This is a genomic window from Microbacterium croceum (assembly GCF_023091245.1).
Lineage (GTDB): Bacteria > Actinomycetota > Actinomycetes > Actinomycetales > Microbacteriaceae > Microbacterium > Microbacterium croceum.
On the sequence record NZ_JAHWXN010000001.1, the window covers coordinates 2,550,538 to 2,607,036 of the forward strand.

53 protein-coding genes and 4 tRNA genes (2 of these 57 cut by a window edge) are annotated in these 56,499 nt (G+C 67.9%); 31 read left to right on the forward strand and 26 right to left on the reverse strand.

Annotated elements, in window-relative coordinates; genetic code table 11:
- The 3 genes from KZC51_RS12040 to KZC51_RS12050 form a co-directional block, all read left to right on the forward strand.
- On the forward strand, positions 1-1,160 hold the 3' portion of the coding sequence (locus KZC51_RS12040; protein WP_247630195.1) for a cryptochrome/photolyase family protein. The gene continues 193 nt to the left of window position 1, outside the view; only the last 1,160 of its 1,353 coding nucleotides appear in the window; its start codon lies beyond the left edge, outside the window; it ends in the stop codon at positions 1,158-1,160.
- A gap of 126 nt (positions 1,161-1,286) precedes the next feature.
- The gene (locus KZC51_RS12045; RefSeq protein WP_247630196.1) at positions 1,287-1,613 is read left to right on the forward strand and encodes a DUF7882 family protein; all 327 of its coding nucleotides are present in this window, start codon (positions 1,287-1,289) and stop codon (positions 1,611-1,613) included.
- Positions 1,614-1,678: 65 nt separating this feature from the next.
- Positions 1,679-1,975 (forward strand): DUF7882 family protein, encoded by a 297-nt coding sequence (locus KZC51_RS12050; protein WP_247630197.1) that lies wholly within the window; start codon positions 1,679-1,681, stop codon positions 1,973-1,975.
- A gap of 29 nt (positions 1,976-2,004) precedes the next feature.
- Here the strand turns inward: KZC51_RS12050 and KZC51_RS12055 are convergent, their stop codons facing one another.
- From KZC51_RS12055 to KZC51_RS12070, 4 genes are all read right to left on the reverse strand, one after another.
- Positions 2,005-2,388, reverse strand: a complete 384-nt coding sequence (locus KZC51_RS12055) for a hypothetical protein (protein ID WP_247630198.1) — start codon at positions 2,386-2,388, stop codon at positions 2,005-2,007.
- Positions 2,389-2,451: 63 nt separating this feature from the next.
- A tRNA-Val gene (locus KZC51_RS12060) sits at positions 2,452-2,523 on the reverse strand.
- A gap of 26 nt (positions 2,524-2,549) precedes the next feature.
- Positions 2,550-2,620 (reverse strand) — tRNA-Cys (locus KZC51_RS12065).
- 54 nt (positions 2,621-2,674) lie between these two features.
- A tRNA-Gly gene (locus tag KZC51_RS12070) sits at positions 2,675-2,747 on the reverse strand.
- A gap of 152 nt (positions 2,748-2,899) precedes the next feature.
- On the opposite strand from KZC51_RS12070, the gene KZC51_RS12075 reads away from it, so the two are divergent.
- Both KZC51_RS12075 and KZC51_RS12080 read left to right on the forward strand, forming a co-directional pair.
- Positions 2,900-2,972: transfer RNA gene (locus KZC51_RS12075), tRNA-Val, on the forward strand.
- A gap of 72 nt (positions 2,973-3,044) precedes the next feature.
- Positions 3,045-3,479, forward strand: coding sequence for a GIY-YIG nuclease family protein (locus KZC51_RS12080; RefSeq protein ID WP_247630199.1), 435 nt, complete (start codon positions 3,045-3,047; stop codon positions 3,477-3,479).
- Between the two features lie 100 nt (positions 3,480-3,579).
- Here KZC51_RS12080 and KZC51_RS12085 read toward each other — a convergent pair whose 3' ends face one another.
- A complete protein-coding gene (locus tag KZC51_RS12085; protein ID WP_247630200.1) occupies positions 3,580-3,966 on the reverse strand; it encodes an SPW repeat domain-containing protein in 387 nt (128 codons plus the stop codon).
- 227 nt (positions 3,967-4,193) lie between these two features.
- Between KZC51_RS12085 and KZC51_RS12090 the strand changes: the two genes are divergently transcribed.
- The 7 genes from KZC51_RS12090 to KZC51_RS12120 all read left to right on the forward strand — a co-directional run bounded on the left by KZC51_RS12090 (position 4,194) and on the right by KZC51_RS12120 (position 11,395).
- Complete coding sequence (locus KZC51_RS12090; protein WP_247630201.1) at positions 4,194-5,252, forward strand: ABC transporter substrate-binding protein; 1,059 nt, start codon at positions 4,194-4,196, stop codon at positions 5,250-5,252.
- On the forward strand, positions 5,249-6,013 hold the full coding sequence (locus KZC51_RS12095; protein ID WP_247630202.1) for an ABC transporter ATP-binding protein: 765 nt from the start codon (positions 5,249-5,251) through the stop codon (positions 6,011-6,013). Before KZC51_RS12090 ends, KZC51_RS12095 begins: the two co-directional genes overlap by 4 nt.
- The gene (locus KZC51_RS12100; protein ID WP_247630203.1) at positions 6,010-6,825 is read left to right on the forward strand and encodes an ABC transporter permease; all 816 of its coding nucleotides are present in this window, start codon (positions 6,010-6,012) and stop codon (positions 6,823-6,825) included. Before KZC51_RS12095 ends, KZC51_RS12100 begins: the two co-directional genes overlap by 4 nt.
- 10 nt (positions 6,826-6,835) lie before the next feature.
- A complete protein-coding gene (locus KZC51_RS12105) occupies positions 6,836-7,810 on the forward strand; it encodes an Ldh family oxidoreductase (RefSeq protein ID WP_247630204.1) in 975 nt (324 codons plus the stop codon).
- Entirely contained in the window at positions 7,807-9,189 is a 1,383-nt protein-coding gene (locus tag KZC51_RS12110; protein WP_247630205.1) for an acyl-CoA thioester hydrolase/BAAT C-terminal domain-containing protein, read from the forward strand. Before KZC51_RS12105 ends, KZC51_RS12110 begins: the two co-directional genes overlap by 4 nt.
- A gap of 2 nt (positions 9,190-9,191) precedes the next feature.
- Positions 9,192-10,067, forward strand: coding sequence for a DUF1684 domain-containing protein (locus KZC51_RS12115; protein WP_247630206.1), 876 nt, complete (start codon positions 9,192-9,194; stop codon positions 10,065-10,067).
- Between the two features lie 173 nt (positions 10,068-10,240).
- Positions 10,241-11,395 carry an N-acetyltransferase DgcN family protein gene (locus KZC51_RS12120; protein ID WP_247630207.1) on the forward strand — a complete coding sequence of 385 codons (1,155 nt, stop codon included), beginning with the start codon at positions 10,241-10,243 and terminating at the stop codon, positions 11,393-11,395.
- Here the strand turns inward: KZC51_RS12120 and KZC51_RS12125 are convergent.
- From KZC51_RS12125 to zapE, 3 genes are all read right to left on the reverse strand, one after another.
- A complete protein-coding gene (locus KZC51_RS12125) occupies positions 11,361-11,939 on the reverse strand; it encodes a type II toxin-antitoxin system PemK/MazF family toxin (protein WP_247630208.1) in 579 nt (192 codons plus the stop codon). The two genes, KZC51_RS12120 and KZC51_RS12125, sit on opposite strands and share 35 nt — an antisense overlap.
- 20 nt (positions 11,940-11,959) lie before the next feature.
- Positions 11,960-13,198: an ammonium transporter gene (locus KZC51_RS12130; RefSeq protein ID WP_247630209.1), complete on the reverse strand. Its 1,239-nt coding sequence runs from the start codon at positions 13,196-13,198 to the stop codon at positions 11,960-11,962.
- Positions 13,199-13,332: 134 nt separating this feature from the next.
- Positions 13,333-14,370: a cell division protein ZapE gene (gene zapE, locus KZC51_RS12135; RefSeq protein WP_247630210.1), complete on the reverse strand. Its 1,038-nt coding sequence runs from the start codon at positions 14,368-14,370 to the stop codon at positions 13,333-13,335.
- Between the two features lie 145 nt (positions 14,371-14,515).
- On the opposite strand from zapE, the gene KZC51_RS12140 reads away from it, so the two are divergent.
- Together KZC51_RS12140 and KZC51_RS12145 are read left to right on the forward strand one after the other, a co-directional pair.
- On the forward strand, positions 14,516-15,409 hold the full coding sequence (locus KZC51_RS12140) for a sulfurtransferase (protein ID WP_247630211.1): 894 nt from the start codon (positions 14,516-14,518) through the stop codon (positions 15,407-15,409).
- Positions 15,410-15,427: 18 nt separating this feature from the next.
- A complete protein-coding gene (locus KZC51_RS12145; RefSeq protein ID WP_247630212.1) occupies positions 15,428-15,859 on the forward strand; it encodes a SufE family protein in 432 nt (143 codons plus the stop codon).
- On the opposite strand, the gene KZC51_RS12150 is transcribed toward KZC51_RS12145, so the two are convergent.
- Positions 15,843-16,997: an alpha/beta hydrolase family protein gene (locus tag KZC51_RS12150; RefSeq protein ID WP_247630213.1), complete on the reverse strand. Its 1,155-nt coding sequence runs from the start codon at positions 16,995-16,997 to the stop codon at positions 15,843-15,845. The genes KZC51_RS12145 and KZC51_RS12150 overlap by 17 nt on opposite strands.
- A gap of 25 nt (positions 16,998-17,022) precedes the next feature.
- On the opposite strand from KZC51_RS12150, the gene KZC51_RS12155 reads away from it, so the two are divergent.
- The 4 genes from KZC51_RS12155 (at position 17,023) to KZC51_RS12170 (ending at position 22,222) form a co-directional block, all read left to right on the forward strand.
- Positions 17,023-17,604, forward strand: a complete 582-nt coding sequence (locus tag KZC51_RS12155; RefSeq protein ID WP_247630214.1) for a DUF3000 domain-containing protein — start codon at positions 17,023-17,025, stop codon at positions 17,602-17,604.
- Positions 17,597-18,790, forward strand: coding sequence for a ribonuclease D (locus tag KZC51_RS12160; RefSeq protein ID WP_247630215.1), 1,194 nt, complete (start codon positions 17,597-17,599; stop codon positions 18,788-18,790). The genes KZC51_RS12155 and KZC51_RS12160 overlap by 8 nt, the downstream gene beginning before the upstream one ends.
- A gap of 73 nt (positions 18,791-18,863) precedes the next feature.
- Positions 18,864-20,069, forward strand: coding sequence for a thiolase family protein (locus KZC51_RS12165; RefSeq protein ID WP_247630216.1), 1,206 nt, complete (start codon positions 18,864-18,866; stop codon positions 20,067-20,069).
- A gap of 8 nt (positions 20,070-20,077) precedes the next feature.
- Positions 20,078-22,222, forward strand: coding sequence for a 3-hydroxyacyl-CoA dehydrogenase NAD-binding domain-containing protein (locus KZC51_RS12170; RefSeq protein ID WP_247630648.1), 2,145 nt, complete (start codon positions 20,078-20,080; stop codon positions 22,220-22,222).
- 66 nt (positions 22,223-22,288) lie between these two features.
- Here the strand turns inward: KZC51_RS12170 and KZC51_RS12175 are convergent, their stop codons facing one another.
- From KZC51_RS12175 to KZC51_RS12185, 3 genes are read right to left on the reverse strand one after another with little or no spacing between them, the layout of a single operon-like run.
- Entirely contained in the window at positions 22,289-23,920 is a 1,632-nt protein-coding gene (locus KZC51_RS12175) for a GMC oxidoreductase (protein ID WP_247630217.1), read from the reverse strand.
- A complete protein-coding gene (locus KZC51_RS12180; RefSeq protein WP_247630218.1) occupies positions 23,917-24,825 on the reverse strand; it encodes a diacylglycerol/lipid kinase family protein in 909 nt (302 codons plus the stop codon). Before KZC51_RS12180 ends, KZC51_RS12175 begins: the two co-directional genes overlap by 4 nt.
- Before the next feature lies 1 nt (position 24,826).
- Positions 24,827-26,422, reverse strand: coding sequence for an FAD-binding oxidoreductase (locus KZC51_RS12185; RefSeq protein WP_247630219.1), 1,596 nt, complete (start codon positions 26,420-26,422; stop codon positions 24,827-24,829).
- A 59-nt stretch (positions 26,423-26,481) separates the two neighbouring features.
- On the opposite strand from KZC51_RS12185, the gene KZC51_RS12190 reads away from it, so the two are divergent.
- From KZC51_RS12190 to KZC51_RS12210, 5 genes are all read left to right on the forward strand, one after another.
- Positions 26,482-27,078, forward strand: coding sequence for a TetR/AcrR family transcriptional regulator (locus KZC51_RS12190; RefSeq protein ID WP_247630220.1), 597 nt, complete (start codon positions 26,482-26,484; stop codon positions 27,076-27,078).
- Complete coding sequence (locus KZC51_RS12195; protein WP_247630221.1) at positions 27,075-28,547, forward strand: glycerol-3-phosphate dehydrogenase/oxidase; 1,473 nt, start codon at positions 27,075-27,077, stop codon at positions 28,545-28,547. Before KZC51_RS12190 ends, KZC51_RS12195 begins: the two co-directional genes overlap by 4 nt.
- 162 nt (positions 28,548-28,709) lie before the next feature.
- Complete coding sequence (locus KZC51_RS12200; RefSeq protein ID WP_247630222.1) at positions 28,710-29,384, forward strand: TetR/AcrR family transcriptional regulator; 675 nt, start codon at positions 28,710-28,712, stop codon at positions 29,382-29,384.
- Positions 29,381-29,986 (forward strand): hypothetical protein, encoded by a 606-nt coding sequence (locus KZC51_RS12205; protein ID WP_247630223.1) that lies wholly within the window; start codon positions 29,381-29,383, stop codon positions 29,984-29,986. Before KZC51_RS12200 ends, KZC51_RS12205 begins: the two co-directional genes overlap by 4 nt.
- Entirely contained in the window at positions 29,983-30,474 is a 492-nt protein-coding gene (locus KZC51_RS12210; RefSeq protein WP_247630224.1) for a hypothetical protein, read from the forward strand. The genes KZC51_RS12205 and KZC51_RS12210 overlap by 4 nt, the downstream gene beginning before the upstream one ends.
- Before the next feature lie 6 nt (positions 30,475-30,480).
- Here the strand turns inward: KZC51_RS12210 and dxs are convergent, their stop codons facing one another.
- The 5 genes from dxs to dut form a co-directional block, all read right to left on the reverse strand.
- Complete coding sequence (gene dxs, locus KZC51_RS12215) at positions 30,481-32,421, reverse strand: 1-deoxy-D-xylulose-5-phosphate synthase (protein WP_247630225.1); 1,941 nt, start codon at positions 32,419-32,421, stop codon at positions 30,481-30,483.
- 156 nt (positions 32,422-32,577) lie between these two features.
- Positions 32,578-35,412: an aconitate hydratase AcnA gene (gene acnA / locus KZC51_RS12220; protein WP_308194299.1), complete on the reverse strand. Its 2,835-nt coding sequence runs from the start codon at positions 35,410-35,412 to the stop codon at positions 32,578-32,580.
- 153 nt (positions 35,413-35,565) lie between these two features.
- Positions 35,566-36,309: a DUF3159 domain-containing protein gene (locus KZC51_RS12225; RefSeq protein ID WP_247630227.1), complete on the reverse strand. Its 744-nt coding sequence runs from the start codon at positions 36,307-36,309 to the stop codon at positions 35,566-35,568.
- Positions 36,306-36,893 carry a DUF3710 domain-containing protein gene (locus KZC51_RS12230; RefSeq protein ID WP_247630228.1) on the reverse strand — a complete coding sequence of 196 codons (588 nt, stop codon included), beginning with the start codon at positions 36,891-36,893 and terminating at the stop codon, positions 36,306-36,308. The genes KZC51_RS12225 and KZC51_RS12230 overlap by 4 nt, the downstream gene beginning before the upstream one ends.
- Positions 36,886-37,338: a dUTP diphosphatase gene (gene dut, locus KZC51_RS12235; protein WP_188895184.1), complete on the reverse strand. Its 453-nt coding sequence runs from the start codon at positions 37,336-37,338 to the stop codon at positions 36,886-36,888. Before dut ends, KZC51_RS12230 begins: the two co-directional genes overlap by 8 nt.
- A gap of 12 nt (positions 37,339-37,350) precedes the next feature.
- On the opposite strand from dut, the gene KZC51_RS12240 reads away from it, so the two are divergent.
- On the forward strand, positions 37,351-37,815 hold the full coding sequence (locus tag KZC51_RS12240) for a DUF3093 domain-containing protein (protein WP_247630229.1): 465 nt from the start codon (positions 37,351-37,353) through the stop codon (positions 37,813-37,815).
- 95 nt (positions 37,816-37,910) lie between these two features.
- On the opposite strand, the gene KZC51_RS12245 is transcribed toward KZC51_RS12240, so the two are convergent.
- Complete coding sequence (locus KZC51_RS12245) at positions 37,911-38,204, reverse strand: DUF4193 domain-containing protein (protein ID WP_141871913.1); 294 nt, start codon at positions 38,202-38,204, stop codon at positions 37,911-37,913.
- Positions 38,205-38,402: 198 nt separating this feature from the next.
- Here KZC51_RS12245 and sepH point away from each other — a divergent pair, with 198 nt between their 5' ends.
- A complete protein-coding gene (gene sepH, locus KZC51_RS12250; protein WP_247630230.1) occupies positions 38,403-39,452 on the forward strand; it encodes a septation protein SepH in 1,050 nt (349 codons plus the stop codon).
- Between the two features lie 24 nt (positions 39,453-39,476).
- Here the strand turns inward: sepH and KZC51_RS12255 are convergent, their stop codons facing one another.
- Entirely contained in the window at positions 39,477-40,598 is a 1,122-nt protein-coding gene (locus KZC51_RS12255; protein ID WP_247630231.1) for an alkaline phosphatase family protein, read from the reverse strand.
- A 44-nt stretch (positions 40,599-40,642) separates the two neighbouring features.
- On the opposite strand from KZC51_RS12255, the gene KZC51_RS12260 reads away from it, so the two are divergent.
- Complete coding sequence (locus KZC51_RS12260; RefSeq protein ID WP_247630232.1) at positions 40,643-43,084, forward strand: DNA gyrase/topoisomerase IV subunit A; 2,442 nt, start codon at positions 40,643-40,645, stop codon at positions 43,082-43,084.
- A gap of 70 nt (positions 43,085-43,154) precedes the next feature.
- On the opposite strand, the gene KZC51_RS12265 is transcribed toward KZC51_RS12260, so the two are convergent.
- A complete protein-coding gene (locus tag KZC51_RS12265) occupies positions 43,155-45,233 on the reverse strand; it encodes a DNA gyrase/topoisomerase IV subunit B (RefSeq protein WP_372491778.1) in 2,079 nt (692 codons plus the stop codon).
- 181 nt (positions 45,234-45,414) lie between these two features.
- Here KZC51_RS12265 and KZC51_RS12270 point away from each other — a divergent pair, with 181 nt between their 5' ends.
- Positions 45,415-45,633 (forward strand): DUF7455 domain-containing protein, encoded by a 219-nt coding sequence (locus KZC51_RS12270; RefSeq protein WP_247630233.1) that lies wholly within the window; start codon positions 45,415-45,417, stop codon positions 45,631-45,633.
- A 74-nt stretch (positions 45,634-45,707) separates the two neighbouring features.
- Here the strand turns inward: KZC51_RS12270 and KZC51_RS12275 are convergent, their stop codons facing one another.
- Positions 45,708-46,748 (reverse strand): alanine racemase, encoded by a 1,041-nt coding sequence (locus tag KZC51_RS12275; RefSeq protein ID WP_247630234.1) that lies wholly within the window; start codon positions 46,746-46,748, stop codon positions 45,708-45,710.
- A complete protein-coding gene (locus tag KZC51_RS17875; protein WP_247630235.1) occupies positions 46,745-47,449 on the reverse strand; it encodes an alanine racemase in 705 nt (234 codons plus the stop codon). The genes KZC51_RS12275 and KZC51_RS17875 overlap by 4 nt, the downstream gene beginning before the upstream one ends.
- A gap of 82 nt (positions 47,450-47,531) precedes the next feature.
- Here KZC51_RS17875 and KZC51_RS12285 point away from each other — a divergent pair, with 82 nt between their 5' ends.
- Positions 47,532-48,548, forward strand: coding sequence for a sugar-transfer associated ATP-grasp domain-containing protein (locus KZC51_RS12285; protein ID WP_247630236.1), 1,017 nt, complete (start codon positions 47,532-47,534; stop codon positions 48,546-48,548).
- Between the two features lie 61 nt (positions 48,549-48,609).
- Here KZC51_RS12285 and KZC51_RS12290 read toward each other — a convergent pair whose 3' ends face one another.
- From KZC51_RS12290 to KZC51_RS12300, 3 genes are all read right to left on the reverse strand, one after another.
- A complete protein-coding gene (locus KZC51_RS12290; protein WP_247630237.1) occupies positions 48,610-49,305 on the reverse strand; it encodes a coenzyme F420-0:L-glutamate ligase in 696 nt (231 codons plus the stop codon).
- Positions 49,302-50,582: an RNA polymerase sigma factor gene (locus KZC51_RS12295; protein ID WP_281732091.1), complete on the reverse strand. Its 1,281-nt coding sequence runs from the start codon at positions 50,580-50,582 to the stop codon at positions 49,302-49,304. The genes KZC51_RS12290 and KZC51_RS12295 overlap by 4 nt, the downstream gene beginning before the upstream one ends.
- A gap of 127 nt (positions 50,583-50,709) precedes the next feature.
- Complete coding sequence (locus KZC51_RS12300) at positions 50,710-51,651, reverse strand: PAC2 family protein (protein ID WP_247630239.1); 942 nt, start codon at positions 51,649-51,651, stop codon at positions 50,710-50,712.
- A gap of 113 nt (positions 51,652-51,764) precedes the next feature.
- Here KZC51_RS12300 and KZC51_RS12305 point away from each other — a divergent pair, with 113 nt between their 5' ends.
- From KZC51_RS12305 to sucB, 3 genes are all read left to right on the forward strand, one after another.
- Positions 51,765-53,237, forward strand: a complete 1,473-nt coding sequence (locus tag KZC51_RS12305; protein WP_247630240.1) for a leucyl aminopeptidase — start codon at positions 51,765-51,767, stop codon at positions 53,235-53,237.
- 3 nt (positions 53,238-53,240) lie between these two features.
- The gene (lpdA, locus tag KZC51_RS12310) at positions 53,241-54,614 is read left to right on the forward strand and encodes a dihydrolipoyl dehydrogenase (RefSeq protein ID WP_247630241.1); all 1,374 of its coding nucleotides are present in this window, start codon (positions 53,241-53,243) and stop codon (positions 54,612-54,614) included.
- A 67-nt stretch (positions 54,615-54,681) separates the two neighbouring features.
- Positions 54,682-56,433 carry a 2-oxoglutarate dehydrogenase, E2 component, dihydrolipoamide succinyltransferase gene (gene sucB / locus KZC51_RS12315; protein WP_247630242.1) on the forward strand — a complete coding sequence of 584 codons (1,752 nt, stop codon included), beginning with the start codon at positions 54,682-54,684 and terminating at the stop codon, positions 56,431-56,433.
- 9 nt (positions 56,434-56,442) lie between these two features.
- Here the strand turns inward: sucB and KZC51_RS12320 are convergent, their stop codons facing one another.
- Positions 56,443-56,499 carry the 3' end of a hypothetical protein gene (locus tag KZC51_RS12320; protein WP_247630243.1) on the reverse strand. Its footprint extends 1,470 nt past the window's final position, so only the last 57 of its 1,527 coding nucleotides appear in the window; the start codon falls outside the window, past its right edge; it ends in the stop codon at positions 56,443-56,445.

Consider the following 56,499-nt stretch of genomic DNA (forward strand, 5'->3'; position numbering starts at 1 on the left):
GGTTGCAGGAGAAGGGTGCGACACTCGTGCTGCGCCGCGGCCCCGCCGGCAGGGTCGTGCGAGAGATCGCAGAGGAGAGCGGAGCCGGCGCGGTGGTCTGGAACCGTCGCTACGGTGGCCCCGAGCGCAAGATCGACGCGGAGCTGAAGACCGCGCTGCGTGCCGACGATGTCGAGGTCACCTCGTTCGCGGGCTCGCTGCTGCACGAGCCCTGGACCGTCACCACCGGCAGCGGCACGCACTACTCGGTCTTCACGCCGTTCTGGCGGGCCTGCCTCGCGCTGCCCGCCCCGCGCTCCCCGCTGCCGGAGCCGCAGAGGATCGACGGCGTCAGCGCGACTCCGTCCTCCGACGACCTCGACGACTGGGGCTTGCTGCCCACCCGACCCGACTGGGCGGCCGGGCTGCGCGAGACGTGGGAGCCCGGAGAGCCCGCGGCCCGTCGCCGGCTGAGAGCCTTCCTCGACGAGGATCTCCCTGCATACGACCGCACGCGTGACGAGCCGGCGGCCGGGGCGACCTCGCTGCTCTCGCCGCGGCTCCGCTGGGGCGAGCTCAGCCCGTTCACGGTGTGGGCCGAATCCGTCGACACCGAGGGCGCCGGCGGATTCCTGTCGGAGATCGGGTGGCGGGAGTTCGCGTGGCACACGCTCTTCCACTTCCCTGACCTCGCGACGAAGAACCTGCGAAGAGAGTTCGACGCCTTCCCCTGGCCCCGCCTGAAGCCGAGCCACCTGGAGGCCTGGCAGCGCGGAGACACCGGCGTGAGACTCGTGGACGCGGGGATGCGGGAGCTCTGGCGCACCGGTTTCATGCACAACCGCGTGCGGATGGTCACCGCGTCGTTCCTCATCAAGAACCTGCTGATCGACTGGCGCCGTGGCGAGGAGTGGTTCTGGGACACGCTCGTCGACGCCGATGGGGCGAGCAACCCGTTCAACTGGCAGTGGGTGGCGGGCTCCGGTGCGGACGCCGCCCCCTATTTCCGCATCTTCAATCCCGAGCTGCAGGCCAAGAAGTTCGACCCTCAGGGGCTGTACGTGACGCAGTGGACCGGAGACGCACTCGCGCAGGAACCGATCGTCGACCTCGGCGAGACGCGCAAGGCCGCGCTCGCCGCCTATGACGTGGTGAAGAGGACGCCGCGCGGCCGAGAGTGAGCCGCGCCTGGACGAGCGCGCGGGCGCTCCCACCACCCTGCCTGAGGGGTCATCCGTGTCGCCGCACCCGCTGTTCCCCGCCTGTGCGGTCGTCCTAGCACCGCGGAGGACAGTATGGTTACGAATATGGGCACTTTGAACTACGGCGTCGGCACTGAGCCCATCCACATCGAGGACCGCGCACTCGCGCACCTCAAGATCGTCATCGCCACCAAGCTGCGCCGCAACGAGAGCTTCACTCTCTCCTGGAAGCATCCCGAGGGCGATACACCCGGCCGTTCGACCATCTGGGTGCACCCGTCCATCCCCCTGCGATTCACGTTCGACGACCCGGAGCCCCCGGAGATCAACATGAAGTGGATCGAAGAGCTGATGCACTCGGCGAACTCCACCGGCGGGATCCTCCTGGTGGACGAGGTGATCGATATGACGGCTGAGCCAGCCGTCATCTAGGCGAGCGCCAGCGCTCGCGTCAAGCCCCTGTCCGCGCCCGGCACGGCCTCCTAGTGTCCTCTCTCATGGGAACACTCGAGTACAACAGCTCTCGTCCGCCGATCGAGATCGATGACGTGACCCTGGCGCACCTGAAGATCGTCATCGCGACGAAGCTGCGCCGGCAGGAGAGCTTCATGATGACGTGGCTCCCCGGCGACAAGAACCCCGTCGGGCGTCTCACGGCCTGGGTCCACCCCAGCATCCCGCTCATCCTGTCGTTCGACGAGCCGAAGGTCGCGCCGATCGATGCGGCACGGATCGCCCGCATGATGGAGAGCCTGAACGCCCACGGCGAGCTGCTGATCGACCAGATGGCGTGACTCTTCGCCCTGTCGCGCCCGCAGGCGGATCAGACGGCTCGGATCGCGCGTACCGCGACCGCCTGACTGACGGCGAAGAGGAACACCTCGACGGCGATCGCGAGCACGACCAGGACCACGAGAGAACCTACGGCGACCGACGATGCGGCGGCGATCAACACGGCCGCGACGATGTTCACGGCCATGACGAACCGGAGCGCTGACTCCAGACGCAGACGCGATGTCATCCACGCGACAGCACAGGCCCAGAGCGCGACGACGATTCCCGTCGCCATCAGCACGGGCCCAGGCAGTCGCACGACGGTGGAGATCAGTGGCGCGGTCGCCGCGATGAGCACGCCGAGGATCAGGCAGTAGGCAGCATCGAGCCTGAGGCTCCAGGTGCCGAGTCGGTGCCCTTGCAATCGAGACATGCCACCAGTCTCCCCGATCGCACCGGGAACGAAAAAACCCCCGGAGAACCGGGGGTTTGTCTGTGCGCGATACTGGGATCGAACCAGTGACCTCTTCCGTGTCAGGGAAGCGCGCTACCGCTGCGCCAATCGCGCCTATGAAGGCTGTTCAGTTGTGTGCGAGGTGGCGACGGGATTCGAACCCGTGTAAACGGCTTTGCAGGCCGGTGCCTAGCCGCTCGGCCACGCCACCGTGTGGATTGACCCCACGCGTAAAGAGCCTTCCGAAGAAGACCCTCTACACTCGAGCGGATGACGAGACTCGAACTCGCGACCCCAACCTTGGCAAGGTTGTGCGCTACCAACTGCGCTACATCCGCATTTCGTTCCCGGTTGTCCCGGGCACTCATGAAACATTAGCCGATGATCGGCCGGTGTCAAAACCCGAAGCGAATCTCGCGCGTGTCTCGCCGGATGGTCGTCGGGGCCACGTCGGGTCGGGTAGTATCGGTTGTCGAGCCTCACAGCTCATGGGCGATTGGCGCAGTTGGTAGCGCGCTTCCTTCACACGGAAGAGGTCATCGGTTCGAGTCCGGTATCGCCCACCGTTCAGAAGCCCTCGATACGTCGGGGGCTTCTTTCGTCTCCCTGTCTGTGGCGGCGCGTAGATTCACGCCATGGACTCGACCGACGCCCTCCCCGGCCCGTGCCTCCTCTGCGCGAGCCTGACCGGCACGCGCGTCGACCAGGCCTGGCTCTGTGCCGTGTGCGGATGGCGGTACGGAGATGTGCCGGATGATGGCCTTCCACTCCCCCGAGTGGATGTCGTCTATTACCTCCGGTTCGATCGACGGGTCAAGATCGGAACGAGCCACAGGCCACGACAGCGGCTCAAGGCCATCCGGCACGACGAGCTGCTCGCGTTCGAACGCGGGGACAGAGCCCTGGAGCGCCGCCGCCACAAGGAGTTCGCGGCTCTTCGCGAGGGCGGCGAGTGGTTCACGCTCACTCCGACCGTCGAAACGCACGTCGCCGGTCTTCGGGCGGCGGGCGAGCCCTGGAGTCTCTACGCACGATGGTTCAGTGAGGCGCTGCAGCACACGTCGTCATGACCGAGTCGGGCCGCTGCTCCCGAGGAGAACAGCGGCCCGACTCATGTCATCACAGGATCTGAGGAGTCTCACGAGACAGCGTGACCTCCCGGGGTACGGCTCACGCGGTGGCGGCCCTGGTGCGCGACGGCGCCGGCTGAGGCTGCGAGAACAGCACGACGACGATCACGGCGGCGCCGACCACGACGTGGGGCAGCCAGACGTTCAGCGCTTCGCCGGAGAAGCCGAAAATCCAGGGCGACAGAGCCAGGAAGAGGCTCGCGACGATGTCGAAGACGAGGTGGACGGGCATCGGGATGAACCCGAAGGGACCCCATTCGTACCTCGTGAACAGGCTGTACACGATGAGACCGACGCCCAGGACGATCGGGATGACGACGGCCGGACCACCCATGCCGGCGAAGCCGAACAGCCACGGTGCGGCGATGAGCGCGATGCCCACGATGTAGTCGAGTGCACCGTGGACCTTTGTGGGGATGAAACGCATGATTCCTCCTTGTGCTTCGCCGCGGTTGCGGCTCGACTTTGGTTCGGCACCCGCCCCGGAACGGATTGCCGGATCTCGCGCGAACGCACTCGAAAGGTGCCGAGAACCTGCCTCTCCTCACAGTCGTGTCACAGTGTGACACCGTGGTATCCCAAAATATCGGTGGATCGATAGGTTCGAAGGACCCGTGCTTACCCGCGCACGACACCCGACCTCAGGAGCAAGACATGTCCTCTCGCCGCCGTGCCCTCGCGGGCGCATCCCTCCTCCTCGCCAGCACGCTGCTGGTCTCCGCCTGCACCTCGACCGGAGCCGGCGAAGCGACCGACACGGCCGAAGACGCACCGCCCATCACCTTCCTGTATTCCCCTTATGCGGACTACGCACCGTTCTTCCTCGCCGAGGAGAAGGGCTACTTCGAAGACGCCGGTGTCGACGTCGAACTCGTCGCCAAGGGCGGCAGCTCCGGTGAGACTTACCAGCAGGTCAGCACGGGCAACATCACCGCCGGTGGTGCCACCTGGGGCGCCGGCCTGTTCAACGCCACCAAGTCGGGCGCGTCGATCTCCGTCATCGCGAGCGTCTCGCGCATCCCGGAGTCAGGCCCGAACCCGTCTCCCCTGCTCGCCTCCGACGCCTCGGGCATCACCGACGCCGCCGATCTCAAGGGCAAGAAGATCGGCATCCCCGGCGACGGCGGCTTCGGCATCTACTCGGTCGCCCTGGCTCTGGAGTCCGTCGGCCTCTCCGTCGCCGACGTGGAGCTGGTGAACCTCAGCCCCGGCGACATCCCGGCCGCGCTCGCGAACGGCTCGGTCGAGGCCAGCTGGTCCATCGAACCGATCTCCTCCGCGGTGATCGCACAGGGCATCGGACACGAGCTGCTCGGCATCGACTACCAGGCCGGCGTCGAGCTGGGCGCGATGGTCTTCAACACCGAGTACGTCGACAAGCACCCGGCCGCCGTCACCGCTTTCACCGCCGCGTACCTCAAGGCCGTGAAGGAGCTCGAGGACGGCGGATGGCAGGATGCCGCCACCCAGGAGATCATCGCGGAGTACACCGACCTCCCCGTCGAGACCCTGACCTCCATCGCACTCACCACCCAGGACCCGAGCGGGGCTATCGATTGGGAGGACGTCGCCCGTCAGGAGCAGTTCTTCCGTGACCGCGACGCTCTCGAGTTCGACGGCGACTCCGGCATCCAGGACATCTACCGCGACGACATCCTGAGCGACGCGATCGCCCTCGTCGACAGCGGCGACCTGGCACCCGCCGGGAAATGAGCGGACTCAGCGTCAAGGGGCTCTGGAAGGCGTATCCGAACGCTGACCGCAAGGATGAGCTCCTGGTGGCATTGGAAGACATCGATCTGGAGATCGCGGACAACGAGTTCGTCTGCGTCCTCGGGCCCTCGGGTTGCGGCAAGAGCACTCTGCTCCGCATCGCCGCCGGCCTCGAGAAGCCGAGCCTCGGGACGATCGAGACCTCGAGCCGCCCCTCCGTGGTGTTCCAGGAGCACGGCGTCTTCCCCTGGCTGACGGTCGCGCAGAACATCGGCTATCCCCTGAAGCTGCGCGGCCTGTCGCGCGCGCAGCGGAACGAGCGCGTGGAGCAGCTCCTCGACCTCGTGGGACTGTCGGAGTTCGGCGGCTACTTCCCCGCGCAGATCTCCGGTGGCATGCGCCAGCGCACTTCGGTGGCGCGCGCCCTCGCGGACGACGGTGACCTGCTGCTCATGGACGAGCCCTTCGGCGCGCTCGATGAGCAGACGCGCGTGGCTCTCCAGCAGGAACTCCTGCAGATCTGGGAGCGCACCTCGAAGGCGGTGATGTTCATCACCCACAGCGTCGACGAGGCGCTCATGCTCGCCGACCGCGTGGTCGTGATGTCGCATCGTCCCGGTCGCATCATCGACGACATCGCGGTGCCGTTCGGGCGACCGCGCGACATCGCCGGGCTCCGGAGGGACCCGCGCTACGGCGAGATCACGGAGCGGTTGTGGACTCTGCTGGAACAGGGAACGGAACAGGAGGTGGCGTCGTGACCGCGATCGCCGATCCCGCCATCGAACGGCAGCTCAGAGATGCGGTCAAGGCCGAGCGCGGCTCGGTGTGGGTCCGTCGGCTCGGGCCGTACACCCCGCTGCTCATCCTGCTGGTCTGGGAGATCTGCAGCAGAACGGGCGTGCTCGATGCGCGCTTCTTCCCCGCTCCGAGCTCGATCGTGGAGACGTTCTTCGAGCTGCTGGTTTCGGGAGTCCTCCTCGAGAACATCAGCATCACGCTGTCACGCATCGCCATCGGGTTCGTGATGGGCGCGGTCCCGGGGATCATCCTCGGCGTCCTGCTCGGCTCGGTGCGCACCCTGCGCCTGCTGCTGGACCCCATCTTCTCGAGTCTGCTCCCGGTGCCGAAGGTCGCGATCTTCCCGCTGCTTCTGCTGATCTTCGGCCTCGGAGAGACGAGCAAGTACGTCATCGTCGCGATCGGCGTGTTCTTCTATCTTCTGTTCAACACGCTCAGCGGCGTCATGCAGACGCCGCCACTGCTCAACGACGTCGCGAACGCGAACGGCGCCACCCGTCTGCAGCGCTGGATGACCGTGTCGTTCCCATACGCGTTGCCCTCCATTTTCACCGGCATCAAGCTGGCGACCGGAGGAGCGTTCGTCATCATCGCAGCGTCGGAGTTCGTCGGCGCAAACAGTGGCCTCGGCTACATGATCTGGAGCTCCTGGGGCACCTTCGCCGTCTCGAAGATGTACGTCGGCATCGTCACGATCTCGGTGCTGGGCTATGCAGCCACCTGGCTGTGGGCACTCCTCGAACGTCGTGTCGTGCCGTGGGTCAAGTACTGAACGGAGCATCATGAGGGTCACCACCGCCCGTCTCCTCTCCGATCTCCGCCGGACGCTGCACTCGGCGGCGCCCGCAGCCGATGCGGAGGATGTCGCACTCGCCGCGCTCTGGCTCGTGCAGGCCGAGCAGCTGGGTCTCGGCCAGTTCGGGATCACGATGCTGGTCCGCGAGCTCGACCGCCTCGGCGCGGACGAGGGTGCGCCCCCGCTGAACGTCGCGGACGACGCACCGATCGGATCGATCGACGCCACTGCCGTCCCCGGTGTGGTCGCGCTCGCGTCTGCGGTCCGCCGCGTCTCCGCCGGCGTCACCGCGCACGGTCTGGCGCTCGTGGGTATTCGCGGGGCCGGGGCACTCGGTGTCCTCGGTCTCGCCGCCCGCACGCTCGCGTCACGAGGTACGGTCGCCCTCGTCGCCGCCCAGTCGCCCGCGGCTGTGGCTCCCTGGGGTGCGCGGGCTGCCGCGATCGGCACCAACCCGTTGGCGATCGCGGTCCCGCGCGCGGAGGGCACTCCCCTCGTGGTCGACTACGCGACGTCGTCGCTCACACTCGCCGCGGTGCACGAGGCACGACGCACCGGTGCTCAACTCCCCGAGCGCAGCGCGCTGGATGCCGCCGGAGAGCCGACCACCGATCCGGCTGCCGTGGCCGCCGTGCTCCCCACCGGGCTGGTCGGTTCGTTGACCGGACTGGTCGTCGAACTGCTGGCGGGCGTCGCGGTGGGAGGACGCGTCACCGATCCGGATGCACGGATGACCCGTGGCGCCGTGATCGTGGCCTTCGAGCCGGCGCGGGCCGGCGGCACCGACACGGAAGCGGCCGCCGCCGCGCTCGACCGCGACTGGCGCGCGGCGGGAGGACACCTCCCCGCCCGTTTCGACGTGCTCGGCGACGGGAAGGACGACCTGCCCGACACACTCGACATCGACGACGATGCCGCCGCGTGGCTGTCCGACCGAGTCGCAGGAAGCCCGCCAGCATGAGCAGCCCCCGTCCATCGTTCTCACTGAGCGTCACCCCGCTGGTCGGCCCTCTGTCGGAGCGCCGCGAGCTCCGTGTGAGGGGTGCAGTCCCCGGCTCACTGGTCACCGTGCGCGCCGTCACACCCCGCGACGGAGGCGACTGGGCTGCCCAGGCGACCTTCCTCGCGGATCGCGAAGGCACTGTCGATGCGGCGGCCCACCCTCCCGTCTCCGGCGACTATCGCGTCGCCGATGCGATGGGCCTGCTCTGGTCGCAGCGCCGCGAGCCGGGCACGACCGGGTCGGCAGAGCCGTCCGACGTCGATGCGCCCATCGTCACGACGGTCACCGCATGGAGTGAGCCGGGCACCGGTCATCTCGACGTCGACGCCGAGGGCGCGGTGGCCGCTCACGACTCCGTCGACGTCGTGCAGTGGCTCCGCGCCGACGACGTCTCGCGCACGGAGATCCGCGCGGACGGCCTCGTGGGCACTCTCTTCCGCCCCGCGCTCTCCGGCTCCCTGCCCACGGTCATCGTGCTGAACGGCTCGGGTGGTGGTATCAACGAGGCGCGTGCCGCGCAGTATGCCTCGCGCGGCATTCAAGCGTTGGCTCTCGGTTACTTCCGCGCCTCCGGCCTCCCCGACCACATCTCTCGAACCCCGCTCGAGTACTTCGAGCGCGCGCTGCGATACGTCGCGGTCGAGCTCGATCCGGCGGGCGGCCGCGCGATCGTCAGCGGACAGTCGCGCGGCGGCGAGCTGTCGCTGCTGCTCGCCGCGACCTTTCCGGATCTGGTGCTCGCGAGCGTGCCGTTCGTGCCCGGCGCGTTCGTCTTCGGCGCTCAGGGCGCCGCCGACCCCGCCGAGGGCTGGAGCGGACCGACCTGGACTCGTGACGGGAAGCCTCTGGAGCACCTCTGGCACGACAACGCCGGGGTGACCTGGCAGCCCTGGAACGACGAACCTCCGCCCACACGACACCGTGATGTCTACATCGACGGGCTGCATGATCGCGAGCTGGCGCGCGCGTCTCGCATCCCGATCGAGAACTTCGCCGGACCGGTGCTGTGCGTCTCCGGACTCGATGACCGCGCCTGGCCGTCCAGCATGGCCTCCCGTATCGTCCTCGACACGCTCGAGCGGCATGGTCACACCGCGGAGCGCCTCCACCTCGACTATGCGGACGCCGGTCACGGCATCACCCTCCCGCACCTCCCCAGCACCGATATCGAGCGCACGCATCCGGTCTCCGGCGTGCGCTACTCGAACGGCGGCACCCCGCGCGGCATCGCCGCCGCCAGCGCCGACTCGTTCGAGCAGGTCTGCGCATTCATCCACCGCACGGCCGTCCCGGCATCCGCCGAGGGTCGGACCATCCCCCGAAACGAAGGACGGTAGTCATGCCCGCGAACGAGCACCTCGAAGGCCAGTGGCGGGAGTGGCGTCATGCCAGGCTCGCAGAGCTCACGCGCCCCTACGGGTGGACGGCTCTGGTCGCCCAGCACTGGTTGCGCGACGGCGACACCGGGCTCGAGCTCGAGGGGCTGCCCGGCACCTGGGGTGTATCGGACGGCAAGGTCCTCTACACGCCGCCGGCCGAGGGGCCGAATCTCGTCGTCGACGGGGAGTACGCCACGGCAACCGTCGAGATCGTCCCCGGTCGGAATCAGACCTACGGGCACGGGCGCAGCGTCCCCGTGTATTTCGGCCTCTGCGAGGTCGAGACGATCCCCCGCACGACCGATGACGGCGACCGCATCTTCGCGGTGCGCGTGCGCGACCCGCGCGAATCCGCCCGCAAGGACTTCTCCGGTCTCAGCGCCTACGACTACGACCCGTCGTGGCGCATTCCTGCGCGCTTCACCCCGGCCGTCCGCGAGGACGTGGAGCAGGTCACCGTCGAGACCGGCGTGCGCGAGACGACCGCGCGCATCGGGACGCTCACCTTCGAGCACGGGGGGCGGAGCTACGAACTCGCGCTGATCGGCAAGGATGCGGCCTACGGTGTGCAGCCGGTCGCGCATATCCGCGACCTCACGAGCGCGAAGACGACCTACGGGGCGGGGCGTGTCGTCGAGCTGCAGTTCAGCGACGAGTCGGGCGAACGCATCGACCACATCGACTTCAACTACCTGACCGCCCTCCCCTGCGCATTTACGAACTTCGTCACCTGCCCGCTTCCTCCCAGCCAGAACCACCTGGACTTCGAGGTACTCGCCGGAGAGAAGAAGCCCGAGGTCGCGATCGATCGCGTGCTCACGTTCCAGAGCAGCTGAGCTCTCGCCGGGAACGTGGTCGCACGCTCGCGGCCCGGTCCCAGGTGGCACTGCTACGGTGAGCACGTCGGCATCTTGCCGGCGTCAGGGAAGACTTCTTGTCGACCAACGGGCCTCTCGGCCATTTCGTTCTCCGTCGCCTCCTCTGTGCGAGTGCGAGGAGCGTCCTGCCCGTGTCATCTCTACCCCGTTCGATCGACCCTGCCGCGCGCGAGTGGGCCGCGCCGATCGCTCTCCCCCTCGGCACCTCGGCCATCGTCTACTGCGAAGGCCAGTTCGGCGAACAGGATGGCAAGACCGCCAACGGCCTCGTGCGACACTCCGAGAAGTACGAGATCCTCAGCGTCATCGACACCACGCACGCCGGCGCGGACGCCGGGATGGTGTTGGACGGCACCGCCACGGGAATCCCGATCCTCGACGGCCTCGCCTCGGCGATCGCGCACGCCGGGCACGTTCCGGACTACCTGATCTGCGGCGTCGCCCCTGCCGACGGGCTGCTCTCGGAAGACCAGCGCACCGTACTGCTCGACGGCATCTCGCGGGGAATGCACATCATCAACGGACTCCACGAGTTCCTGACCGACGATGCCGAGTTCGTCGCCGCGAGCCTCCTCGCCGGCGTCACCATCACCGACATCCGCCGCCCCAAGGAGAAAAAGGATCTGCACCTGTTCTCCGGTCGGATCTTCGACGTCACCTGCCCGCGCATCACCGTTCTCGGTACCGACGGCGCGATCGGCAAACGCACGACCTCGACCCTTCTCGTCCGCGCGCTCAACGAGCGGGGCATCCATGCCGTGATGGTCGGCACCGGACAGACCACGATCATCCAGGGCGGCAAGTACGGTGTGGCGCTCGACGCCCTCGTGCCGCAGTTCTGCTCCGGCGAGGTCGAGAACCAGGTCGTCGCCGCGTTCGAGGGTGAACATCCCGACGTGATCATCGTCGAGGGCCAGGGGGCGCTCAGTCATCCCGCGTACATCACCTCGGCCCATATCCTCCGCGGAAGTCAGCCGGCCGCTGTGATCGTGCAGCACGCACCAGGGCGCCGTGTGCTCGGAGACTTCCCGATGGTCGACATGCCGACCGTCACGAGCGAGATCGCGCTGATCGAGGCGTTCGCCGACACCCGAGTGATCGGGGTCACGGTGAACCATGAGAACCTCTCGACGCAGCAGCTGGCGGACGCGATCGACGAGATCGAGGTAGACACCGGACTCCCGGCCACTGATCCCCTGACCCGGCCGCTGTCCGACCTCGTCGACATGGTGCTTCAGGCGTTCCCGGCGCTCACTCCGCTCCCCGCCACCCGTAGCGCCGCGTGAGTGCCGCCCCGACGCGGTCGTAGCGTCGACGATCGAGGACCGCGGCCTCGCGCCGGAGTCCTCGTTCGTGCACGCTGTACAGCTGTTCGATGTCGACCCACGATTCACGCCCCTGCGAGTCCCAAGCGCCGGTCCCGATCGAGAGGTAGTCCCGCTCGCCGTCGTGCGGCTTGCTGGTCATCCGCACCGCATAGACGCGATCGGCGGACTCCCGCCCGATCACCAGGACGGGCCGGTCCTTGCCACGACCGTCGTTCTCCTCGTAGGGCACCCAGGTCCAGATGATCTCCCCGGCGTCCGGCGCCCCGTCGCGGTCGGGCGCGTAGGCGATCCGCAGCGCGCGGATGCGGTCGGGATCGACGCGGATGGTGTCGATCCCCGCTCTGCGCCCGGTGTCGGTACCCGAGCGGGACTCGCCACGCGGTTCTGTGCGCAGACGCGCAGTCGGGCGCCTCGGAGCTGATGTCCGAGACGCCCGATTCGATCCCAGTGCTGTGCGCAGGATCTCCGCAAGAGTGGAGAGGATGCCGTTGGAAGAACTCACACGGTCACCCTAACCGCCCCTCATGCATCCGCGAGTGCGTATCCCTCTTCACCGTGGACGACCTGGTCGACACCGGCGATCTCGTCCTCGTTCGTGATGCGGAAGCCGATCGTCTTCTCGATCGCGAAGCCGATGATGAAGGCGACCACGAAGGAGTACAGCAGCACACCGAGTGCGGCAATCAGCTGGACGGCGAGCTGGCGGGCGTCGCCACCGACGAACAGGCCGGTGCCAGTGGCGAAGAAGCCGAGGTACAGAGTTCCGATGAGGCCACCCACGAGGTGGATGCCGACCACGTCGAGCGAGTCGTCGAAGCCGAGGCGGAATTTCAGCTCCACCGCGAGAGCGCAGACGACACCGGCGACCGCCCCCAGCAGCAGCGACCAGCCGGGCGTCAGGTTGGCGCAGGCGGGAGTGATGGCGACCAGACCGGCGACCGCACCGGATGCGGCGCCGACCGACGTGGCCTTGCCGTCCTTGATGCGCTCGATGAGGATCCAGCCGAGGATCGCCGCAGCCGTGGCGCCGAGGGTGTTCAGGCCGATGAGTCCGACACCGCCCATGTCCTCTGCGAGCCACTCGGCGCCGGCGTTGAAGCCGAACCAGCCGAACCACAGCAGCGCGGCGCCGAGGAGCGTCAGAGGCACGTTGTGCGGCTTGAGGATGCCCTTCTGGAATCCGATGCGCTTGCCGAGGACGAGCGCCAGGGCGAGGGCGGCAGCACCCGCGTTGATGTGCACCGCAGTACCACCGGCGTAGTCGATGACGCCGATTCCGCTGTCCTCACCGAAGAGTGTGGTGCCGAGGTTCATGATCCAACCGCCGCCCCAGACCCAGGCCGCGACCGGGAAGTAGCCGACCGTGGCGAAGACGCCGGCGAAGATCAGCCAGCTGCCGAACTTCGCACGGTCGGCGATGGCGCCGGAGATCAGCGCGACGGTGATGATGGCGAAGGTCGCACCGTAGGCGACGCCGAGCAGCGCCACGTTGGAGTCCTCACCGGCGGCGAGGTTCGCCAGTCCGAAGTCGGCGAACGGGTTGCCGGCGAAGGCGGTCGGGCTGTCGACGGCGCTCATCGAGTAGCCGAAGAGAATCCACAGCACGGCGACAAGGCCGATCGAGCCGAAGCTCATCATCATCATGCTGACGACGCTCTTCGCCTTGACGAGACCGCCGTAGAAGAAGGCGACGCCGGGCGTCATGAGCAGAACCAGCGCTGTCGCGGTGATCGCCCACGAGATGTTGCCGGGAGCATCCATAGGAAAACCTCACATCCGAAGTAATTGAGAGCTTCAGTGTGACCACGCGCGATTTCGTCAATGCGTGAAGTTTGTTTCTTCCCTGTTACAGCCTGCCCCTGGGTGTGAACATCGCGTTACGGGGGTCTTCGTGCTTACGCAGAATGCGTGAGCGCGTTGAGTCGAGAGATGGCGCGGAGATACTTCTTGCGGTATCCACCCGACAGCATCTCGTCGGAGAACACGCCATCCAGACCTGCCCCGGTGGCGATAACCGGGATCTGGGCGTCGTACACCCGGTCGACGAAGGCGACCAGCCGCAGCGCCTCGGACTGATCCACCAACTGGTGGACGCCACGCAGGCCGACCAGATCTATTCCGGTCAGCAGACGGATGTAACGAGAGGGGTGCACCTGCGCGAGATGCCGGATCAGATCGTCGAACGAGTCATCGGAGGCGCGCCTCGTGGCACCGGCAGCCTCGATCGCCTCACCGTACTGCCCGTCGTCGAGCACCACGGCGTGACCGTCGAGTGCGCGCTGACGGAAGTCGACGCCGTCGATGCGCAGCGTCTGGAAGCTGTCGGACATCGCATGGATCTCACGCAAGAAGTCCTGGGCCGCGAAGCGCCCTTCGCCCAGCGCGTTCGGCGGCGTGTTGGACGTGGCGGCCAGGCGGGTGCCGGTCGGAACCAGTTCACCGAGGAGACGGGTCATCACCATGGTGTCGCCCGGATCGTCGAGTTCGAACTCGTCGATGCAGAGGAGATCAGCGCCCTTGAGCAGATCCACCGTGTTCTTGTAGCCGAGGGCGCCGACCAGGGCGGTGTACTCGATGAACGAGCCGAAGTACTTCCGACGGGCGGGCATGGCGTGGTAGATCGACGCCAACAGGTGCGTCTTGCCGACGCCGAAGCCGCCGTCGAGATAGACGCCCGGCTTCAGCTCGGGCTCCTTCTTCGCGCGGCTGAAGAATCCTCCGCGCTTGAGGGGAGCGCCCCGGCCGACGAAGCGCATCAGCGTCTCCTTCGCCTCTTCCTGCGAGGGGTACGCGGCATCCGCACGGTAGCTCTCGAAGGTCGCGGTGTCGAACTGCGGGGGCGGCACGAGGCTCGCCAGCATCTCGGGGCCGCTCACGGTGGGCTGGCGCTCGGTGAGGTGCACGATGCCGGTGCGGCTCGTCGTATCGGTCATCACGGTCCTGTGTCGGTGCTGGCCTGTGTCGAAGTCTTACGATTCCGGCGCAGGGCGCACAGCGGGGATCTATCGTCGTAGGGGACGGGTCAACATTACGCCGTCTGCACCGCCGCATCGTCCGCTCACCGCTTTGGAGATCCCTATGGCCATCGAGTTCGATTCCTCCTCCCCCAAGTTCGCCGAGTACTCCGAGCCGGGACGACTGGTGACGACCGAGTGGCTCGCGGCACATCTCGACGCCCCCGGACTGGTGGTCGTGGAGTCCGACGAAGACGTGCTGCTCTACGAGACCGGGCACATCCCCGGCGCTGTGAAGGTCGACTGGCACACCGAGCTCAACGACCCGGTCGTGCGCGACTACGTCGACGGCGAGGGCTTCGCCGAGCTGCTGAGCCGTAAGGGCATCGCCCGCGATGACACGGTCGTCATCTACGGCGACAAGAACAACTGGTGGGCCGCCTACGCGCTCTGGGTCTTCTCCCTGTTCGGCCACGAGGACGTCCGTCTGCTCGACGGAGGCCGCGACCGCTGGATCGCGGAAGGGCGTGAGCTGACCCGCGAGGCGACCATCCGTCCGGCGACCGAGTACCCGATCGTGGAGCGCGACGACTCCGTCATCCGCGCCTACAAGGAAGACGTGCTCGCCCATATCGGCAAGCCCCTCATCGACGTCCGTTCCCCCGAGGAGTACAACGGTGAGCGCACGACAGCCCCGGCATACCCGGAAGAGGGGACGCTGCGCGCCGGCCACATTCCCACCGCCCAGAGCGTTCCGTGGGCGAAGGCGGTGGCGGAGGACGGCGGATTCAAGTCCCGCGCCGAGCTCGATGCCATCTACCGCGACGGCGCCGGTCTCGCCGACGGCGACGAGGTCGTGGCGTACTGCCGCATCGGTGAGCGCTCCAGCCACACCTGGTTCGTGCTCAAGCACCTGCTCGGCTTCGAGAACGTGCGCAACTACGACGGCTCCTGGACCGAGTGGGGCAGCGCGGTGCGCGTGCCGATCGTCACCGGCAGCGAGCCCGGTTCCCTCTGACCATGTGAGAATTCAGGGATGAGCACCACCGACGTCCCCGACATCCTCGCCGAGATCCGCGACGACTTCCTCGAGACCCCGGAGACCGATCGTCTGCTGCTCCTGCTGGAGTTCGCCGACGATCTCCCTCCGGTGTCCGACGAGGTGGCGAACCATCCGGAGATGTGCGAGCGCGTGGCGGAATGCCAGTCGCCCGTCTACATCTACGTCGAGGTCATCGACGGGATCGTCACCATGCACGCCACGGCGCCGCCGGAGGCTCCGACGACCCGCGGCTTCGCGAGCATCCTGGTGCAGGGCATCACGGGGCTCACGCCCGACGAGGTGCTGGCGATCCCCGACGACTATCCGCAGTCCATCGGGCTCACCAAGGCCGTGTCGCCGCTGCGCATCGGCGGGATGACCGGGATGCTCATGCGGGCGAAGAAGCAGGTCAGGCAGAAGCGCTGAATCCCTGCGCATGCAGCCATCCGGTGATCGCCGCGTTCCATCCCGTCTGGTCGTAGTTCCAGAGCTTGGTGTGGCGGGCGACGGTGAATCGCGGCATCGTCACGAGGTCGGGACGCGCGTCACGGAGCGCATGGGAGGCGTCGACCGGAACGAAGCCGTCGTCTTCGCTGTGCAGGATCAGGATCGGGACCGCGAGCTCCTGCGCACGGGCCACCATGTCGAGCCGGTCGAACGGGATCGCGTTCTCCGCACCGCTCAGTCGCGCCGTGATCGGCATCGACAGCGCCCCCATCGCGAGATCCGGCAGCGGTGCGTGCATGCCGGCAGCGCTGGCCTGGAATCGCAGCACCGTGCGCCAGTCGACGACGGGTGAATCCAGGATGAGGCCCGCGATCCGATCGCGGTGCCCCGAGTTGACTGCGGCCTGCAACGCCACAGCGCCACCCATCGACCAACCCATGAGGATCACGCGGTCGGCGCCGTGACGCAGCGCGTAGGCGATCGCGGCGTCCACGTCGCGCCACTCCGACGCCCCCAGCGCGTACGCACCGCCGCGGCTGCGGGGCGCTTCCCCGTCGTTGCGGTACGACACGACGAGGGTGGGCATCCCCGCGGCGTGCAGCACAGGCACCGCGCGCAGACACTCGGCGCGCATGGCACCACGTCCGTGCACCTGGATGACCCAGGTGCGGGATTCGCCGGGGAAGAACCAGGCAGGACACGGGCCGGCGGGCGATCCGATCAGGACGTTCTGGCTCGGCAGGTGGAGCTCGCCCGGAGAGGAGTAGTACCAGCCGCTGAACCGCGCGTCTCGGTCGACCTGAGCGCCCGGCTCGATCTGCGTCAGCAGCTTGCGCCGTACGCTGGTGGCGTCTGCGCTGAGCACTGCCCCCAGCTTCACGTACCCGTAGGTGCCGGAGGTGAACAGGCCGTAGCGTCCCGGCAGCTCGGTGTCGAGCGTTCGCCGCAACTCGATGGTCTGCGCGCCGGTGTCGACCGCGATGATCTCGGCATCCGGCGCGCGGCGCGCCGGAGTGACGACCCGACGAGCGACCCGGAAGACGATGATCGACAGCACGCCCCCGAGTGCGAACAACGCGGGGACGAGGAGTGCAACGGCGTGCCTGAGACTCTTCATCGCCTCCTGACTCTAGCCTGTTGCCGTGACCGCACACCCCGACGCCGGGTCGCTCTTCGACAAAGCCATAGCTGAACTGCGCGAGACCGCGTTCCGCGACGACATCGTCGTTCGCGAGATCGGCACCCCGCAAGGGCTCGCTCCGTTCGCCATCGCTCTCGCCGCCGACGTGCGGCCGGACGACGACGGCGAGTCCGTCTACGGCACCGGACGGTTCGTGCTGCTGCACGACCCCGAGACGCCGGACGCCTGGGGCGGTGCGTGGCGGATCATCATCTTCGCGCAGGCGCCGCTCGAGACCGAGATCGGAACGGACCCTTTGCTGGCCGACGTCACGTGGTCGTGGCTGGTCGATGCGCTCGACTCGCGCAATGCCGTCTACCACGCTGCGTCGGGTACCTCGACGAAGACGCTCTCGAAGGGATTCGGGGGTCTCGCCGTCGAAGGCGACGGCGCCCAGATAGAATTGCGGGCGTCCTGGACTCCGCAAGGCCCGTTCCGACCTCACGTCGAAGCATGGGCCGAGCTGGTCGGAATGCTGGCGGGTCTTCCGCCTGGTTCCGAGGGCATCGCCGTTCTCGGCGCGCGAAAGGCTGTACGTGACTGAATACTCCGTGATCTCGGATGCTGAAGAGTTCCGTGCGGCGTGCGCCGCACTCGCCGACGGCACCGGTCCGGTCGCGGTGGATGTCGAGCGCGCATCCGGTTTCCGCTACTCACAGCGCGCCTATCTCGTACAGGTGTTCCGCCGCGGCGCGGGTGTCTTCCTGTTCGACCCGCCCGCGATCGGTGACTTCGCACCGCTGCAGGACGCCATCGGCTCGGTCGAGTGGGTGCTGCACGCCGCGAGTCAGGACCTTCCTTCGTTGCGTGAGCTGCACCTGGAACCCCCGACGATCTTCGACACGGAGCTCGCCTCCCGGCTTCTCGGTCTCGAGCGGGTCGGCCTCGCGGCGGTCGTCGAGCACACCCTCGGCATCACCCTGAAGAAGGAGCACTCGGCGGCGGACTGGTCCACGCGCCCGCTTCCCGACTCCTGGCTCGACTACGCGGCGCTGGATGTGCTGCATCTCGTCGATGTCCGTGACGCACTCGCGGAGGAGCTGCGCGAGCAGAACAAGACCTCCTTCGCCGAGGAGGAGTTCGCAGCCACCCTCACCCGCGCCCCCAAGCCACCTCGGGAAGACCCGTGGCGCCGGCTGAGCGGCCTTCACCAGGTACGCGGTGCTCGCAACCTGGCCGTGGCCCGCGCGCTCTGGCAGGCGCGCGAGTCCTTCGCCCAGGAGCAGGACGTCTCCCCCGGCAGGCTCGTTCCGGACAGGTCGCTGGTCGCCGCCGTCATGGCGAACCCGCAGAGCAAGCAGGCACTCGCCGGCACCAAGGATTTCCAGGGGCGTGCGAGCCGCACCCAGCTGGACCGTTGGTGGCAGGCGTTCGTCGACGGCCGTGCGACGGAGGAGCTTCCACGTGAGCGTGTGCCCAGCGACGCCCTCCCGCCGCCGCGCGCCTGGGCGGATCGGAACCCCGAGGCCGATGCCCGCCTCAAGGCTGCTCGTCCCGTGGTCGAGGCGATCGCCGAGGAACTGTCCATGCCGACGGAGAACCTCCTGACGCCCGAGCACCTGCGCCGCATCGCATGGGATCTGCCCGGCGAGAGCGCGGAGGCCATCGGCGACGCCCTCGCGGCACTCGGAGCGCGCTCGTGGCAGATTGAACAGACTGCACAGAAGATCGCGGACGCCTTTGTAGAGGCAAGGCAAACGCCGGACGAAGCCTCCGCTCCCGCTTCGTAGGTTCGACCCAACCGATTCCTCCCGTTTTCGGGGCCTCCATAGACTGAGGCCACCGCACAAACTTGGAGGCAGAGTGGCCGAGATCTCGGACGTCTTCTTCGTCGATGGAGTGCGCACCCCCTTCGGGCGCGCCGGCGAAAAGGGCATGTACTGGAACACCCGCGCTGATGACCTCGCCGTCAAGGCGACCATCGGCCTGTTGGAGCGGAATGCCGCCGTCCCAGCCGACCGCATCGATGACGTCGCGATCGCCGCGACGTCGCAGACCGGAGATCAGGGCCTCACGCTCGGCCGCTCCGTCGCGATCCTCGCAGGCCTGCCGCAGACGGTCCCCGGCCTCGCCGTCGAGCGCATGTGCGCCGGCGCGATGACGAGCGTCACGACCATGGGCGCCTCGATCGGCGTCGGCATGTACGACTTCGCTCTCGCGGGTGGCGTCGAGCACATGGGCCACCACCCGATCGGCGGCAACGCCGACCCGAACCCCCGCTTCGTGGCCGAGAAGATGGTCGACCCTGGCGCTCTCAACATGGGCGTCACGGCGGAGCGCATCTTCGACCGCTTCCCGCACCTGACCAAGGAGCGCTCCGACCGCTACGGGATGCTCAGCCAGCACAAGGTGCAGGCCGCGTACGACGCCGGCAAGATCCAGCCGGACCTCGTGTCCGTCGCGATCAAGGATGCAGACGGCGCCTGGGGTCTCGCGTCCGAAGACGAAGGACGCCGTCCGCAGACGACGATGGAGGATCTCGCGTCTCTCAAGACGCCGTTCCGTCCGCACGGTCGCGTCACGGCCGGCACCTCCTCGCCGCTCACCGACGGCGCGACGATGTCGCTTCTCGCCGGCGGCGGGGCGGTGAAGGAGTTCGGCCTCACCCCGAAGATGCGCATGGTCTCGTTCGCCTTCGCCGGCGTGCAGCCCGAGATCATGGGCATCGGCCCGATCCCGTCGACCGAGAAGGCGCTCAAGAAAGCCGGGCTGACGATCGACGACATCGGCTTGTTCGAGTTGAACGAGGCCTTCGCGATCCAGGTCATCTCCCTTCTCGACCACTTCGGCATCGCGGATGACGACCCGCGAGTGAACCAGTGGGGCGGAGCGATCGCGCTCGGCCACCCGCTGGCCGCGTCGGGCGTGCGCCTGATGATCCAGCTCGCGGCGCAGTTCGCCGAGCGCCCCGACGTGCGCTATGGGCTGACGGCCATGTGCGTCGGACTCGGCCAGGGAGGCTCCGTCATCTGGGAGAACCCGCACTACAACGGCAAGAAGAAGAAGTGAGCGCCAACGTGACGAACTACGAAGCCATCGACTTCTCCCCGATCCAGGCGCTCACCGAGGGCGAGGTCATCACGCATTCTCCCGTGCGCGACATCCGTCTCGCCTCCGGCAAGGTGCTCGCGCTCATCACGCTCGACAACGGTCGCGACCACACCCGCCCGAACACGCTCGGCCCGGCCACGCTCACGCAGCTCGGTGAGACCCTCGACGCGCTGAAAGCGCGCGCGGCATCCGGCGAGATCCAGGCGGTCGGCATCACCGGCAAGCAGTACATCCTCGCCGCCGGCGCGGACCTGTCCGACATCAGCAAGGTCGGCTCGCGCGACAACGCCCGCCTCATCGCGCAGCTGGGGCACAAGGTGCTCGGAAGGTTCTCCGAGCTCGGCGTGCCCTCGTTCGCGTTCGTCAACGGTCTCGCCCTCGGTGGCGGGCTCGAGATCGCGCTGAACTCGACCTACCGCACCGTCGATGCCTCGGCGGCGGCCGTCGCGCTGCCCGAGGTGTTCCTGGGGATCATTCCCGGCTGGGGCGGCGCGTACCTGCTGCCGAACCTGATCGGCATCGAGAACGCACTCGAGGTCGTCATCTCGAACCCGCTCAAGCAGAACCGCATGCTCAAGCCGCAGCAGGCGTTCGACCTCGGCATCTTCGACGCGATCTTCCCTGCCGCGAACTACCTCGAGAACTCGCTGGCTTGGGCCGACGCGGTGCTCGGTGGCAAGAAGGTCGAACGCAAGAACGAGCCGGGCAAGATCGAGAGGCTCACCAAGTGGCCGATCGCGATCAAGATGGCGCGCGGCATGCTCGAATCCAAGATCGGCACGGTCCCGAAGTCCCCGTATGCGGCGCTCGAACTGCTCGACAAGGCGAAGAGCGGGACCAAGGCCGAGGGCTTCGCCCGCGAGGACGAGGCGCTCGCCGAACTGGTGACCGGCGATCAGTTCGCCGCGTCGATGTACGCCTTCGATCTGGTGCAGAAGCGCGCCAAGCGCCCCGTAGGAGCCCCCGACAAGGCGCTCGCGAAGGCCGTCACGAAGGTCGGCATCATCGGCGCCGGCCTGATGGCCAGCCAGTTCGCGCTCCTGTTCGTGCGCAAGCTCCAGGTGCCCGTGCTGATCACCGACCTCGACCAGGCCCGCGTCGACAAGGGCGTGGCTTACATCCACGAGGAGATCGGCAAGCTCGAGACCAAGGGCCGACTGGATGCCGACGCCGCCAACAAGCTGCGTGCGCTCGTCACCGGCACCACCGACAAGACCCTCTACGCCGACTGCGACTTCGTGATCGAGGCCGTGTTCGAAGAGGTCGGCGTCAAGCAGGAGGTGTTCGGTGAGATCGAGAAGATCGTCTCGGAGGACGCGATCCTGGCGACGAACACCTCGTCTCTGTCGGTCGAGGAGATCGGCTCGAAGCTCGCTCATCCCGAGCGACTGGTCGGCTTCCATTTCTTCAACCCGGTCGCCGTCATGCCGCTGATCGAGATCGTCCGCACCCCGAACACATCCGATGCGGCGCTCTCGACGGCGTTCGTCGTAGCGCGCAATCTGGGCAAGAACGCGGTGCTCACGGCCGACGCTCCCGGATTCGTGGTGAACCGGCTGCTCGCCAAGGTCATGGGCGAGGCAGCGCGCGCCGTGTACGAGGGCACCCCGATCGCCGACGTCGAGAAGGCGTTCGGGCCGCTCGGACTGCCGATGGGACCGTTCCAGCTGATCGATCTGGTCGGGTGGAAGGTCGCCGCTCATGTGCAGGACACGATGGTGCACGCCTTCCCCGACCGCTTCTACGCGAACGAGAACTTCCACGCGCTGGCCGCGCTGGACGCCGTCGTGGAGAAGGACAAGGGCGGGCGCGTGACGGGCTGGACCAAGCAGGCCGAGAAGCTGCTCAAGCCGGCAGTGGGCTCCGCCCCCGCATCGGCGAGCACGATCCTCGGACGCGTGCAGGACGGTCTGGCACAGGAGATCAAGCTGATGCTCGACGAGGGCGTGGTGCCGGAGGTCGAGGACATCGACCTCTGCCTGATCCTCGGTGCCGGCTGGCCGTTCATCGACGGCGGCGCCTCGCCGTATCTCGACCGTGAGGGCGCATCGGAGCGGGCGTTCGGCGGATCGTTCCACACGCCGCAGATCCGGGGTGTCGAGAGCCGCTGACCACAGCAGCAGAGAGGAGCCGGAGGGTGCCCGTCAGGACACGCACCCTCCGGCTTCTTGCTGCCGTCAGAGCGACTGTTGCGCAGGCCGCGGATCCTCTGCACCGGCGGGCGGCCAGTGCGAGAGGGCGCGCTCCGCGAGGGCGGTGATGGTCAGCGACGGATTCACACCCGGATTGGCCGGAACCGCGGCTCCGTCGACGACGTGCAGGCCGGGATGCCCCCACACGCGGTGGTAGCGGTCGATCACGCCGGTCCGCGCCGACGACGAGATCACCGCGCCGCCGAGGAAATGCGCGGTCAACGGGATACCGAACACCTCGGGCCACGACCCGCGGGCTGCCGCGGGAACCCCGCCGTCCGCCTGCATCCGGGCTGCGATCGCCGCCGCCGCACGATGCGCCTGCGGCAGATGGCTCGGATTCGGTTCGCCGTGTCCCTGCGCGCTCGTCAGGGTGAGTCTCCCGAAGCGGCGCCGCAGCGACAACGTGAGCGAGTTGTCAGCGGTCTGCATCACGAGTGCGATGATGCCGCGCTCGCTCCAGCGCCGGAGCGATCCGAGCCGCAGCTGCCGTATCGGTGCGCGCAGCGTCTGACCGATCACACTGCCCAGCCGTCGCCCCAGGCCGCGATCCCCGGGAACCATCACCGTCGCAAGCGCGCCCATCAGATTGGACCCTGGGCCATAGCGGACGTTCTCGACGTGGGTGCGTTCATCGACATGGAACGACGTCGTGATCGCCACTCCGCGGGCGAGTTCGAGCGAGTCGGGCACAGAAGTCGCGACAGCGCCGTCGAGCGCCTCGGAGTTGGTTCGCGTGAGACGCCCGAGAGTCTCGGAGACGCGCGGGAGGAGGCCCTCGTGCTTCATCCGATGCAGCAGCTGCTGTGTGCCCCAGGTTCCGGCGGCGAGGACGACCTCACGCGCCGTCACCGTTCTCCGGTCGTGGCGGAACCATGCGCCACTGCGCTGAGTCGTGATCGCGAAGCCTCCGTCTGCGCGTTCACGCACCTCGGTCACGGTCCGGAGCGCTTCGATCACGGCACCGCGACGCTCCGCGAGCGCGAGATAGTTCTTCATGAGGGTGTTCTTCGCCCCGACGCGGCAGCCCACCATGCAATTGCCGCACAACGTGCAGCCCGTGCGATCCGGCCCCTCTCCCCCGAAGAACGGATCCGCGACGCGCTCCCCCGGCTTGCCGAACCAGACACCGACCGGTGCGTGCCGGAACGTCTCTCCGACACCGAGATCAACAGCAGCACCCGCCATGATGCGCTCGACCGGCCCGGTATGCGGATACTGCTCGACGACCCCGAGCATCCGCTTTGCGGTCGCATAGTGGGGTGCGAGCTCCTCTTCCCATTCCGCGATCCCTCGCCACTGCGGGTCTTCGAAGAATGCCGTGCCCGGCTGATAGAGCGTGTTGGCGTAGTTGAGCGATCCTCCGCCGACACCGGCACCCGCCAGGATCATGACGTGCGGGAGACGATGGATGCGCTGCACGCCGAAGCACCCCAGCGCGGGGGCCCACAAGTATCGGCGCACGTTCCAGCTGGTCGTGGCGAAATCCTCGTCGGCGAACCGGCGCCCGGCCTCGTACACCCGCACGCGGTAGCCCTTCTCGCGCAAGCGGAGGGCAGCGACAGAGCCGCCGAAGCCGGAGCCCACGATCACGACGTCCTCATCGAACTCGGTCATGCGCGCGCTCCTTCCTCTGGCACCATCACGGTGAGAGCGCCGGGGCGCAGATGGATGGTGCAGGACGCCGCGGCCACCCGCTCACCATCCGCATACACGACGAGGTCCGGAGCGGACACCGTCACCTGCCGCGCGCGTCGATGGCTCACTTCCGGCCGGGAGAGATGCCGTCCCTGCAGCAGCAGCGGGAACAGGCGGATCAGTCGCAAGCGCGTCAATGGCCGCACGTGCACGACGTCGAGCATCCCGTCATCCGCGGCAGCGCCGGCACACACCGGCATCCCGCCGCCGTAGCTCTGGGTGTTGCCCACCGCGATCAGCGTGCCGGGGGTGTCGCGCAGCGTCCCGCCGTCCACCGACATCCGGAAGGCGACGGGGCGCAGACGGAGGAGTTCGATCACGAGCGCCAGGTAGTAGCGGAGGACACCGCGCGGCCACCGCAGGCGGTTGGTGCGATCACTCACCTTCGCGTCGAAGCCCAACGCTGCGACGGTGAGGAACAGTCGGACGCCGAGCTCGCTGCGCACCTCCCCGACGTCGACCGCGCGTGGCCTCCCGTGGAGGGCGAGCGCCGCGGCCTCCCCCGGGTCGTGACGCGGCAGGTGCAGGGCGCGCGCGAGGTCATTGCCGGTTCCTGCCGCCACGAGCACGAGCGGCACCGATTGCCCCGTCACCGCGGCGAGGATGCCGGCCAGCGTGCCGTCGCCGCCGACGACGACCAGCGCGGTCGGCTCCTCTCGGAGGGCCTGCACCGCCAGCTCCGCCGTCTGCGCCGCCGACGATCCTGCGTAGGTGCGGACCTGCAGGCCTTCGTGACGAAGACGGGCGATCGCGACGGCGGCTGCGTGCGCACCGCGCCCTTTACCGGCGAACGGATTCGACAGCACCGCGATATGCGCGCCCACGTCAGTCCGCTCGTCCGACAGGCTCGAGGGCGATCACGGCGCCCGGGTTGAGGATTCCCCGAGGATCCAACTCGCGCTTGATCGCCGAGAGGATACGCACACCCGTCTCTCCGATCTCCTGCGCGAGCCACGGGGCGTGATCACGTCCCACCGCATGGTGATGGCTGATCGTGCCGCCCGCCGCGAGGATCGCATCGTTCACGCTGGCTTTGACCTTCTCCCAGACGGCGAGTTGATCGCCGCGCACCCCGGCGAGGATCGTGAAGTACAGCGAGGCGCCCGTGGGATAGACGTGTGAGATGTGGCACATCACGGAGGACCGCGCGCCGGCCTCCGCCGTGAAGCCCTCCATGATCGTGCGCGTCACCGCATCACGCAGGCCGGAGAGGGCAGACCACACCGTCGCCGTCTCAAGGGTCTCGCAGAAGACACCGGCGTCGAGAAGCGAGTCGCGCAGGTACGGGCCGTCGAATCGCCCTTCGAGCCAGGCCGCAGCGTCGCTCTCACCCGATGACGTCCCACCGACAGCGCGGAGGATCTCCGCCGTGCGCGAGCGCCGGTGCTCGATGTCGTCGCCCTCATATACCGTGACGATACTCGCTCCCTTCGCCAGCACTTTGCCGATCTTGCCCACCTGTGCCAGGCTCACGGCGGTCTCCGCCTCATCGGAGAGACGGATCACGGTCGGGCCGGTCGCAGACTGTGCGACTCGTCGCAGCGCCTCGGCGCCGGTCGCGAAGTCGGGGATCGACCAGGACTCGAGAATCCGCCGCTGCGGTACAGGGTGCACGCGGACTCTGACCTCCGTGATCACACCGAAGATCCCCTCCGACCCGAGGAATACGCGGATCAGGTCCGGTCCGGCCGCCGAACCGGGAGAGCGCCCCAGTTCGAGGTCACCCGTCGGTGTAGCCACGCGGATGCCGGTGACCATGGTGTCGAACCGGCCGTAGCCCGCAGAGTTCTGTCCGGATGAGCGCGCAGCGGCGAACCCGCCGATCGTGGCGTAGCGGAAGCTCTGCGGGTAGTGGCCGAGCTCGAACCCCTGCGCGGCGAGGAGCTCCTCAGCCTCGGGCCCCGTCGTACCCGCGGCGAGCACGGCATCTCCACTCAACGGGTCGAGGGCGATCAGTCCCGACAGCCGCCCCAGATCGAGGCTCACCACGCCTCGATGCGGTCCCCTGTCGGGGTCGAGCGCACCGACCACGCTCGTGCCGCCACCGAAGGGGATGACAGCGATACCCAATTCCGCAGCCACCCTCAGCGCCGCAGCGACCTCATCGTGCGTACCGGGCCTGAGCACGGCATCGGGGACCCGCTGCTCCGCGGCCCGTCTCCGGAGCAGGTCGGGCGTCGAACGACCGCCACCGTGGCGGACGCGGGCCTCGTGCGTCACATCGACGTGGTCAGGTCCGACGACGCTACCGAGGGCCTCGAGATCCTCCGGAGTGAGAGCCGAGGGACTGACGACGACGTCGACGAGAGCGACGGGCTCGTGGGGGCGTCGCGTCCTGCCCAACAGCAGCGGCAGGAGCGTGCGCACGGCCAGCGGGAGGTCCTTCGCCTTCGCGGGGTCTCCCCATCCGTTCCATCTCATCGGCTGATCACCATCGACCCTGCCGCTTTCTCGGTCCATGCGTTACAGTGTGACAGATCATGGAAGAACGTCAACTGTTGGATTCCGCGAGCGGACAGACCGACGCCACGCGGGAGAGGATCCTGGATGCGGCGGACGTACTCATCCAGCGCCTGGGCATCCACGGCGTGACGATCGCCGCACTCGCCAGGCGCTCGTCGCTCAGTCGCCCCACGATCTACCGCAACTGGAGCGATGCCGACGACGTGGTGAGGTCCGCACTGCTGCGCCGGGTCGCTCGGATCCTCGAGGAGTTCCCCGAGCCAGCCACGACGCGCGCGCGTCTGGTCGACGACGTGTTGCGTTTCACCACCCTGTTCCGCACGGATGCCGTCTACGCGCGGCTGCTCGAGGACGAGCCCGAGGCGTTCACGCGATACACGCTGCAGCGCGTCGGATCTAGCCAGCGCCTGATCCTGCAGTGGCTCGACACGGCCATCGACGCCGCGCAACGCGATGATTCGGTCCGCCGCGGTGATTCCGCGCACATGGCCGTCATGCTCCTCCTGATCGCCCAGTCCGCGGTCCTCTCGCACGCGACAGTCGCCGAACTCATCGACGACGCCGCATGGGAGCGCGAACTCCGCGCCGCGATAGACGGACTTCTCCGCCCATGAGCGGAACCGGAGCCGCGCTCAATGCCGAGCGAAGGCGCATCGAGATCGAACGGTCAGCAGAGGAGACCGTCGACATGCTCGTCATCGGCGGGGGCATCACCGGCGCCGGGGTCGCGCTCGACGCCGCCGCTCGTGGGCTGCGAGTGACCCTGGTCGAGTCGGAGGATCTCGCGTTCGGCACGAGTCGATTCAGCTCCAAGCTCGTGCACGGCGGGCTGCGCTATCTTGCGACGGGAGATGTCGCCACCGCGCGAGAGAGCGCGATCGAGCGCCATCAGCTGATGACCACGATCGCCCCTCACCTCATCCGTCCGCTGGCCCAGGTGCTCCCGTTCAGCCCGGGCGTGAGCATCAGGCAACGCGCCGCGGGGGCCGTCGGCATGGCGATGGGCGACCTGCTGCGCCTGCACGCCCGCACTCGTCGCAGCGTGCTCCCCGGCCCGCGGCCCGCGTCCTCCCGCACCATCCTCCGCCTCGCACCGGCTGTGTCTCCACACGGACTCCGCGGTGGGATGCTCTCGTACGACGGACAGCTCATCGACGACGCCCGCCTGGTCGTGACGGTCGCGAGAACTGCGGCAGCGCTCGGCGCCCGCGTCTTGACGCGCGTGCGCGCCCTCTCCCTCCGCTCCGACGGCGCGGTGGTCGAGGATGCCATCACGGGCGAGCGGTGGGACATCCGAGCGCGGAGCGTCGTGAACGCGACCGGTGTGTGGGCGGGCTCCCTCGACGGATCGATCTCCGTACGACCCAGCCGAGGCACGCACATCGTGCTGGATGCCGCCGACCTCGGCGACCCGCATGCGGCACTCACGATCCCCCTGGAGGGGTCGATCAGCCGCTACATCTTCGCGCTGCCGCAACAGCTCGGCCGCGTGATCGTCGGGATCACGGACGAGGACGCCCCAGGCCCCATCCCTCGCGTCGCCGCGCCGACGGAGCGCGAGGTCGTGTTCCTCCTCGCCAACCTCAACCGCGTCCTGGCGGCTCCGATCGGGCGCGAGCAGGTGCGGGGCGCATTCGCGGGGCTCCGACCACTGGTCGACAGCGGCGCCGCATCGACGGCAGATGTGTCTCGCCGTCATCTCGTCGCGACGTCGGACGCGGGATTCGTGACCGTGCTCGGCGGCAAGCTGACGACGTATCGCCGCATGGCCGAAGACGCCGTCGATCACATCGTGACCGAACGCGGCCTCTCGGCGCCCGCGAGTACCACGACGACGCTCCCCCTGGTGCGCGACGGCGACGTGGTCGGCCGTTCACTCCGCGACGACGGGAGCACGTTCGTGGCCGACGGCATCCCCGTGGCCCGCGCGGCCGTCGAGTTCGCGGTGCGCGAGGAGCTCGCTCTGACGGCAGAGGACGTGCTGGATCGGCGCACGCGAATCGGCCTCGTCCCTGACGACCGGGAACGGGCGGCTCCGATCGTCGAGGAGATCGTGGCGGAGACGCTCGACAGTCTGCGCTGACCCCCGTCGGGAATTGCGCGCGAAGCACGAATCCAGATCGAGTGCACACCGGGGCGGGCGTCACCGCGCGACGTCATCCGTTCGCGGGAGGGCGTCGCACTCCCCAGGACGAGCGCTCGGTCTGCTGCTCCTCGCCGCATGCAACGGTGTACTGTTTTGAACATGTTCGAAAATGATGCTCCCGAATCCAAGAGCGCGCGTACGCGCGCACGGATCAGTGCAGCCGCGATCGATTCGTTCATCGAGCGAGGGTACGCCGACACGACGATGAGGCTCATCGCCGAGAAGGCCGAGGTCTCGGTCAGCAACGCGTACTACTACTTCCCCTCCAAGAACCACCTCGTGCAGGACCTGTACGTACGCGTGCAGCGCGAGCATGCCGACGCCGCCCACCGGCTTCTCGCGGAGCAGCGCGGCCTCGTCGATCGACTGCGTGTCGTGTTCGAGACCGGCCTGTCGGCACTCGTCCCCTATCAGCGCAGCGCCCCGGGTTTCCTCACGGCGATGATCGCACCCGACTCGCCGATCAACCCGTTGTCCGCAGAGTCCGAGCCGGCGCGCGACATGACCGTGGGGTTGTTCCGCGAGGCCGTCGACGGGGCGCAGCACCGCCTGCCCGCCGATGTCGCCGATCTGCTGCCTGAGGCGCTGTTCGTGTCGTACCTCGCGCTCGTGCTGCGCTGGACGTACGACGGTTCTCGGGATCAGGAGAAGACCAGCCGGATGCTGGATGCCGGACTCCGCCTGCTCGCGATCGCATTGCCCTTCGTCCGGATGCCTGGGGTGCACGCGACGACCCGCGAACTCCTGCGCCTCGTCACGGAGGTGCGCTCATGAGCGCTTTCGCATCCTCACCGGTGCGCACCCCCGAAAAGCCGATGGCGTTCACGAGCGACGAGCTCCTGCGCGGCGGCATCACCGCCTGGATCCTGTTCGTGGTGCTGCTGGTCTGCGGGGAGGCCGTTCCTCTTGCGCTGCTGTTTCAGAGCAGTGCGCTCGAAACGGCCCCAGAGCGCCTCCTGGGTCTGGTGTTGTTCCTCATGTTGATCGCGCTGGTCGGCAGCATGGTCGCAGCCGTCGTCGTCCCCATCGGGCTCGTGATCGTGCTGCCGATCGCTCTCGTGTTTCGGCGGATGCGCTCCACCGGAGTGCACCTCGCGGTCTACGCGCTCCTGGGAGCAGCCATCGGCGGCGCCTTTCTTCTCATGTTCCGCGGTGGGCGTCCTCTCGCCCCGCTCTTCCCGTGGGACTACTTCTTTGTGATCCCGGCGGCATCCGCGGCCCTCGCCATCCCGCTCGCGTGGTGGTGGACCGCCCGGCGCGCGCTCCGGATCGACGCCGGCCTCCTCACGCCGCGCCCGCCGCGTCCGGATCCCGACGCCGCATACGAGGACCGCGCTGCAGATACCGGCCTCGGCGACGTCTCGAGGGGATCATGACGCACGATCCCGCGGTGGCCTCGACACCGGAGACACGCATGCGCTTCACCCGCCGGGAGTTCTGGCGCGGTGCATGGAGCGCGTGGGCGATCTTCATGATCATCCTCACCGGTGCGCTGATCGCCATCGGAATCATCCAATCGGGCTATCCCTGGGGCAGCGCCTTCTCATCAGTGCTGCTGTACCTCCTGTACGGCATTCCGATCGGCGGCGCGACGTCATTGCTCGTGATGCTGGTGGGATCACCGCTCGCGTGGGGGCTCGCCCGCCTGCTCGCTGCGACCGATCACCTCGTCGTCCACCTGCTCGCCTTCGCCGGGTTGGGAGCCGGCATCGGTGCCGCGGTGGTGGGAACCGGGATCATCGGGCAACCGCCCGCACCATACGTCGCCGTGGTCAGCGTCGCCTGCGCACTCTCCGTCGCCGGCGGCTGGTACGGGACGTTCCGGTGTTCCCGGCGCGAGGAGTGGCCTCGCCACGCCCGGTGACGCGGTTCAGGAGCGCTCGTGGAGCGGAAGGTCGATCGCTCCGGTCTCCCCCGCATTCCGGGCGAACGGGATTCGCGTGCCCAGCACCTGGGCCACGATGTCCTGCGCGATCTTCGGCGCCGTCAGACCGGCATCCTCGAGGATCTGCTCCCGCGACGCGTGGTCGATGAACTCATCCGGCAGCCCGAGCTCGTCCACCGCCGTGTCGATACCTGCTTCGCGGAGGACCTGACGCACGCGCGTGCCGATGCCGCCGACACGGATGCCGTCTTCGAGAGTGATCACCAGGCGGTGCCGTGCAGCCAGCTCCGTGACCGACGGCTGCACCGGGATCGCCCACCGCGGGTCGATCACGGTCGCGCCGATGCCCTGCGCCCGCAGGCGCTCGGCCACATCCATCGCCAACGTCGCGAACGGCCCGATGGCGACGATCAGCACATCCTCGGACTCGCCGCGGGCGAGAACGTCCACGCCATCGTGAAGCCGCTCGATCGCGGGTAGATCCTCGGCGACAGCGCCCTTGGGGAAGCGGATCACGGTCGGCGCATCATCGACCGCGACAGCCTCATCCAGCGCTTCGGTGAGACGCGCACCGTCGCGCGGAGCGGCGATCCGGATGTGCGGAACGATCTGCAGCATCGCGAGGTCCCACATGCCGTGGTGGCTCGGGCCGTCCGGCCCGGTCACTCCGGCACGGTCCAGCACGAAGGTCACGCCAGCACGGTGCAGAGCGACGTCCATCAGCACCTGGTCGAACGCGCGGCCCATGAACGTCGCGTAGACCGCGACGATGGGGTGCAGACCCCCGAACGCGAGACCGGCTGCTGAAGCCACCGCATGCTGCTCGGCGATTCCGACGTCGTACACCCGGTCAGGGAACCGCTCGGCGAAGCGCGCGAGTCCGGTCGGACGCAGCATGGCCGCCGTCATCGCGATCACGTCATCGCGACGTCCTCCGACGTCCACGAGCGCATCCGAGAACACATCGGTCCAGCCACGACCGCCCGAAGACAGGGTCTCCCCCGTGACCGGGTCGATGCGTCCGACCGCGTGGAACTGATCCGCGTCATCGTCGCGAGCCGGCTGGTAGCCGCGGCCCTTCTCGGTGATCGCGTGCACGATGACCGGTGCCCCGTACGACTTCGCGAGCTCGAGCGTCTCGAGGAGTGCCGGGAGATCATGCCCGTCGACCGGGCCGAGGTACTTGATGTCGAGGTTGGAGTACAGGGCTTCGTTGTTGGTGAAGCGCGAGAGGAAGCCGTGCGTGCCGCCGCGCACACCGCGGAAGACCGCCCGACCCACGGGACCGAACGCGCGGAACAGCCGATCGGACTTGTGGTGCAGATCCTTGTAGGCCGCCGCCGTGCGCACGCGGTTCAGGTACCGTGACATGCCGCCGATCGTCGGAGCGTAGGAGCGTCCGTTGTCGTTGACCACGATGACCAGGTTGCGGTCGTTGTCATCGGAGATGTTGTTCAGCGCTTCCCACGTCATGCCGCCCGTGAGCGCGCCGTCGCCGACGACCGCGACCACATGGCGGTCCCCTCGCCCGGTCGCGGTGAGCGCGCGCGAGACGCCGTCCGCCCAGCTCAGGGAACTGGAGGCGTGAGACGACTCGACCACGTCGTGAGGGCTCTCGCTGCGCTGCGGGTAGCCGGCGAGTCCGCCACGAACGCGCAGGTCGGAGAAGTCCTGACGGCCCGTGAGGAGCTTGTGCACGTAGGACTGGTGCCCCGTGTCGAAGATGAAGGGGTCATCGGGAGAGGAGAAGACCCGGTGCAGCGCGATCGTGAGCTCGACCACGCCGAGGTTGGGGCCGAGGTGACCGCCGGTGCGAGAGACGTTCTCCACCAGGAACTCGCGGATCTCTGCGGCGAGTTCCACCAGTTGATCCGCGGACAGGGCGTCCAGATCACGGGGTCCTGAGATGCTCGGAAGAATGGGCATCTGCGCCTCCTCACAGGCTCCGTAGATGCGCTCGCGTGGGGTGCGGACGCCGTGACGATCCTATCGCGCTCCTCCGTGAATCCTCGGAGAGGAAGGGAGCCTTGACACGACGAAAGGGGCCCGGGATGATGTCCCGGGCCCCTTTCGAGCGTTGCGTCAGACCAGCGAACGCAGCACGTACTGCAGGATGCCGCCGTTGCGGTAGTAGTCCGCCTCGCCGGGGGTGTCGATGCGGACCACCGCGTCGAACTCCACGACCTGCTTGCCCTCGGGCGAGTGCTCGCTCGGGGTCGCCGTCACGCGAACCGTCTTCGGCGTGACACCGTTGTTGAGCTCCTCGAGGCCGGAGATCGAGACGATCTCGGTGCCGTCGAGCCCCAGCGACTCCCAGCTCTGACCGGCGGGGAACTGCAGCGGGACGACGCCCATGCCGATGAGGTTGGAGCGGTGGATGCGCTCGAAGCTCTCGGTGATGACCGCCTTGACGCCCAGCAGGCTCGTGCCCTTGGCCGCCCAGTCGCGCGACGAGCCGGAGCCGTACTCCTTGCCACCGAAGATGACGAGGGGCGTGCCCTGCTCCTGGTAGTTCATGCTGGCGTCGTAGATGTACGACTGCGGACCGCCGGGCAGTGTGAAGTCGCGGGTGAATCCACCCTCGACGACCTGGCCGTCGTTGACAGCGGCGACCATGGCGTTCTTGAGACGGATGTTCGCGAACGTTCCACGGATCATGACCTCGTGGTTGCCTCGGCGCGAACCGAAGGAATTGAAGTCCTTGCGGTCCACACCGTGCTCGGTCAGGTACTGCGCCGCCGGCGTTCCCGGCTTGATGTTCCCGGCAGGCGAGATGTGGTCGGTCGTGACCGAGTCGCCGAGGGTGGCCATCACGCGGGCACCCTCGATGTCGCGCACCGGGGTGAGCTCCATCGTCATGCCGTCGAAGTACGGGGCCTTGCGCACGTAGGTCGAGTTCTCGTCCCACTGGAAGATCGCGTCATCCGGGGTCGGCAGGCTGCGCCAGCGCTCGTCGCCGTCGAATACCGTCGCGTACTGCTTGATGAACTGGTCGCGGGAGATCGACGAGTCGACCAGTTCCTGCACCTCGGCAGGCGTCGGCCAGATGTCCTTCAGGAACACGTCCTCACCGTCGCTGCCCTTGCCCAGCGCATCGTTCTCGAAGTCGAAGTGCATAGAGCCGGCCAATGCGTATGCGATCACCAGCGGCGGGCTGGCGAGGTAGTTCATCTTCACGTCGGGGCTGATGCGACCCTCGAAGTTGCGGTTTCCGGAGAGCACGGCGGTGACCGCGAGGTCGTGCGAGTTGATCGCCTCGGAGACCTCTTCGATCAGCGGCCCGGAGTTGCCGATGCAGATCGTGCAGCCGTAGCCGACCGTGTAGAACCCGAGCCCCTCGAGGTCCTTGTCGAGTCCGGACTTCTCGTAGTAGTCCGTGACGACCTTGGAGCCGGGGCCGAGCGTGGTCTTGACCCACGGCTTCTGCTTCAGACCCTTCTGCAGCGCCTTGCGCGCCACGAGACCGGCGGCGATCATCACAGACGGGTTGGAGGTGTTGGTGCACGAGGTGATCGCCGCGAGCGTGACGGCGCCGTTGTCGAGGATGTACTTCTCCCCCGACGGCGTGGTCACCGGAACCGGCTTCGACGCGTTGGCGGGTGCACCGCTGTTGATGTGCACCGGACGGGTCGTCGGAGCTTCCTCTCCGGGGACCTGACCGGGGTCGGATGCCGGGAACGAGTGCTTGCCCTCGAGGTCGACGAGGTCGTCGGAGGTCGACGGGGTCGCGTAGCTGAGGATGTCGTGCTCGAACTGCGACTTCGCCTCCGAGAGGAGGATGCGGTCCTGCGGGCGCTTCGGGCCGGCGATCGACGGCACGACCGTGCCGAGATCGAGCTCGAGGTACTCGCTGAACACGGGCTCGTGCGAGGCGTCGTGCCAGAGCTTCTGCTCCTTCGCGTAGGCCTCGACGAGCGCAACGGCCTCTTCGCTGCGACCGGTGAGGCGCAGATAGTCGAGCGTGACGTCATCGATCGGGAAGATCGCGGCCGTCGAGCCGAACTCCGGAGACATGTTGCCGATGGTGGCGCGGTTCGCGAGCGGGACGGATGCGACGCCCTCGCCGTAGAACTCGACGAACTTGCCGACCACGCCGTGCTTGCGCAGCAGGTCGGTGATGGTCAGCACGACGTCGGTCGCGGTGACGCCTGCCGGGATCTCGCCGGACAGCTTGAAGCCGACGACGCGCGGGATGAGCATCGACACGGGCTGGCCGAGCATGGCCGCCTCTGCCTCGATGCCGCCGACGCCCCAGCCGAGCACGCCGAGGCCGTTGACCATGGTGGTGTGCGAGTCGGTGCCGACGCAGGTGTCGGGGTATGCGCGCAGCACGCCGTTCACGTCGCGGTCGTAGATGACCTTGGCCAGGTGCTCGATGTTCACCTGGTGCACGATGCCGGTCCCCGGAGGAACGACCTTGAAGTCGCTGAAGGCGGTCTGGCCCCAACGCAGGAACTGGTACCGCTCGCCGTTGCGCTCGTACTCGATCTCGACGTTGCGCTCGAGTGCGTTCTCCGAGCCGAAGAGGTCGGCGATCACCGAGTGGTCGATGACCATCTCCGCGGGCGAGAGCGGGTTGATCTTGTTGGCATCGCCGCCGAGAGCGGTGACCGCCTCGCGCATGGTGGCGAGGTCGACGATGCAGGGCACGCCGGTGAAGTCCTGCATGACCACGCGCGCCGGTGTGAACTGGATCTCGGTGCTCGGCTCCGCCGACGCATCCCACGACCCCAGGGCCTCGATCTGCGCCTTCGTCACATTCGCGCCGTCCTCGGTGCGAAGGAGATTCTCCAGCAGCACCTTGAGGCTGAAGGGGAGCTTCTCGAAACCGGGCACCGTGTCGATGCGGAAGATCTCATAGTCGGTGCTGCCGACTGTCAGGGTGCTCTTGGCACCGAAGCTGTTCACCGTGGACACGATTCCGTCTCCTTCTGATCTGATGGAAGCGACAGGCGGTTCCATCTTGCTCGCCGCGGAGGTCCTGCGGCTAGCAAGGCGGACCTAACCAGTCTGCGCCTTTCCAGCCCGCGGCAGAAGCCTGCGATTTATCTTGATATCAAGATAAATCTATCACGCCGCAGGAGCGTCCTCGTGCGCAGGCGCGCGGGGATACAGCGCGCGCACGACCAACCAGGTCACCGCGATCAGCGGAGCGAACAGCGGCAGCCCCATGATCAGCTTCAGGGTGCCGAGCAGCGACGTCGCCTGCTCGGTGCCAGCGAGGTACAGCGGCAACTGAACCGCGAGTCGTGCGTAGAAGAGGATCGCCCAGGCGATGCCGAGCCACAGGAACGCACGACGCTTCCGCCGGTCGGCTCGCCATGCTGTGCCCTCTCCCATCAGGAATCCGACCGCGAGACCGATCAGGGACCAGCCGATCAGTGCCGACACGAGCATCGCCGTGCCATATGCAGCGTTCGTGATCAGCCCGGGAACGAAGTTGTCCTGCGCGCGACCGGTGAACAGCGCCAGAGCGGCCGCGGCGGCCGCAGCCGCCAGACCGCCGAGAGCTGCGGACGGCGGAGACTTCTGCACCAGGCGGATGACCGTGAACACTGCGGCGAGCCCGACGGATACGCCGAGCGCGAGGATGAGCGGTTCCGGCTGCAGCGTGAAGAGCACGACGAACGCGAGGCTCGGCAGCACCGACTCGAGGATCCCGCGCCACCCGCCGATCGCCGACCAGACGACCTTGTGCGTGCTGCCGTGGTCGGCAGGGTCGAGCCCGGCACGACGTGCCGCGCCGCCGAGCGCCGCGCCGAAGACCTCGGACGCGCTCTGCTCTCGTTCGGCGCCGGGCTCGGGGGCGCTCACGCGGATCCCGGCGTGGCCGGCATCTTCAGAGGAATAAGGTCCCGCGGGGGCATGGGTGAACCGCCACGTACCACGACGATCGAACGGAACAGCTCTTCGACCTTCTCCGCCGCGTCGGGGTCGGATGCCGCAGCACCGCCGATCACGCCACGCAGGAACCAGCGAGGACCGTCGATGCCGATGAAACGCGCCAGACGCAGCCCTGATCCTTCGCTCGCCGTGGCGGGCACCTCGGCGAGCAGCTCCTTGCCGAGCGTGCCTTCGCGCTCTTCGACACGTCCGCCCTGTGCGCGCACCTGGTCACGCAGCTGCACACGCGTCTCGTCCCACAGTCCGCCGGACCGAGGAGCAGCGAAGGGCTGTACCTGGAGCGAGGAGTCCGCGTAGTCGAGGCCGACGGCGACGATGCGCTTGGACTGCTCCTCGACCTCGAGGCGCAGGTTGAGTCCCTCACGCGGAAGGATCTTGATGCCACCGAGATCGATGTACGGACGAACCGGGTTCGCCTCGGAATCGTCGAAGGGTCCGTCGGTCGCACGGTTCAGCGGTGCGGACTTCGGGGGGTTGGGGGTGTTGTCAGTCATTGTTCTTCCCTGCCTGATAGCCGGTGGATCCGAATCCACCTTCGCCGCGCACGCTGTCCGGCAGCTCTTCGACCGGGATGAACGTGGCTCGTGTCACGGGCATGACGATCAGCTGCGCGATGCGGTCGCCGACGGCCACATCGTACGCGCTATGGATGTCGGTGTTGATCAGACTCACCTTGATCTCACCGCGGTAACCGGCGTCGACGGTTCCCGGGGAGTTGACGATCGAGATACCGTGCTTGGCGGCGAGACCGCTGCGCGGGACCACGAAGGCGGCGTATCCCTCTGGCAGAGCGATACGCACGCCGGTCGCCACCAGCGCCCGCTCGCCCGGTGCGAGATGCACGGCCTCCGCCGCCACCAGGTCGGCACCGGCATCGCCCGGGTGGGCGTATCCGGGGACCACAGAGGCGATAATGGGGACATCAACGGAATCGGTCACCCCATGAGGCTAATGCAGAACCCCACGACAGACGCACGTACGCAGTACCGCGAGCGACTCGCCCCGAGCCTGCGGCTCCTGGTGACGGTCGCCCTGGCCGGACCGATGGTGTCGCTGATCTTCGTCCCCGTCGGATCCACGGTCGCGCTGGTGGTCGGCGCCGCGGTCTCTGCGGTGCTGGTCACCCTCTTCGTGGTCGCGACCCCGATCGTATCCGTCGAGGGAACGGTGCTGCGAGCAGGGAGAGCGCACATCGACACGACGCACCTCGGCGAGCCCATCGTGCTGACCGCGGAGGAAGCACGGGAGGCCCGCGGCCCCGGGCTTCCTGCACGAGGCTGGCACCTCATCCGCGGCGGCATCGACGGCGTCGTGGTCGTGCCGAACATCGATCCGGCCGACCCCGTCGTGTCCTGGACGATCTCTTCGCGGACGCCCGACCGCCTCGCCGCCGCGATCCGCGCGTCGCGGTCCTGACCGCCCGGCCACGGTCACCGCGCGATCGAAGCCGGAAATGACGACGCGCCCCTGACCGGATGGTCGGGGGCGCGTTGCGGTTCGCTTGCGCGTGCTCAGGCAGCGCACTCCTTGCAGATGGGGCCGGAGGCGTCCTCGTGATCGAGCTGCGAGCGGTGCTTCACGAGGAAGCAGCTCATGCAGGTGAACTCGTCCTGCTGCGCAGGCAGCACGACGACATCGAGCTCGAGGTCGGACAGATCGGCGCCTGGGAGGTCGAAGCTCGACGGGTTGTCGGAATCCTCGTCCCCGCTGGAGCCGGAGAGCTTGTCCGGCACACGCTCCTTGAGCGCTTCGATCGACTCGGAGTCGTCTTCACTCTTTCGGGGAGCGTCGTAATCGGTTGCCATGCGGTAGATCTCCACTTTCATGGTACGAGTGGGTGGTTCGCCGTCGGGTATTCGGCGGCCATAGTTTGCACGACCTCAGAGCAATAAGCAAATGCCGGAGCGTGCGACAGAGCAAACTCGCGGCACGCCCAGAGTATTCCCGGCCGCGAGGGCACTCGCGTGACACCATGAACGCACACCCATCAGAGGGGCATTCGCATGGAAAACGTCACCATCGTCGGCACAGAATCAGGAGTCCTCGTACTCGCGACCGAGTCGGGCGAGCGGTTCGCGCTGCCCATCGACGATGTCCTGCAACGGGAGATCCGCCGCGCCACCCGCCTGGCCGAGCCGACCGCACAGCGTCTGGCCGCCAGTCCGCGCGACATCCAGGCGCAGATCCGCGCAGGACTCACCGCTGTCGAGGTGTCCGAACTGCTCGGGATCAGTGTCGACGACGTCGCCCGGTTCGAGGGTCCGGTGCTCGCGGAGCGCGAGCACATCATCGGACAGGCTCTGGCCGTTCCCGTGCTCATCGGCAGCGAGGTCGAGCCCGACGCCCAGCCGACCTTCGGAGCCGCCGTACGCGCCAAGCTCGCCGACGTCGAGGCATCGGACGAGCGGTGGGCGAGCTGGAAGGACGAGACCGGCTGGATCGTCAAGCTCGAGTTCACCGCGAGCGACGTCGAGCATGATGCGCGGTGGAGCTTCGATCCGCGGCGCAGCGCTCTGTCTCCGCTCAATGCCGACGCCACCCAGCTCTCCCGCCAGGGTTCCCTCCCGGAAGGACTCATCCCCCGCCTGCGCGCGGTCGACGCGGAGCGCGCCGGCTCGCCGTACAAGGATGAGAGTCGATTCGACTCCGGTGCCTTCGGTCCGCGCCTGCTGCCGACGCCCGAGGCCGATATCGAGGAGCCTTCCCTCCCCGAGCGCTCGAACGCCGCCGCGCAGGAAGCGGCGACCAAGCGCGCACCCGAATCGTCTACGACGAACCCGGAGACGGCCGATCTGCTCGAGGCGCTCCGTCGCCGCCGTGGCCAGCGCGAGACCGCTCCGCTGATCGAGGATGCCGAGGATTCACGCTCGGAGCCAAATCCGATCGCGCTCTTCGACGCCGCCTTCGAACCGGAGGCGGACGAGCCCGAGCCCGCCACCGAGCCGCCCACGACGACGTCCAGCGACTCGTCCGACAGCGGTGCACGTCGTCGTCGCCGCAACGCCATGCCCTCGTGGGACGAGATCGTCTTCGGAGCACGTACCGACGAGTGACATGGGTACCGCCTTCTCCTGCGGTCAGCGGGAGAAGGCACCAAGCCTCAATAGCGGAACTGTTCGTTCTTCGGGAGTGAGCCCACCGTGCTGGCCGATCATGCCGCGCCCGCGCTGGTCAGCCGCCGTTCCGTCGTATACCGCCCAGGTCCCGCGGGCGACCACCAGCAGGTCGCCCACTCTGGTTCGCGCGTCATCCGTGACACGCGGACCGAAGAGTCCGGCCGCGATGGCCTCTTCGCGCGTGACCACATCGGCGACGCCCTCCAGATCGGCGCGCCAACGATCGAGCACGGACTCCGCGACGGCGTCCGCTTCGAGATGCACGTGGAGCATGCGCGGCTCTCCCCCGACGTGGCGCACCCCGGACAGATGCGAGGCGTCGAGCACGGCTTGCCGCCGTGCTGGCACGTCGACCATGCCGTGGTCAGACGTGACGAGCACCCCGACACCCGGGGGTACCCGCGCGGACAGCGCCGCGTCGATGTCCTCCATCGCCGCCACCCACTCCGCGGAGGCGACTCCGTGCCTGTGCCCGGCCTTGTCGACCTCGGGCAGATAGCAGTAGACGAGAGCCCCGGGATTCTGCTCCGCGAGGCCGTAGGCCGCCTCCACGCGCTCGGAGGCGCTGCTCGCCGCTACGAACTGCGCACCGCGCAGCGTGGCGCGGGTGAATCCGCTGTGCTCGTAGGCGGCGACGCCGACGGCGAATGCGGGCCGTGCCGCAGCGACGGCGCGCTCGAAGATGGTCGGCGCGGGCTGCCAGGTGAGAGGATCGAGCCCTTCCGATTCCCAGCCGGTGAGCTGGTTGACGAGCACATCGCGCCGGGCGTCGAGCACGCGATAGCCGACGAGGCCATGCTCACCGGGCCACACGCCGGTCAGGATGCTCGTGAGAGCCGCTGCCGTGGTCGACGGGAAGACCGAATGCGCGGTGTCGCGCTTGGTCATGTTCGCCGTCAGCGCCCTGGCGTGGCCGGCGTGGCCGCGGAGGCTGATGGCGCCGAGCCCATCGATCACGACGAGCACGACGGACTGCGCCGGAGGCAGGACACCGGACTCGGCGCGCAAGGACGCGAAGAGGTCGCCCGCCACCCCGACGATGCTCCGGGCTGATGGCGACTCGGACGGTAGCATGAGGGACATCCGAGCCAGTCTGACACAGGCTCCCGCACGCCCTCAGGAAGTCCATGCCGAAAACTCCGCCGCCCGAGCCCGTCGAGGAGCGCATCCAGGACATCGATCTGTCCACCGAGATGCAGGGCTCGTTCCTCGAGTACGCGTATTCGGTCATCTACTCGCGCGCGCTGCCCGACGCGCGCGACGGCCTCAAGCCCGTGCAGCGACGCATCCTCTACCAGATGGCGGAGATGGGCCTGCGCCCCGATCGCGGTCATGTCAAGAGTGCCCGCGTCGTGGGCGAGGTGATGGGAAAGCTCCACCCACACGGCGACACGGCCATCTACGACGCGCTCGTGCGTCTGGCCCAGGAATGGGCGCTGCGCGTGCCCCTCGTCGACGGGCACGGCAACTTCGGCTCGCTCGACGACGGTCCCGCTGCCGCGCGCTACACCGAGGCCCGCCTTGCGGCCGCCGCGCTGGCGCTGACGGAGAACCTCGACGAAGACGTCGTCGACTTCATCCCGAACTACGACGGACAGTTCCAGCAGCCCGCCGTGCTCCCCGCCGCGTTCCCCAACCTGCTCGTCAACGGTGCGAGCGGCATCGCCGTCGGGATGGCCACGAACATGGCTCCGCACAACCTCATCGAGGTCGTCGCCGCTGCCACCCACCTGCTTGAGAACCCCGACGCGACCACGGAAGAGCTCATGGAGTTCGTGCCGGGCCCGGACTTCCCGGCCGGCGGCGTGATCATGGGCCTCGACGGGGTCAAGGACGCCTACGCCAACGGCCGCGGCGCTCTCAAGGTGCGCGGCAAGGTCTCGATCGAGCCGCTGGGACCGCGCCGCACCGGCATCGTGGTCTCCGAGCTGCCCTACATGGTCGGCCCCGAGCGCCTGATCGAGAAGATCCGCGACGCCGTGCAGTCCAAGAAGCTGCAAGGCATCAGTGATGTCACCGATCTCACCGACCGCAATCACGGGCTGCGGGTCGCGATCGGCATCAAGACCGGCTTCGACCCCAATGCCGTGCTGGAACAGCTGTACCGGCTGACGCCGCTGGAGGACTCCTTCAGCATCAACAACGTGGCTCTCGTCGATGGCCAGCCCCGCACGCTGGGCCTCAAGGAGCTGCTGAGCGTCTACGTGGCGCACCGCCTCGAGGTCATCACCCGACGCAGCCGCTACCGTCTCGCGCGACGTGAGGAGCGACTGCACCTCGTCGAGGGACTGCTCATCGCGATCCTCGACATCGACGAGGTCATCCAGGTCATCCGCTCCTCGGACGACTCGGAACAGGCGCGCTCGCGCTTGCGCTCTGTCTTCGACCTCAGCGAGCTGCAGGCGGAGTACATCCTCGAGCTGCGCCTGCGCCGGCTCACGAAGTTCTCCCGCATCGAACTCGAGGCGGAGCGCGATGCGCTCCAGGCCGAGATCGCCGCGCTCCGTGAACTGCTCGCCAGCCCGGCGCTGCTCCGCGCCGCGGTCGCCGCCGAGCTCGACGCGGCCGCAGATGCCTACGGCACCCCGCGCCGCACGCTGCTGATGAACGCCGCGCCGCCCAAGCCGCGCGCGACCAAGGGCGCCGTCGATCTCCAGATCGCCGACGCCCCGACCGTGCTCGTGCTCTCCACCACGGGCCGCGCCGTGCGTGTCGATCTGAGCGAGGGTCAGGAGCTCACTGTTCCCGCGCGTCGCAGCAAGCACGACGCGATCCTGACGACCCTCGCAACCACGGTCCGTGCTGAGCTGGGCGCCCTCACCAGTGCAGGGCGCGTCGTGCGGTTCTCCCCGGTCGACCTGCCCTCGGTGCCGTCCACGTCGGTGCAACTCGCCGCCGGTACACCCCTCAAGGACTACCTGGGCATCACGGCACGCGGCGAGCGGATCCTGGGCGTCGTGCAGTTCGACAGCGACACTCCGATCGCTCTTGGCACCGCCCAGGGAACCGTGAAGAGGATCATCCCCTCCGCCCTCCCCGTGCGCCCCGAGATCGAGGTCATCGCGATGAAGTCCGGCGACGCGGTCGTCGGAGCAGCAGAGGCTCCGGACGATGCCGAGCTCGTGTTCGTCACGACCGATGCACAGCTCCTCCACTTTTCCGCATCGATGGTCCGCCCGCAGGGTGCTCCCGCCGGCGGCATGGCGGGCATCAAGCTCGGCACGGGCGCCGCGGTGCTGTTCTTCGGAGTCGTGGAGGCAGACGCGGAAGCAGTCGTCGCCACTGTCTCCGGCACCGAGGGGATCCTCCCCGGCACCGAGCCCGGTCGCGCCAAGGTCACCGCCTTCGCGGAGTATCCCGCCAAGGGACGCGCGACCGGTGGAGTGCGCGCCCACGCCTTCCTGAAGGGCGAGGATCGTCTCACGGTCGCGTGGGTGGGACCGAACCCCGCGCAGGCCGTCGACCCCACGGGTGCCGTCCGCAAGCTGCCGGAGCCCGGCGCGCGCCGTGATGCGTCCGGTCAGCCGATCGACGGGGTGATCGGCAGCATCGGCCGCACCCTCGCCTGACCTCGCGAAGAAGGCGGGCCTCCCTCGGATTCGCCGAGGGAAGCCCGCCTTCTTCGCTGAGGGGAGGCGGTCAGGCGTCGATGGACTCGCGCGACAGTCGGTCGGACGAGTCGATGATGAACTCCCGACGCGGGGCGACCTCGTTGCCCATCAGGAGCTCGAACACGCGGCCGGCGGCCTCGGCGTCTTCCATCCGTACGCGGCGCAGCAGACGACCCGAGCGGTCCATCGTGGTGGTCGCGAGCTGCTCGGCATCCATCTCGCCCAGACCCTTGTACCGCTGGATCGGCTCGTGCCAACGCTTTCCGGCTTTGCGGAGCTTGGTCAGCAGCGCGTGCATCTCCTGCTCGCTGTACGTGTAGATCGTCTCGTTCGGCTTCGAGCCCGGGTTCATCACGATCACCCGATGCAGCGGAGGAACGGCGGCGAACACCCGGCCGTGCTCGATAAGCGGACGCATGTAGCGGAAGAACAGCGTGAGGAGCAGAGTCCGGATGTGGGCGCCGTCGACGTCGGCATCGCTCATCAGGATCACCTTGCCGTAGCGAGCCGCATCGATGTCGAACGAGCGGCCGGACCCGGCGCCGATCACCTGGATGATCGAGGCGCATTCGGCGTTCGAGAGCATGTCGCCGATCGACGCCTTCTGCACGTTGAGGATCTTGCCGCGGATGGGCAGCAGCGCCTGGAACTCGCTGTTGCGCGCGTTCTTGGCGGTGCCGAGCGCGGAGTCGCCCTCGACGATGAACAGCTCGCTGCGCTCCACCTCGTTCGTGCGACAGTCGACGAGCTTCGTGGGAAGGGTGGAGGACTCGAGCGCGTTCTTGCGGCGCTGAGTCTCCTTGTGTGCGCGCGCTGAGACGCGCGCCTTCATCTCCGCGACGATCTTGTCCAGCAGTTGGGTGGTCTGGCTCTTGTCATCGCGTTTGGTCGAGCTGAAGCGGAGTCCGAGATCCTTGCGGATGACCTGGGCAACGATCTGGCGCACGGCGGGCGTGCCGAGCACTTCCTTCGTCTGCCCCTCGAACTGCGGTTCGGGGACGTTCACGGTGAGCACGGCGGTGAGGCCGGCCAGGACGTCGTCCTTCTCGAGCTTGTCGTTCCCGACTTTGAGACGACGGGCGTTCTGCTCGACCTGCGCCCGCAGCACCTTGAGCATCTCCTGCTCGAAACCCTGCTGATGCGTTCCTCCCTTGGGAGTCGCGATGATGTTGACGAACGAGCGGATGGTCGTCTCGTAGCCGGTCCCCCACCGCAGGGCGATATCGACCTGGCAGACGCGCTCGACCTCGGTCGCGATCATGTGGCCGTCAGCCTGCAGGACGGGGACGGTCTCCTTGAAGGTGCCCTCTCCTTGGATGCGCCAGTTGTCGGTCACGGGCGGGTCGTTCGCGAGGTAGTCGACGAACTCGGAGATCCCGCCTTCGTAGCGATACGAGGTTTCGATCGGCTCCTCGGCCCGGTTGTCACGGATCACGATCTCGAGTCCCGGAACGAGGAAGGCGGTCTGACGTGCGCGGTTCTCCAGCTCGCCGAGTTGGAAGGCGGCGTCCTTCGTGAAGATCTGTCGGTCGGCCCAGTAGCGCACGCGCGTTCCGGTCACGCCCCATGGCGCCTTGCCGGCGATCCGGAGCTCGCTGCCGTCCTCGAAGGGGGCGAAGGGCGCATCCGGGCGCTTCTCCCCCGAGTCGGCGAAGCGGCCAGGCTCACCGCGGTGGAACGACATCGCGTAGGTCTTGCCTCCACGATCGACCTCGACATCGAGGCGCTCGGAGAGGGCGTTCACGACGGAGGCCCCCACACCGTGCAGTCCGCCGGATGCGGCGTAGGACCCGCCGCCGAATTTCCCACCGGCGTGCAGCTTGGTGAAGACCACCTCGACGCCGGTCAACCCGGTACGCGGCTCGACGTCGACGGGGATGCCGCGACCGCGGTCGTGCACCTCCACGCTGCCGTCGGAGTGCAGGATGATGTCGATCTTCTTGCCGTTGCCGGCGACCGCCTCGTCGACGGCGTTATCGATGATCTCCCAGAGGCAATGCATGAGCCCGGGCGATCCGTTCGACCCGATGTACATACCGGGCCGCTTGCGGACGGCTTCGAGTCCTTCGAGCACCTGGAGATGATGGGCGGAATACTCGGCGGTCACAATCTCCGAGTCTATTCTCGTGGAGCCTCCACACCCCGCCGACACTCCCCGGCAGCCGCCTATCCGGGGCCTTCTCGTACGCGCTGAGCGAAACACACCGTGATCCGGGCATGTGCCCAGCATCCCCGTGGTTGTATTGAGCACGCTCCACAGCGAACCCGACACCCGAGGAGGCACCGAGATGAACGCAACAACCGAACGTGAGACCTCTACCGTCGAGTTCCGCTTGACCGCAGCAGACCGTTGCGACTCCTGCGGCGCTCAGGCGTACATCGCAGCCGAGGTCAACGGTTCCGAGCTCCTCTTCTGTGCCCACCACGGCCGCAAGTACGAAGAGAAGCTCCGCACCATCGCGACCAGCTGGCACGACGAGACCGCTCGACTGGCCGACGCGGTCTGAAGCCCGATCCGCTCAGCGGATCCCTCCGACGTCATCCGCCTCACGGATGACCGACGACGGGTCGCCGCCCGACATCAGTCGACGACGACCCGTCGCACACGGACGCTGAGGCGAGTGAGAATCTCCTCGCCGACCGTGTCGATACGCTCCGCGAGAGTCGTCGCACTGACCTCACCGTGATCGCCCGCACCGAACAGGTGCACCTCATCGCCGATGGCCATTCCGGGCCAGCCCTGCACGACCGACGTCGTGTGATCGATCCGACGAAGCTCACGCGCCCCTTCCGGCGTCCCCACCGGCGCTCCTGCGATCGTCGAGGGCAGGCCGTCGAAGCTGCCGATGCCGATGACCGCATCTCCCTCGGAGACCGCGCTCACGGATGCGACGAGCGCGGCGATCGGACGGATGCCGTCGAGCTCCGGGCCGTCCGCGGAACGCACGCCGTAGCAGAAGGCGCCGATCCGCGACAGAGTGCCCCGCAACTCCGGGCGCCACCACGAGGCCGCGGATGCGGTCAGGTGCTGCACCGCGGGAATCGGCCCGCTCTCGCCCACCACGCGCACAGCGTCCAGGAACGCGGCCTGGGCCTCGTCATCCTCGGCGTCGCTGGCCTCGGCGATGTGACTCCAGACTCCGACGAGCTCCAGCAGTCCTGCTCTCTCGGCCGCACGAGCATCGGCGACCACGCCGTCCCAGTCCTCGCGCAACACGCCGTTGCGATGCAGCCCCGTATCGATCTTGAGGTGCACCCGCGCCACGACTCCGAGCGCCGCGGCACGCGCGATGATCCGACGCAGGTACTCCGCGGTGCCGACGCCCAGATCGATGCTCTGCACGAGGGCATCGTCGATCTCGGCGTCCGTCGACGTGGCCCAGGCGAACACCCGCGCCACCCCGCCCGCGACGCGGCGCACATCGAGCGCGCTGCGCACGTCGTAGCTGCCGAACCACTCGACGCCGGCGGCGTCCGCCGTCTCGACGACCCACGGCAGCCCGTGCCCGTAGGCGTCGTCCTTGACGACCAGCATGAGCGTCGAGGGTGCGATCCGCTCCCGCACGGCGGCGAGATTCCGGCGGAGCAGGGGCGCGCTGATGCGCAGCTCAGGACGACTCATGCTTCCCACTCCCTGATCGCGTGTGCGCCGGCGACCGTGAGGAGCTCCGCGGCGGACAGTCCGGTCACCTCTGCCCAGTGCGACAGGCTGTGTGCGGCAGGGCCCTCCCCGCCGAAGAAGGTGACTTCCGTACCGACGGGAGCATCCGCGCCCTGGAGATCGACGACGCACACGTCCATGGCGACTCGACCGATGATGGGGCGCTGCTCGCCGTCGATCTCGACGTGCGCACGATTACCGAGAGCTCGCACGATCCCCTGCGCGTATCCGCCCGTGACGAGCGCGACGTTCGTGTCCACCGGGGCACGGTGGGTGTAGCCGTAGGAAACCGCGTCACCGGCGCGCAGGCGCTTGGTGGAGAGCACTTTCCCCGTCAGCCTCATCACGGGACGGACGGGGGCCGACTCTCCCCGTACGGGCAGACCGTACAGCAGGAAGGGGTCGATGTCGGCGACGGCGTCGGTGGATCCGACGATTCCCTCCAGGGCGAGTGCATCGATCTCACCGGCGGAGTCGACCAGCACCCGGCCGGCTCCGGCCGCTGTCACGGCGTGCGCGACGGCGAGGACACCGTGACCCCACGCATCTCGACGAAGATCGGCGACCGTTCCTCCGCGCTGAACAGCGGAATCCGCTGCCGCCGCGAGTGCGGACCGTGAGATCACCGCGTGCGTTCGGGCGCTGGAAGTCGTGTCGGACACGTCTTCCACCCTAGCTTCCGTGCGCTCAGGTTCCCTGCGAAGCCCCCGTAGACTGGAGGGGATCCCCAACCTTCGGAGCACAATGTCACGTCTTTCCCTCGCGCCCCGCATCCGCTATCTGATCGGACGGGCACGTCGCATCGATGTCGGATCGGTCGTGGAGCGCGCCAAAGAGGCCTCCGAGCAGCACCACAAGGCGGTGCCGGCCATCGTCGTCGACATGCTCTGGTCCGCAGCGCGCCACAACGTCGGCTTCCAGGACTACATCGACTACGACTTCGCGATGCTCACGCGCGCTGAGCGTGAGACCTACATGACCCACCCGGTGTCCAACCAGCTCTCGCAGCGCTACGATCACCCGGACTTCCGCTGGATCTTCCAGGACAAGGTGGAGTTCGACAAGCAGTTCTCAGCGCACCTGCACCGCGAGTGGATGGTCGTCGAGGAGGGCAACGCCGATGCCGTGCGTGAGTTCGCACAGCGCCTCGGGACGATCGTAACCAAAGAGCCGGTCGGGCAGGCCGGAACGGGGGTACACCGCTACCACGCGGCCGACGTCGAGGACTGGGACGACTTCCACCGCGGACTCCTCGCTCGCGGCGAGCTGCTGATCGAAGAGGTCATCCGGCAGCACGACGCCCTCGCCGCGGTCTGCCCCGGAACCGTCAACACCACGCGCATCACGGCTTTCTTCGACGGCGAGAAGGCGCACATCCTGGCGATGGCCCAGAAGTTCGGACGCGGCGCCGTCAGCGACCAGATGACCTTCGGCGGCTTCTACACGATGCTCGATGAGAACGGCCGCGCCGTGGGCGCCGGATACGACTCTCATGGCCACGTGCACGAGAAGCACCCCGACACCGGGTTCCCGATCGCCGACTTCCAGCTCCCCTACATGGACGAGGTCCGCGCGTTCATCGATCAGGTCGCCCGCGTCGTCCCGCAGGTGCAGTATGTGGGATGGGACATCGTCGTATCCCCCGACGGCCCGGTGCTGGTCGAGGGCAACTGGGGCGCGGGCGTGTACGAGAACAAGCCGAGCGTCACCGGCATCCGTACAGGGCACAAGCCGCGCTACCGCGAGGTCATCGGCTTCTGACACCGACGAAGAAGGCCCCGGATGATCCGCATCCGGGGCCTTCTTCTCTGCAGTGGACGCGTCAGATCACGCGGACGATGCCGAGAGGCGTCGACTCGAGGCCCTGACCGAGAGGGTTGTCTCCGAGGATCCTGACCAGGCGACGCTCGCCGTCCTTGTCGAGCGTCGATCCGAGGATGTTTCCGCCGAGGTCGTTGATGTCGACCACCGCCACCTCAGCCTGGCCGCCGATCAGCGACTTGAGCCGTGCGGCGACGCCGTCGGGGTCCTTCGGCCCGAGCACGACAGCCTCGTTGTACGGAGGGATGGTGTGTTTGGTCGGGCCGTCGATCGCCCGCGCCTTGTCACCGGCGATGCGGTAGAAGTCACCACGACGACCGAATGCCTTCGTCACAGCCGCGACAGCGGACGCGAACAGGATGCGCGGTGTACCGCACTCTCGCAGCGCCATCTCCATCGTCTCCGGCATTCCGAGCCCGATGCCGTACGGGGTGCGGGTGACGTACTTCGAGAGGAACAGCGCGAGCTTGCGCGGCTTGATCTCGTCGAGGCGGTAGGACCGCCCCTGCGTGATCGCCACGATCTTCTCGGTCACGAACAACAGGTCGCCCGGCTGCACGGCGTCCTTGGCGTACTCCGTGATGATCGCGTCGAGGTCGTCCTCGGGCATGACCACACGGGTGCGCAGCGGGATGCGCGCGTAGCTCTTGCCGTCGACGCTCGCCTCGAGCGCCTTGCCGTCGTTCGCCTGGCTCATTCGAGGTAGTCCCGCAGGGACTGCGAGCGGCTCGGGTGTCGCAGTTTCGCCATCGTCTTGGACTCGATCTGGCGGATGCGCTCACGCGTGACACCGAACGTGTCGCCGATCTGGTCGAGCGTCTTCGGCTGACCGTCTCCGAGCCCGAAGCGCATGCGGATCACGCCGGCCTCGCGCTCGGAGAGCGAGTCGAGCAGCTGCTCGAGCTGACGCTGCAGCATCGTGAATCCCACCGCGTCGGCGGGGACGACGGCCTCGGTGTCCTCGATGAGGTCACCGAACTCGCTGTCTCCGTCTTCACCGAGCGGGGTGTGCAGCGAGATCGGCTCACGACCGTACTTCTGCACCTCGACGACCTTCTCGGGCGTCATGTCGAGTTCGCGACTGAGCTCTTCCGGCGTGGGTTCGCGACCCAGGTCCTGCAGCATCTGACGCTGGACGCGGGCGAGCTTGTTGATGACCTCGACCATGTGCACCGGGATGCGGATGGTGCGCGCCTGGTCGGCCATCGCGCGGGTGATCGCCTGACGGATCCACCACGTCGCGTAGGTCGAGAACTTGAATCCCTTGGTGTAGTCGAACTTCTCGACCGCACGGATGAGGCCCAGGTTCCCCTCCTGGATGAGGTCGAGGAACTGCATGCCGCGACCCGTGTAGCGCTTCGCGAGCGACACGACGAGACGGAGGTTCGCCCCGAGCAGGTGGCTCTTGGCGCGCTGTCCATCGCGGGCGACCCACTGCAGGTCGAGACCGAGCTGGCCGGCCTTCTCGGCGGCAGTCATCGTCGACAGCTTCTCCTCGGCGAAAAGGCCTGCCTCGATGCGCATCGCGAGCTCGACCTCTTCGGCCGCGTTCAGCAGAGCGACCTTACCGATCTGCTTCAGGTAGTCCTTGACCGGGTCGGCTGTCGCGCCGGTGATCTGTGCGGAGTAGACGGGAACGTCATCCTCGTCGCTCGACGTGATGACGATCGCACCGGTCGGAAGCGGCTCGGTGAACTTCGGCTTGCTGTCTTCGTCTTCTTCGTCGGTCGCCTCGGCGACCGGCGCCTCATCGTCTTCGACGATGTCGTCGGCCTTCTTCTTCTTCGCGGGCGCGCGCTTGGCAGCTGCGCGCTTCGCTGCGCTCAGCGGCGCAGGCTTCTCAGCCGCATCCTTCGTCTCAACGGGTACCTCGGCCGCGGTCTCGTCAGCGGCCTTCTTCGTCGTCCGGGATTTGTTTGTCGTGGCAGGAGTCACGTTTCGCCTTTCACGGGGCTGCGGACCGCCCCGGGACATTTCGGACACTAGTAAGACCCTTGTCAAGTCCGATCCAGAAAAGGAGCGATTGACAACGGGTCAGAGTCCTAGTATCGCACACGTGCGGCGATGCGGGCGCATTCCAGCGAAGTTCCCCGGAATCGAGTCACGCTCTCCCTGGTTTGTCTTCGTCACCGGAAGGCCGGGACGCAAGGTAGCGCTCCAGCTCGGCGGCAAGTTCGTCGGCGCTGGGAAGGTCACGCTCACTGAACCCACCCTCGTCGTACGAGCCATCGTCGGGGTTGCGGCCTGCCATGTACGCGTCGTAGCGGCGCTCCAGGTTGTGCACCATCTGCTGCAGCTCATCGTTGCCGAGCACCTGCTCGTCGACACGCGCGAGGTAGTCGTCGCGACGCTCCTGGACAGCATCGAGCACCAGCACGAGCCCGGTCGAGGCCATCAGACGTTCGGCGGCGGTGATCACGGCGTCGGGGTTCTCGGTCTCCGCGAGATAGTGCGGAACAAGCAGCACGAAACCCACGGCACGTTCGCCGCGCTCGGCGAAGCGGTACTCGAGGAGGTGGCCGGCTGTCGCCGGAACCTGCGTGCGCGGACGCCACACGGAGTGGACCACGGTCAGGTCGCGACGGTTCCCGCTGACGGTGGTGCCGATCGGGCGCGTGTGCGGAACAGGCATCGCGATCGAGTGCACCCAGTTGAGGCCGGAGACCTCGAACTCCTCGGCCAGCTCCAGCACCGTGCTCGCGAACGCGTTCCACGCGAAGTCCGGTTCGTAGCCCGCGAGCAGCAGGAAGGGCTGTCCGAGCGCATCGGTGGCGAGCGACAGTTCGAGCCGCTGCGGGCGGAACTCCGTCAGGTGATCCTGATCGAAGGAGATCACCGGACGACGGGCGCGGTAGTCGAGGAGCACATCGTTGTCGAACACCACGACGGGCTGCGGCGACGTCGTCTCGCGCAGGTGATCGATGAGGCCGGAGACGGCACTGCCCGCGTCGGTGAACCCGGTCAGCAGCACCACCAGGGGCAACCCGCGCGGCACCGCGGGCGCGTTCGCTACTCGTTCATGGATGGGTCCGGAGAAGGGCATATGTCAATGCTACGAGCCGCTCCCCCCACGAGGGTGGGCAGCGTCATGCTGAGAGCGAACACGCGCAGAACCGCTCGCGCCCTGCGCGACGTCGTGATCCCTAGGATGGAAGCATGACGCTTCCCGTGCTCTCGCACACCATCGATCAGTTCCCCGGAAGCGCTGCAGATGCCGCAGTGCTCGTCGTCCCCGACATCTCGGAGTCCGCCTCGGCGCTCGACGGCTATCCGGGTCTCGCCGACATCCTCGCCGGGATCGGCTTCACCGGCTCGGCGTCCACATTCGCTCGCGTGCATGCGCCGGAAGTATCGTCCATCCCCTTCGCTGTCGTCGGCGCGGGATCCTCTCCCACAGCGGTCTCCGTCCGAAACGCCGCCGGAGCAGCCCTGCGGGTCTTCACCGGCTTCGAGACCGTGTCTCTCGCACTCGCGCCGGGCCTCGAGTCATTCGCGGATGCGGCCGCAGAAGGAGCCGTCCTCGGCGGACACCGCTTCGACGGCTATCGCTCGGAAAACGGCAAGAAGCGCGCATCCGCCGTCATCCTGCACGCGCAGCTGGACGACGCGAGCGCAGCGCACGCCCAGGCCATCGGCGACGCGGTCGCACTCATCAAGGACCTCGTGCAGGTCCCGGCCGAGTGGCAGAGCCCCGCGCAGCTGGCACAGAGCGCGGCCGACAGCGTCGCCGATCTGGATGTCACGGTCGAGATCCTGGATGAGATCGCCCTCGCGGAACAGGGCTTCGGTGGAATCCTGGGCGTCGGGCAAGGGTCCGATCGCCCGCCGCGCCTGGTGCGCCTCGACTACTCCCCCGCAGACGCCACGCGCCACATCGCCCTGGTGGGCAAGGGCATCACCTTCGACACCGGTGGACTGTCTCTCAAGCCCGCCGCGTCCATGGTCGGCATGAAGTTCGACATGGCGGGCGCGGCCACCAGCCTCGCCGCGCTGCGCGCCATCGCGACCCTGGGGCTGCCGGTCCGCGTCACGGCATGGCTCTGCATCGCGGACAACATGCCGTCCGGCCGGGCGACGCGACCAGGCGATGTGCTGCGGATGCTCGACGGAACGACTGTCGAGGTGCTCAACACCGATGCGGAAGGCCGCCTCGTGCTCGCCGACGGTCTCGTCGCCGCGAGCCGGGAGCACCCGGACGTGATCATCGACGTCGCCACCCTGACCGGAGCGATCATCCTGGCGCTCGGCCACCGCCACACCGGCGTGATGGGCGATGACGAGACCGTCGCCGAGTTCCTCGCCGCCGCCCACTCAGCCGATGAACTCGCCTGGCACATGCCGCTGCCTGAGTACATGGAAGACAGCCTCGACTCTCCGATCGCCGACCTCATCAACGCCAACATGAGTGATCGCGCGGGAGGCGCCTCCTTCGCCGGGCTCTTCCTCCGACGATTCGTCGGGCGGGTGTCCGACGCGGATGACGCACCGCGCATCCCCTGGGTCCACCTCGACATCGCCGGATCCGGCGAGCACGGCAGCGCACCCTACGGCTTCACCGAGAAAGGCCCCACCGGGGCGATGGTCCGATCGATCGTCGCCTTCGCCCACGCATCCCACACGGAGGCATGACCTATGACCACACACACCTTCGACATCGTCGTCCTCGGCGGCGGCAGCGGCGGATACGCCGCGGCGCTCCGGGCCAGCGAGCTCGGCAATTCCGTCGTCCTGATCGAGAAGGACAAGGTCGGCGGCACCTGCCTGCACCGCGGTTGTATCCCGACGAAGGCGCTGCTGCACGCGGCGGAGGTCGCCGAGCACGTGCGCGATGCCGCATCGGTGGGCGTCACGGCGACGCTCACCGGCATCGACCCGGTAGGAGTCCGCACGTACCGCGAGGGAATCGTCGCGAAGAAGTTCAAGGGCCTCGAGGGGCTGGTCAAGGCACGCGGCATCACCACCGTGGCCGGCACCGGACGCCTCAACGCCGACCGGACGGTGAGCGTCGGCGACGACGTCTACACCGGCACAGACGTCGTGCTGGCGACCGGGTCGTACAGCCGCACGCTCCCCGGCCTCGAGATCGGCGGACGGATCATCACGAGCGAGCAGGCACTCGCTCTCGACGTCATCCCGGAGCGCGTGCTCATCCTCGGTGGCGGCGTGATCGGCGTCGAGTTCGCCAGTGTGTGGCGTTCCTTCGGCTCCGAGGTCACGATCATCGAGGCGCTCCCGCACCTCGTGCCCAACGAGGACATCGCCCTCAGCAAGGGCCTCGAGCGTGCCTTCCGTCGCCGCGGCATCCAGTACTCCCTCGGTGTCCGCTTCCAGAGCGCGGTCCAGGACGACTCCTCTGTGTCTGTCACGCTCGAAGACGGCAAGGAGTTCTCGGCGGACTACCTGCTGGTCGCCGTCGGACGTGGACCGGTCACCGCGAACCTCGGTTTCGAGGAGGCCGGAGTGACGCTCGACCGCGGATTCGTGACGGTCGACGACGATCTGCGCACCGGGGTCCCCGGCCTCTGGGCCGTCGGCGACATCGTTCCCGGCCTGCAGCTCGCGCACCGTGGGTTCCAGCAGGGCATCGCCGTCGCGGAGCGGATCTCGGGCCTCACCCCCGTGAACGTGCCCGACCTGCAGATCCCGAAAGTGACCTACTCGAGCCCGGAGGTCGCCTCGGTCGGCGTCACCGAAGCCGCGGCGATCGCCGAGCACGGCGCCGACGCCGTTTCGGCATATGAGTACAACCTCGCGGGCAACGGGAAGAGCGAGATCATCGGAACCGGCGGCCTCGTGAAGGTCGTACGTCTCAAGGATGGCCCTGTGATCGGCGTCCACCTTCTGGGTGATCGCGTCGGCGAGCTCATCACCGAGGGGCAGCTCGCTGTGGCCTGGGAGGCCCACCCCGAGGACATCGCGCCGCTGATCCACGCGCACCCCACGCAGAGCGAGGCGCTCGGCGAGGCCTTCCTCGCCCTGGCCGGAAAGCCCCTGCACGCCCTCTGAGCACCAACCGGTGCCTGAGTCACTAAGCTAGACAAGCGTCAACACACTTCCTGAAGGAGACTCCGTCATGAGCACATCCGTCATCCTCCCCGCTCTCGGTGAGAGCGTCACAGAGGGTACGGTCACCCGCTGGCTCAAGCAGGTGGGCGACACCGTACAGGCGGACGAGGGCCTGCTGGAGATCTCGACCGACAAGGTCGACACCGAGATCCCCTCCCCCGTCAGCGGCGTTATCGAGGAGATCCTCGTCGCCGAGGACGAAACCGTCGAGGTCGGCGCCCTGCTGGCCCGCATCGGAGATGGAAGCGCTGCAGCACCTGCTGCGGATGCTCCGGCCGCTGCTGAGCCTGCCGCAGAAGCAGCCCCCGCACCCGCCGCCGAGGCAGCACCTGCACCCGCCACCGAGGCAGCACCCACACCCGCCGCTGAGCCTGCTCCGGCCGCCGCGCCCGCTGGCGATGCGACCGACATCGTCCTCCCGGAACTCGGTGAGAGCGTCACCGAGGGCACCGTGACCCGCTGGCTCAAGCAGATCGGTGACACAGTCGCCGTCGACGAGGCCCTCCTCGAGATCTCGACCGACAAGGTCGACACCGAGATCCCGTCGCCGGTCGCCGGTGTGCTGCAGGAGATCGTCGCCGCCGAGGACGAGACAGTTTCCGTCGGCGCTGTGCTGGCACGCGTCGGCTCGGGTGCCGCCCCGGCAGCGCCCGCTCCCGCGGCAGAGGCTCCCGCTGCGGCTCCGGCACCTGCTCCCGCTGCGGCTCCGGCACCCGCCGCTGCGGCTCCGGCACCCGCCGCCGCGGCTCCGGCACCCGCCGCCGCGGCCCCCGCACCTGCCGCTCCCGCTCCGGCCGCGGCTGCTGCCCCGGCACCCGCCGCTCCCGCACTGGCACTGCCGACCGAGAGCGACAACCTGTACGTGACCCCGCTGGTTCGTCGCCTCGCGTCACAGCAGGGTGTCGACCTCGCTTCCGTCACCGGCACCGGTGTCGGTGGACGCATCCGCAAGGAAGACGTGCTCAAGGCTGCGGAGACGGCCACGGCCGCCCCGGCAGCGGGTGCTCCGGCAGCTGCCGCTCCTGCACCGCTTGAGGTCTCTCCGCTGCGCGGCACGACCCAGCCGATGTCCCGCCTGCGCAAGGTGCTCGCCGAGCGGGCGGTCGCGTCGATGCAGCAGACGGCTCAGCTGACCACGGTAGTCGAGGTCGATGTCACCGATCTCGCGAACTACCGCGACAGCGTCAAGGGATCGTTCCTGGAGAAGACGGGTGACAAGCTCTCGTTCCTGCCGTTCTTCGCTCTGGCCACGGCGGAGGCGCTGCGGGCGTTCCCGATCATCAACGCGACGGTGAAGGACGACCAGATCGTCTATCCCGCTACCGAGAACGTGTCGATCGCTGTCGACACCGAGCGCGGTCTGCTCACGCCCGTGCTGCGTGATGCCGCCTCGAAGAACATCGCTCAGATCGCGCACGAGATCGCCGACCTGGCGGCGCGCACGCGCGACAACAAGCTGAAGCCCGACGAGCTCGCGGGCGGCACGTTCACACTGACCAACACCGGTTCGCGTGGCGCGCTGTTCGACACGCCCGTGGTGTTCCTGCCGCAGTCGGCGATCCTCGGCACTGGCACGGTCGTCAAGCGCCCCGGCCTCGTGAAGGTCGGCGGCTCGGACGCCATCGCGATCCGCTCGTACGTGTACCTCGCGCTCTCGTACGACCACCGGATCATCGACGGTGCCGACGCTGCCCGCTTCCTCGGCGCGGTCAAGGCCCGCCTCGAGGCTGCGCAGTTCGCCGCACAGCTCGGCGCCTGATCCGACCCATCATTCTGGCTGGTCCGCGACGTCATACACGCCGCGGACCAGCCATTTTTCGTTGAT

Excerpts from the sequence above, each read along its gene's own strand:
- KZC51_RS12130 (WP_247630209.1), bottom strand. The coding sequence starts at position 13,198 with ATGGATGCTCCCGGCAACATCTCGTGGGCGATCACCGCGACAGCGCTG.
- KZC51_RS12055 (WP_247630198.1), bottom strand. The coding sequence starts at position 2,388 with ATGTCTCGATTGCAAGGGCACCGACTCGGCACCTGGAGCCTCAGGCTC.
- KZC51_RS12285 (WP_247630236.1), top strand. The coding sequence starts at position 47,532 with ATGTCACGTCTTTCCCTCGCGCCCCGCATCCGCTATCTGATCGGACGG.
- KZC51_RS12260 (WP_247630232.1), top strand. The coding sequence starts at position 40,643 with ATGCCGAAAACTCCGCCGCCCGAGCCCGTCGAGGAGCGCATCCAGGAC.
- KZC51_RS12255 (WP_247630231.1), bottom strand. The coding sequence starts at position 40,598 with ATGTCCCTCATGCTACCGTCCGAGTCGCCATCAGCCCGGAGCATCGTC.
- KZC51_RS12150 (WP_247630213.1), bottom strand. The coding sequence starts at position 16,997 with ATGAAGAGTCTCAGGCACGCCGTTGCACTCCTCGTCCCCGCGTTGTTC.
- KZC51_RS12295 (WP_281732091.1), bottom strand. The coding sequence starts at position 50,582 with ATGTCCCGGGGCGGTCCGCAGCCCCGTGAAAGGCGAAACGTGACTCCT.
- KZC51_RS12115 (WP_247630206.1), top strand. The coding sequence starts at position 9,192 with ATGCCCGCGAACGAGCACCTCGAAGGCCAGTGGCGGGAGTGGCGTCAT.
- KZC51_RS12195 (WP_247630221.1), top strand. The coding sequence starts at position 27,075 with ATGAGCGGAACCGGAGCCGCGCTCAATGCCGAGCGAAGGCGCATCGAG.
- zapE (WP_247630210.1), bottom strand. The coding sequence starts at position 14,370 with ATGACCGATACGACGAGCCGCACCGGCATCGTGCACCTCACCGAGCGC.
- KZC51_RS12230 (WP_247630228.1), bottom strand. The coding sequence starts at position 36,893 with ATGACTGACAACACCCCCAACCCCCCGAAGTCCGCACCGCTGAACCGT.
- KZC51_RS12205 (WP_247630223.1), top strand. The coding sequence starts at position 29,381 with ATGAGCGCTTTCGCATCCTCACCGGTGCGCACCCCCGAAAAGCCGATG.
- KZC51_RS12080 (WP_247630199.1), top strand. The coding sequence starts at position 3,045 with ATGGACTCGACCGACGCCCTCCCCGGCCCGTGCCTCCTCTGCGCGAGC.
- KZC51_RS12110 (WP_247630205.1), top strand. The coding sequence starts at position 7,807 with ATGAGCAGCCCCCGTCCATCGTTCTCACTGAGCGTCACCCCGCTGGTC.
- KZC51_RS12300 (WP_247630239.1), bottom strand. The coding sequence starts at position 51,651 with ATGCCCTTCTCCGGACCCATCCATGAACGAGTAGCGAACGCGCCCGCG.
- KZC51_RS12210 (WP_247630224.1), top strand. The coding sequence starts at position 29,983 with ATGACGCACGATCCCGCGGTGGCCTCGACACCGGAGACACGCATGCGC.
- KZC51_RS12140 (WP_247630211.1), top strand. The coding sequence starts at position 14,516 with ATGGCCATCGAGTTCGATTCCTCCTCCCCCAAGTTCGCCGAGTACTCC.
- KZC51_RS12045 (WP_247630196.1), top strand. The coding sequence starts at position 1,287 with ATGGGCACTTTGAACTACGGCGTCGGCACTGAGCCCATCCACATCGAG.
- KZC51_RS12245 (WP_141871913.1), bottom strand. The coding sequence starts at position 38,204 with ATGGCAACCGATTACGACGCTCCCCGAAAGAGTGAAGACGACTCCGAG.
- KZC51_RS12085 (WP_247630200.1), bottom strand. The coding sequence starts at position 3,966 with ATGCGTTTCATCCCCACAAAGGTCCACGGTGCACTCGACTACATCGTG.
- KZC51_RS12240 (WP_247630229.1), top strand. The coding sequence starts at position 37,351 with ATGCAGAACCCCACGACAGACGCACGTACGCAGTACCGCGAGCGACTC.
- sepH (WP_247630230.1), top strand. The coding sequence starts at position 38,403 with ATGGAAAACGTCACCATCGTCGGCACAGAATCAGGAGTCCTCGTACTC.
- KZC51_RS12175 (WP_247630217.1), bottom strand. The coding sequence starts at position 23,920 with ATGACCGAGTTCGATGAGGACGTCGTGATCGTGGGCTCCGGCTTCGGC.
- sucB (WP_247630242.1), top strand. The coding sequence starts at position 54,682 with ATGAGCACATCCGTCATCCTCCCCGCTCTCGGTGAGAGCGTCACAGAG.
- KZC51_RS12290 (WP_247630237.1), bottom strand. The coding sequence starts at position 49,305 with ATGAGCCAGGCGAACGACGGCAAGGCGCTCGAGGCGAGCGTCGACGGC.
- KZC51_RS12305 (WP_247630240.1), top strand. The coding sequence starts at position 51,765 with ATGACGCTTCCCGTGCTCTCGCACACCATCGATCAGTTCCCCGGAAGC.
- lpdA (WP_247630241.1), top strand. The coding sequence starts at position 53,241 with ATGACCACACACACCTTCGACATCGTCGTCCTCGGCGGCGGCAGCGGC.
- KZC51_RS12090 (WP_247630201.1), top strand. The coding sequence starts at position 4,194 with ATGTCCTCTCGCCGCCGTGCCCTCGCGGGCGCATCCCTCCTCCTCGCC.
- KZC51_RS12185 (WP_247630219.1), bottom strand. The coding sequence starts at position 26,422 with ATGAGATGGAACGGATGGGGAGACCCCGCGAAGGCGAAGGACCTCCCG.
- KZC51_RS12050 (WP_247630197.1), top strand. The coding sequence starts at position 1,679 with ATGGGAACACTCGAGTACAACAGCTCTCGTCCGCCGATCGAGATCGAT.
- dxs (WP_247630225.1), bottom strand. The coding sequence starts at position 32,421 with ATGCCCATTCTTCCGAGCATCTCAGGACCCCGTGATCTGGACGCCCTG.
- KZC51_RS12275 (WP_247630234.1), bottom strand. The coding sequence starts at position 46,748 with ATGAGTCGTCCTGAGCTGCGCATCAGCGCGCCCCTGCTCCGCCGGAAT.
- KZC51_RS12190 (WP_247630220.1), top strand. The coding sequence starts at position 26,482 with ATGGAAGAACGTCAACTGTTGGATTCCGCGAGCGGACAGACCGACGCC.
- KZC51_RS12095 (WP_247630202.1), top strand. The coding sequence starts at position 5,249 with ATGAGCGGACTCAGCGTCAAGGGGCTCTGGAAGGCGTATCCGAACGCT.
- KZC51_RS12105 (WP_247630204.1), top strand. The coding sequence starts at position 6,836 with ATGAGGGTCACCACCGCCCGTCTCCTCTCCGATCTCCGCCGGACGCTG.
- KZC51_RS12270 (WP_247630233.1), top strand. The coding sequence starts at position 45,415 with ATGAACGCAACAACCGAACGTGAGACCTCTACCGTCGAGTTCCGCTTG.
- KZC51_RS12200 (WP_247630222.1), top strand. The coding sequence starts at position 28,710 with ATGTTCGAAAATGATGCTCCCGAATCCAAGAGCGCGCGTACGCGCGCA.
- KZC51_RS12145 (WP_247630212.1), top strand. The coding sequence starts at position 15,428 with ATGAGCACCACCGACGTCCCCGACATCCTCGCCGAGATCCGCGACGAC.